Source organism: Nonomuraea sp. NPDC005650, from assembly GCF_040605375.1.
GTDB lineage: Bacteria > Actinomycetota > Actinomycetes > Streptosporangiales > Streptosporangiaceae > Nonomuraea.
The window spans coordinates 1-56,428 of record NZ_JBEXCR010000045.1; the positions used below are offsets into that span (position 1 = coordinate 1).

The following is a 56,428-nucleotide window of genomic DNA, read 5'->3' on the forward strand; positions in this document are numbered from 1 at the left end:
ATGCGGTTCGACACCGTCAACCAGCGGCGCAAGGAGGCCCGGAAGGCTCAGGTCGAGGCCGAGTTCGAGGAGCTGACCGAAGAGCCGACGGAAGGCGGCTTCCCCGTGCCACCGCTCGACCTGCCGCACTACCACGGCGTTTCCCGGCAGTGAGAGCCCCCGGACAGGACGCGCCGAAAGGCAACCTCAATCACGGGCATGCGGTCGTATCGCCGGCGGGTAGTACCGCAACGACCAGCACGGACTACGATCTGGATTCAGTCAATTACCAGAAGTAGCCATGCGGAACAAGGAGGACCATGTCCCAAGAGCTGATCGAGGCCAACCTCAACGGCGCGTTCGCCGTACTCGACACCGACGGCGACGGCCACATCACCGTCGCCGACTTCACCGCGAAGGCCGACCAGATGTGCGCCGCCTTCGCGCCCGAGCCGCAGTCCCCGCACCACGCCGCTCTGCAACGGGCCTACGCCTCCTGGTGGGAGCAGCTCCGCGCCGGCGCCGACCACGACGGCGACGGGAAGGTGAGCCAGGCGGAGTTCGTCGCGGCGATCCGTGCGGGCACCACCACCGACCCGCGCTATCTCCACACCGTTGACGCGGTGTGCCACGCCGTGTTCGACGCCATCGACACAAACGGCGACGGCCGTATCACCTGGGAGGAGTTCGCGCGTATGTACTGCGCGGCGGACGTGCAGACCATCGCCACCCGGGTCGCCTTCGACCACCTCGACACCGACGGGGACGGCGCGGTCTCCCGCGAGGAGTTCGTGGCCGGCGCGAATGCCCTGCTCTCCAGCGCGGACGCGAGCCAGCCCGGGACGTGGATGCTGGGCGAGACCAACGTCCGCTGAGCAGCGCCTCCCGCTCGCCGCCCCCCAAACGCGATCAGCCCGTACAGCACCCCGCGGCAGACCAGCCCGACCCGCGCCGGCTTGTCCATGAAAGGACTGTCCGCCGCCCGGAAGGAGGCCCGGCCGGATCACTCAGGATCTGGGTGAGCCGTCCTGAGTTCCCCGCGCAGCCGGGCCGGGTCGACTTCCGTCACGGCCGTCTTCCCGTCCAGTTCCCAGCCCTTCCCGTACGCCGCGGCGAAGGCTTCCTCGCCCAGCGCGGCCCGCCCCCGGCGGGTGAGCTCGCGAACCTGCCGATCGGTGCGGTCGTGAGCGCCGCGCAGCCGGGAGGCGGCGCCGAGCAGGACGGCCGACTCGTGCTGCCGCCCGAGCGCCTCGGCGAGTGCGGCCACGTTCACCGCGACCTGCGACAGGATCGGCAGGTCCCTGGTCACCAGCGCCGCCGCGTACGCCTTCTCCAGTCCCTTCTGCGCGCCCGCCAGGTCACCCGTCTCCAGGCAGAGCCCGGCCCATATGCCCCCGACCAGCGTCCGCGCGTGGTCACCGGGGAACGTGGTGTCGCCGCGCAGCCCCCGTTCGGCGTCGTCGAGCAGTTCCCGCGCCCGGTCCAGGTGGCCGAGCCGCATCCGGAAGGCGGCCTCCCACGCGTCGACCAGGGCCAGCAGCTCCGGCGAGGCCGCGCGCAGCGCCCGTTCCCGGGCCGAGTCGATCATCGCGATCGCCAGGTCGGTGTCGCCGCGCCGCAGGTGCAGGTCGATCCAGCGCACGTCGCCGAACACCTCGTCGCCGAAGCTGAGCGCGCCGAACTCACCGGCCAGCGACCGGGCCTCGCGCAGATCGGCCAGCGCGCCGTCGAGGTCGTCGTCGTACTGCCGCAGCTGGGCGCGCATCGGCAGCGCGGTGGCCTGGCCCCAGCGGTCGCCGACCTGCCGGAAGCAGGCCAGGGCCGCCTCCACGTCGGTGCGCGTCCTGTCGAGCTCGCCCGCGTTCTCGGCGAACTGGGCCCGGAACATGCGGGCCAGCCCGGACAGCCACACGTCGTCGCCGTCGGCCAGCCGCTCGATGATCGCGAGCGTGCTCTTCTCCAGGAACGCGGGCGGGAACGCGGCGAGCGCGCCGTAGGGGCCGGGCAGCTCCGGGTACGCGAGCAGCCGGTCGGCCAGCTCGCGCATCCGCGCCCGGTCGTCCGCGGTCTCCTCGGCGGTCATCCCCGGCCGGGTGCCGGCCCGGTTGATCAGGTGGATCGCTTCGGCGCAGTCGCGGTCGGGCGCCGGCTCGCCGCCGGGCACCGCCAGTGCCTCGCCCAGCCAGTAGGCCGCGTCGGAGTGCCGGCCGAACATGTGCCAGTACCAGGTCAGGTTCAGGGCGAGAGCGACCGCGCCGGGGGCGTCGCCGGTGTCGCACCGCCGGCGCAGGGCGGCCAGCGTGTTGTCGTACTCGGCGCTGATGACGCGCATGGCCGCCGGCTGGCCGGGCCCGCGCAGCAGCGGGTCCTGCCGGGCCATCAGCTCGGCGAAGTGGCCGGCGGCCAGGTCGCGGACGGCGCCGAGGTCGCCCGTCTCGGCCAGGCGGTCGATGCCGTACTCGCGCAGCGTCTCCAGCATGCGGTAGCGGCCCGGATCGGGCGCGAGCTGCAGCAGCGACCGGTCGACCAGGCCCGCGAGCAGCTCGGGGATCTCGGCAGCCGGCACCGCGGTGCCGGCGCAGACCGCGGTGGCCGAGGCCGGTGTGACGCCGCCGGGCAGGGTCGAGACGCGTTCGGCGACCGTACGCTCGTGCTCGCTCAGCAGCTCCCAGCTCCAGGCGATGACCGCGCGGAGCGTGCGGTGCCGGGGCAGCGCGTTACGGCTGCCGGTGGTGAGCAGCCGGAACCGGTCGGACAGCCCGTCGGCCAGCTCGGGCAGCGACAGCGTCCGCAGCCGGGCCGCGGCCAGCTCCAGCGCCAGCGGCATCCCGTCCAGTCCGCGGACCACCCGCCGGACCTCGGGCAGCGTCGTCTCGTCCACGTCGAAGCCCGGGCGTACGGCCGCGGCCCGCTCGGCGAACAGGCGTACCGACGCCGCCCGCCGGGCCTGCTCGACGCCGTCGTCCGGCCCGGGCAGCGCGAGCGGGCCGAGCGGCACCAGCGCCTCGCCGTCGACCGCGAGAGGTTCGCGGCTGGTGGCGAGCACGCGCAGCCCGGGGCATCGGGACAGCAGTGCCGCGACCAGGTGCGCCACGGCGTCGATCAGGTGCTCGCAGTTGTCGACCAGCAGCAGGCTCTCCCGGCCGCCGAGCTGGTCGACGAGTACGTCCAGGTCGGAGCCCTCGACCCGCGCCCGGGCCTCGAACACCGCGCCGCCGCGCAGCCCGATCCCGGCGAGCACGGCCGCGCCCGCCTTGGCCGGCTCGGTGACCGAGGACAGGTCGATCATCCAGGCGCCGTCGCGGTACTCGTGGCCGTGGCGGCGGGCGGCCTCGACGGCGAGCCTCGTCTTGCCGGCGCCGCCGGGACCGAGCACGGTGACCAGGCGCCCGGTGGCGAGCAGCGTGTCGACCCGGGCGAGGTCGTCGTCGCGGCCGATGAAGCTGGTCAGCGGCGCGGGCAGGTTGCCCGGCCTGGTCCGCGCGGCCGGGGCGGGCCGCTCGGCGCGCAGCAGGCGCAGGTGGCGTTCGCGCAGGGCGGTGCCCGGGTCGGTGCCGAGGTCGTCGGCCAGGGTTTCGCGGACCCGTTCGTACAGGGCGAGGGCCTCGGCCTGGCGGCCCTGGGCGGCGAGCGCGTCCATGAGCAGCGCGGCGGCGTGCTCGTGGGCGGGGTGCTCGGCGAGCAGGGCGGTCAGGCGGGCGGCGGCCGCGTCGGCGCGGCCCAGCGCCAGCTCTGCGGCGGCGAGGTCGGCCACGGCCTCGACCGAGGCGTGGGCCAGGCGGGTCGCGGCGGCGGGCGCCACCGCGGCGACGGCCGTGGGCTCGGTGCCGGGACGGTCGCCCCACAGCGCCACGGCCTCGCCGAGCAGCGCCGCCGCGGCGGTCGGGTCGCCGGCGCGCAGGCGGTCACGGCCGGCGGCGGCGAGCCGCTCGAACCGCAGCGCGTCCACGTCGGCCGCGTCCACGTCCAGCCGGTAGCCGCCCGCGGCCTGTGTGACGTCGCCGGCCGAGCCGAGGGTCCGGCGCAGCCGCGAGACGAGGGCCTGCAGCGCGTGGGCGGGGCCGGTCGGCGGGTCCTCTGCCCAGATCGCGTCGACCAGGACGCCCTGCTCGACCGCGCGCCCGCCGGCGAGCGCCAGCCGTACGACCAGACCCTGCAACCGCGCACCCGCGACGGGCAGGGCGGCGTCACCGCGAGACACCTGAAAGGCGCCGAGCAGCGTCACGCGAAGCCGCGCACCCCCGTCCATCTCCCAATCTTCGCGCACGCGCCCTCATGTCCCCAAACCAGGGCAGTGCCTGGCTTTCCTCCCCCGTCACGCGTCGCGGGAGGCGTGTCAGCGCCGTGTGTGCCCCGTGTGAGCGGCCCGCGTCAGTCTTTGCGTGCTTGAAGAGAACAGGACGGCGAGCTTCGAAAGGGGAGTACTCGTGCATGACGTAGTGATCGTGGGCGCCGGCCCGGTCGGTCTGTTCCTCGCCTGCGAGCTTGGCCTCGCGGGCTGCTCTGTTCTGGTGCTTGAGCGGGAGCCGGAGCCCCGTTCCCCGTGGAAGGCGGACCCGCTCGGGATGCGGGGGCTGTCCGCCGCGTCGGTCGAGGCGTTCTACCGCCGCGGGATGCTGCACGCGCTGCTGACGGCGTCGGGCGTCGACGACGATCCCGGCGCGGACGAGCCGGGGCCCCCTCGTGGGGTGGGCCACTTCGCCGGCATGATGCTCGATCCGGCCAAGGTCGACGTCGCCGCCCTGCCGTTCCGGCTGCCCAGCCCGGCGATGGAGGGGGTGATGACGAACCTCGAAGCGATCGAGTCGGTGCTGTCCGAGCGGGCGGCCGTGCTCGGTGTGGAGATCAGGCGCGGCGTCACGGTCTCAGCCGTCGCGCAGGACGGCGAGCTCGTGGTCGCGAGAGCCGGCGAGCACGAGTACGCGGCGCGCTGGCTCGTCGGCTGCGATGGCGGACGCAGCGCGGTGCGTGGGCTCGCGGGCTTCGACTTCGTCGGCACCGAGCCGCGGTTCACCGGCTACGTGGTCCTCGCCGCCATCGCCGATCCCGAGAAGCTGGGCCCTGGGTTCAATCTGACGCCGACAGGCATGTACCTGCAGATGCCCGCGGACGGGCACGTCGGCATGATGGAGTTCGACGGCGGCGCGTTCGATCGCTCGCAGCGGCTGACCCGCGAACATCTCCAGGCCGTTCTGCGCCGGGTGTCCGGCACCGACGTGACGCTGAGCGAGGTCCATCTCGCCTCAAGCTTCACCGATCGGGCGAAGCAGACGACGACCTACCGGAAGGGGCGCGTCCTGCTCGCGGGCGACGCGGCTCACATCCACTCTCCCCTCGGAGCGCAGGGACTCAACCTCGGCCTCGGCGACGCCATGAACCTGGGCTGGAAGCTCGCGGCGACCGTGCGCGGGCACGCGCGGGACGGGCTGCTCGACACCTACACCCGCGAGCGCCATCCGATCGGCGCATGGGTGCTCGACTGGACGCGCGCCCAGACGGCGGTCATGAGGCCGGGCTCGCATGCCCAGGCACTCCAGGGGGTGATTCGCGACCTGCTCGGGACCCGTGACGGAACGACCTACGTGTACGAGAAGGTGTCGGGGTCGTCGATCCGCTACGACCTCGGCAGCGAGCAGCCGCTGGTCGGCCGCAACGCCCCGGACCTTCGTCTTGAGGACGGCACTCGCCTCGGCGACCTGACGCAGGACGGACGGGGCGTCGCGCTCGATTTCAGCACCGACCGGCACCTGCGCGATTCGGCGATGGGCTGGGCGAGCCGGATCCGGTATGCGGCCGGGACGGCGAGAAACGACCTCGGATTGGGCGCCGTGCTCGTCCGGCCTGACGGCATAGTCGCCTGGGCCGGTGATCGCGCCCCTGATCGTGAGGCGTTCGAGCGGGCGGCCGGCCATTGGTTCGGCAGCCCGGATTTCCAAGCCCCGCCCGAGATCGGATAGCGGGTCACCTGAATGTCAACGTTCACACCACCTACCGAGTTCAAGGAGCACCTATGACGATCACCCTCCGGCCGGGAAGCACCGTGATGTTCACCGGCGATTCGATCACCGACTGCCAACGACTGGAGAGCGAGCAGGGCCTCGGGTTCGGCTACCCGCTGCACATCGCGGGCGAGTGGGGCCTGCGGCACCCGGATCGGCCCGTGACCTGGCTGAACTCCGGGATCGGCGGCAACAAGGTGATGGACCTCGAAGCCCGCTGGCAGGCGGACGTGCTCGACACGCGCCCGGACGTGGTCTCGATCCTCGCCGGCGGCAATGACGTGGCCTGGCGCTCGTACGACCCGGACGGCTACGTGATCTCCGATGAGGACTTCGCGGCAGGCTACGATCGCCTGCTCGCGCCCCTCGCCAAGGCCGGCGCGGACCTGATCCTCATCGAGCCGTTCCTCCTGCCGATTCGCGGCCTGGTCGAGGTCGGCGATGTGCACCTCGGCGAAGACGTCCGGAAGGAGTGGCGCGCCGAGATGAACCCGAAGATCCAGATCGTCCGCGAGCTCGCCCGCGAGTACGGCGCGCACCTGCTCGCCGCCGACGGCATGTTCGCCGAGCTCTCCGCGACGACCGGGCCGGAGTACTGGGCCGAGGACGGCGTGCACCCGACGCCGGCCGGTCACGCCGCACTCGCGGCGGCCTGGCTGCGCCTGGTCACGTGACCGCGCCTCACGACACCGGCTCATCGTGAGGCGATGCTGGACTGCTGGTCATCGCTGGCCGGGGAGGCCGGCTCGTCGTGGGATGCGATCCCCGACGGCGTGCCGGCCCCCTGACGCTCACCGACCCCGTGCAGAGGTCCCGGCGCTGGACGCGGCCTGGCAAGTGTGGCAGCTCAGGCGGCACCCGGGCGTCAGGATCCGTGGCGGGACCGTTCGTTGGCGATCACCGCGATTGACAGCGGTATCACCGCCCACGCGGCGAGCACGGTGAACGCCGTCCAGGTCGGCATGATGTCCGGAGCCTGCTCGATCAGTTGGAGCGCCGGGTACGCCGGCAGGAACCGGTTGAGCTGCTCTCCCCAGGGCAGCAGGCGGGCGACGAACGGCAGCACGAGAACGATCGCCACCAGCGCCGCGGTCGCGACCGCGCCGTTGCGCAGGACCGTACCGAGCGCCAGTCCGAGCAGCGTGGTGACCACGATCATCAGCGTGCCGCCGGCGATCACCGTCCAGGCTCCGGCGGGCAACAGCGACGGGTGGAACTCCGCGGCGACGAACCGCCCGTAGAGATAGCCTGGCACCGCGATGAGCAGCGAACCGCCGACCGCGGCCCCGCTCAGGACCGCCGCCTTGGCCAACAGCACCCGGGCCCTGGACGGTGTGGCGACGAAGGTCGTGTCGATCATGCCGGACGCGTGCTCGCCGCTGATGGTCATCGCGCCCAGCATGCCGAGCGGAAGCTGGGCCAGGATCACTCCCACGTACACGGCCACGACGATCCCCATGGCGGCCTGATCGCTCGTACGGGCCGGATCCCAGCGCGAGATGACGGTGGAGGCGCCCAGCGCGGTGAGCGCGAGCGAAATCGACACCCCGACGCCCAGCGCCCACCAGGTCGAACGCAGAGTCCGGAGCTTGATCCACTCGGCGGCGACCGCGCTCACGGCGCACTCCTGCCGACGACGTTCATGAACGCGTCCTCCAGCGACATGCCCGGGGGCACCAGCTCTGTGATCGCGGCGTCGGCGCGCAACCTGCCCTGGGCGACGACGATCAGTTGATCGGCCGTGACCGCCATCTCGCTCATCAAGTGACTCGACACGAGCACGGTGCGGCCCTCGGCCGCGAGGGACTTGAGCAGGCCGCGCATCCAGCGGATGCCTTCGGGGTCGAGTCCGTTGGTGGGCTCGTCGAGCACGAGCACCTCCGGGTCGCCGAGCAGAGCCGCAGCGAGCCCCAGCCGCTGCTTCATGCCCAGCGAAAACCCGCCGACGCGCCTGCCGCCGGCATGGCCGAGCCCCACGAGCTCCAGCAGCCCGCCGATACGGGTGCGGGAGATGCCGTTGGAACGGGCCAGCCACCACAGGTGCTGCTCCGCGCACCGCCCGCCCTGCACCGAGGTGGCGTCCAGCAGCGCGCCGACTTGGGTGAGGGGCCTTTTCAGCTCCCGGTACATCGCGCCGTTCACCGTGGCCCGGCCGGCGGTGGGCTGCTCGAGGCCGAGGAGCAGCCGCATGGTCGTGGTCTTGCCGGCGCCGTTCGGGCCGAGGAAGCCGGTGATCCTGCCGGGCGAGACCGTGAAGGAGAGGCCGTCCACGGCGACTGTCTGTTTGAAGCGTTTGGTGAGTCCGGTGACTTCGATCATGTCTCTCACGATCTGCCGCAACCGGCCCGTCGCACATCGGTCTTGGGACCGATACGGCCGGCCCGATGACCGGGCTAGGTTCGTACCGTGCGCGAACAGATCCGACTTCCCCTGCTGAGCCGGGTGCCGGCCTGGGTCTGGGTGGCGATCGACGCCGGGATCGCCCTGCTCCTCGCGGCCTCTTTCGTCGGGCTCGCCTCATCGAGGAACCTGACGGAGCCCGACGTACTGGACTACGGGGCGGCCCTCGCGACCAGCCTGCCCGTAGCGGTCAGACGGTTGTGGCCACGCGCGGTTTTCGTGATCGTCCTGCTGGGCGGCCTCGGCATGCGCGAATTCCTCATCCCGCACGCCGACCCGCTCTGTCTGCCTCTTGCGCTGTACACACTGGCCACGCGGAGCAGGGCCGTGCTCCCGCTGCTCGCGGCGGGCGTGGCCGGCGCACAGGGCGTGGTGGAACTTCCGCTTTCTGCCGTGGTACGCGACCAGCTCGGGCTGGTGCTGGCGATCCTGGCAGCCTCATGGGCCGCCGGCACGGCGGTACGCCAGCGCAGGCTCTACACCGAGCAACTCGCCGCGCAGGCCGAAGAGCGGGCACGTGCGGAGGCGATGGCGGAGCGGCTGCGAATCGCCAGGGAGTTGCATGACGTCATCGGCCACAGTCTCAGCACGATCGCCGTGCAGGCGGGCGTGGCGGGCCATGTGGGCGGAGCGGAGGAGATGAGCCGCACGCTGGTCTCGATCGAGGAGACCAGCAGGTCGGCCCTGCGTGAGACCAGGCAGCTGCTCGGCGTGCTGCGCGAGGACGGCGAGGCCGAGCTCGCCCCCGCCCCCGGGCTGGCCGAGCTCGGCGCGCTCGTCGCGCGGACCAGGACGGCGGGCCTGGGAGTGGAGCTGCGGGTCGACGGCGACGTGGACGGGGAGATGGAGCCGACGGTATACCGGATCGTGCAGGAGGCGCTGACCAACGTGCTCAAACATGCTGGAGCCCGCCATGTCCTGGTGCGGATCGAACGGCAGGAGGGCGGGCTGACCGTGGAGGTCACCGATGACGGCACGCGGGGCCAGGCGCAGCCGTACGGACACGGCTTGACGGGGCTGCGCGAGCGCGTGCACCTGTTCGGCGGCGAGTTCGAGGCAGGCGCTCGCCCCGTGCGCGGCTTCCGCGTGATGGCGAGGCTGCCGCTGTGATCAGGGTGCTGGTGGCCGACGATCAGGCGCTCATCAGGGCGAGCTTCCACAGGTTGATCGACTCCACGCCGGGGTTCCAGGTGGCCGGGGAGGCCGCGACGGGCGCGCAGGCGGTGGCGGCGAGTGCTCGCGATCGTCCCGACCTCGTGCTCATGGACGTGCGTATGCCGGAGATGGATGGAATAGAGGCCACGCGTCGCATCTGCGCCGGCCATCCGCGGACGCGCGTGCTGATGGTGACCACCTTCGACCTGGACGAGTACGTCTACGGAGCGCTCCGGGCGGGCGCGGCGGGCTTCCTGCTCAAGGACACTCCGCCCGCCGAACTGATCAGGAGCATGAGGGTCATCGCGTCGGGCGAGTCGCTGCTGGCGCCGACCGCCACGCGGCGGTTGATCCAGCGGTTCGTGCACCCGCCGTCGCAGGCGGGCGGCCTCGACATCACCGAACGCGAGCGCGAGGTCCTCGTCCTGGTGGCCAGGGGCCTGTCCAACGCGGAGATCGCCCAGAGCCTGTACGTCAGCCTCAGCACGGTGAAAACGCACGTCAGCAACCTGCTGACCAAGCTCGATGCCCGGACCCGCGTCCACCTGGTCATCGCCGCCTATGAGGCTCACCTTGTCTGAGGAAGGCTTTCAGGCCGAGGTCACGTTGCCACCTCAAGTCGACTTGAAGTGAAATGGGATCATGGATGACGGGCTTCTTCCGATCGGTGAGGTGGCGGCGCGGTTCGGGATGGCGACCTCGGCCCTGCGCTATTGGGATGAGTGCGGGCTGCTGCCGGCGGCCGAGCGCCGGTCGGGGCGGCGTTATTACCGGAGGGAGGACCTGCATCGCATCGCCCTGATCCGGATCTGGCAGGAGACCGGGCTGATGAGCCTGGAAGAGATCGGCACGGTGCTTGCCGGCAGCGGTGACGGGCAGGGCTGGCAGGCCGTCGTCCAAGGGCGGGTGCGGGCCATCGACGCCCAGGCCGAACGGCTGGGAACCGCACGCGCCTACCTAGAGCACCTGCTGGAGTGCCCCAACCACGATCCGGCGGGCGGCTGCCCGTACCTGCGGGAGGCCACCCGCCGATGGACCGAGGCCGGCGTTCCCGATGTCGCACCGGCCGGGGACGGGTCGCGGTCAGTCGGCCACGGGTTCTGAGGCCGGCACCTGCTCGGCCGGCGGCCGCTCAGGCGCGCGCCACCGGACGGCCAGCAGCGCGGCGGCGGCGAGCGTCACGGCCCCGGCCACCAGCAGACTCACCTGCATCCCGTGCACCGGGTCGCGGCTCTCGGCGACGATCGTGCCGAGTACGGCGACGCCCAGGGCCGTACCGACCTGACGGGCGGTGTTGACGGTGGCGGCGGCGATGCCCGACCGTTCGAGGGGAACGGTCTCCAGCACCGCGGCCGCCGCCGGCGTGATGGCCAGGCCCTGCCCGACCCCGGCGACCACGAACAGTACGGCGACCACCGGGTAGGGGGTGCCGGCGTCGAAGACGGTCATCGCGGCCAGTGCCGCACCCGTCAGCACGTACCCGGTGAGCATCGGCAGCCGCGGCCCATGCGCGGCGTTCAAACGCCCGGCGACCAGCGAGGCCGGCAGAACTGACAGGGTCATCGGCAGCAGCGCCAGGCCGGTCTCCATCGCCGAGTGCCCGCGCAGTTGCTGCAGATACAGCGCCGACAGCAGGAAGAACCCGCCGTTGGCGGCGAACCCCAGCGCGACCGAGGCCAGATTGGTGATGGTGAACCGGGCATCGCGGAACAGTCCCAGCGGCAACAGGGGCCTGATGACCCGGCGCTCGACCAGCGGCACCAGCACGGCGGCCAGCACCGCGGCGGTCAGTGAACCGATCGTGATCCACGACTCCCAGCCGTGGCTCCTGGCCTCGATCACCCCGTACGACAACGCGGCCAGCGCACCGATCACCAGCACCTGCCCGGCTGGGTCCAGCGCCGCGTGTCGCGGATCGGCGCTTTCGGGAATCGCGCGCAGGCCGATCACGATGGCGGCCAGCCCGACCGGCACGTTGACCAGGAAAATGCTCGGCCAGCCGAGCGTGTCCACCAGCAACCCGCCAAGCAGCGGGCCGGCGATGACGGCCAGGGCACCGGCCATGCCCCAGTACCCCATCACGCGAGCGCGGTCACGCGGGTCGGGCACGGCCTGTCCGATCAACGACAGCGCACCGGGAACGATGACCGCCGCCGCGGCCCCCTGCAGGCACCTGCCCGCGACCAGGACCGCGAGCGTCGGCGCCAGGGCGCACAGCACCGAGGCCACCACGAAGACCCCCAGACCGGACAGGAACACGCGCTTGCGCCCGTACCGGTCCCCCAGCGATCCACCTGACAGCATCAGCGCCGCCAGTGCCAGCGCGAATCCGTCCACCACCCACTGCAGCCCGGCCAGATCGGTATTCAGATCGGCCTGAATGCTCGGCGCCGCCACATTGACGATCGTCAGGTCCAGCAGCGCCATGAACGTCCCGGAAAACGCCGAGACCAGTCGCAGCACGCTGCCGGTCTCCCTGGTTCTCGTATCCACCCGTGGTCTCCTTCGGTGGGCTCGCTTGCACGACGAGCCGACCGTAGATGTTCAAGTCGACTTGAACTCAAGGGCCCCGGATCTGCCAACACCGGCGCCGGCTCGGGTTGGCCGCCACGCTGACGGGCGTCCTCATTCGCGCCCAACGCAAACCCGGCCGTACGGCAGGATGGGCGCCATGTTGGAGATCAACTTACTGACCGAATCCGACCGCGCCCGCTGGGAATCGCTGGCTCGTGGTAAAGACACATACTTCGAGGCCGAACGCAGCGACGACGACTACGAACGGACCTGGCGACGCCTGCTCGACGACGAGCAGATACGCGGGATCGCCGCCCGGCTGGACGGCGAAATGGTCGGCATCGCGCACTACCTGTTCCACGCCAGTGTCTGGTACGCGGGGAGATGCTATCTGGCGGACTTGTTCGTGGACGAGGAAGTCCGGCGGCGGGGTATCGCGACGGCAGTGATCGAGTGGGTGGCGCGGGATGCCGAGGAGCACGGCTTCCCAGGCCTCTACTGGAACACGTTGGAAGACGCCCCGGCTCGCGCGCTGTACGACAAGGTGGGCAAGTTCCACAAGGGGCTCATCCACTACGCCTACCGGCGTGACACGAACCAGACCTCCACCCAGCGCTGAGGGGCGACCAGGCGGCGCCGCGGCCTCGCCACGGTCGTGACCATGTAGGCCGAGCCGCACGCCCAAGCGCGCTGTCGGCGTCTACGGCTTCGTCCGATCCGCGGGCGCTACGCCCGGCCTGCCACTGCGGGGCAGGTGTCGGATCTTGCCGCAGATGCGCAGTCGGCCTTTGCGGGCCGAGAAACGACGACTTCGGACTGTGCGCCTCCCATGTCTCCGCGACTGCCGACCTTTGGGAAACCTAGAGCGCGGATGGGCCGCCCTCGCGGCACCTCTGGAACCTACGAGGCTACTCCCCCGGATGTAGACCGGCCGATTTCTCATGCCGGTGTCGTAACGGGCAAAGCCTCTCTTGGGAGGACGCCCGGCGACCCACGACCGGCGACCATTGCGGGCATGAAGATGGGCCTTTCCCTCGCCCAGCCTGAAACGGTCCTCGCAGGCCGGCATCGCGAGCGGGCGTCGCACGCCCGGCGACGCCACCGCCCGCTTCGAGACAGACGACCACTCGTCGTACGGCACGGGTCACAAGGCCGTTCCCGGAATAAGATCAGCCTCACCTAACTCACCTGGAGTGGGTATGACCGATGACAAGATCGACGGTGCCACCCTGGACGGTGTGGCGGCCACCTGTCTGTGGACGCTGCGCAACCGCGCCGAGGAGTCGATGCACCCCGGCTCGGCGTTCCACGACCCGCTGGCGGAGCGCCTCTACCGCAGGATCGACTACGACTACGAGCGGTTCGGCAAACCCAACCAGAGCCACCCGATGCGCGCCCTCGCCCTGGACATCGCCATCCGCTCCTACCTGGAGCTGCATCCGGCCGCCACTGTCGTCTCCCTCGGCGAAGGGCTGCAGACCACCTACTGGCGCCTGGGGCGGCCCGACATCGACTGGCTCTCTGTGGACCTGCCACCCGTCATCGACCTGCGCAGACGCCTGCTCCCCCAGGAACCGCGCATGACCGCGATCCCGGCCTCGGCGCTGGACCGCACGTGGATGGACGTCCCCGATCCGGCGCGTGGCGTGTTCATCTCCGCCGAGGGTCTGTTCATGTACCTCGAACGCGACCAGGTGATGTCCCTGATCGCCGAGTGCGCCACGCGCTTCCCCGGCGGGCGGCTGTTCTTCGACTCGATACCCACCGTGCTCAGCAACCGCACATTGAAGGGCTATCGCCTGTCGGCCCGCTACACCGCGCCGCCCATGCCGTTCAGTCTGTCGGTGTCCGAGGCCGCCCGCCTGCCCGCGCAGATCCCCGGCGTGGCCACCGCCGAAGACCTGCAACCGCCACCCGGCCGCAAGGCATGGCGGTCGAGAACACTCCGGAAGATCGCGGTCCTGCCCGGCCCGCGCGATCTGCGCCCGTCGATCACCCTGCTGAGCTTCGCCTGATCTCGAACGAACGGCATCGCGCGTGCCGGCGGCATCGCGCACCGTACACCTCGGCCGAACGCGAGGTCATCGAAGGTGATACCGATGAAGGCGCTGCCCTCTCGCTCGCGCACTGCGCTTCAGGTCCTGCAACGCGAGGACCTTCGTCGGGCTCATCCAACCCTGCGAAGGCTTGTGAAGCGCCCAACCATCACCGAGGGTGACCGCGGCGTGCTGCACGGCTCCATCGGCACTCCGCCAAACCAGGACAGTCCCCGGCTCGTCGTCGCGTCCTCCCCTGACGGTCTGCGCCACGAGCCAATCCTCGAACGGCTCGCGGCACATCCACACATCCTCCGCGCCCTCCACGCCGCAGACCGCCATCACCGTGCCGAAGCAGTTCGGACCGCTCCGTGCAGGGAAAGCCCCGGCGAGGCGACGCGCGCCCGGCAGCAAGGAGGCGACGGCGTTCCATGTAGCTGGGGCAACGTCGCCGTGTCGGCTGGGGCGGCGTCCCTTCTCGACGTACTTGATGACCGTCTCCAGCTCGCGTCCGGCGATCGAGGATGGCCAACGGTGCGGCACGGGTTGACTCCGCCTGGCGGAAGCCGGCAACCGACGCGCGCCGGCCTCCGACAGCCACACGAGCGCTGACGAACCCAGCCCATACAGGCAGAAGGTGTCCCTGAGTTCGGGAGTGAGCCGATCACGGTCATCATCGAGATCGAGTGAGCCGGCGAGACTCTGCGGGATCACGAAGGGCTGCACCGGCGGCGCGAACCACCCGAGCCACCGGTCCAGGAGATCGCCCGGCACCACGACACCCAACACAAGCATGACGTCACTCTTCCAGCAGCAGACGCTCAGCGGGCAGAGTCGGGGTCATAGACGGCGAAGCCGGCCACGCCACGCTCGAAGTCCGCGCCTTTGGGGTTTTGGATGCCGCTTCACACGTGGTCGCGTACCCGCGCAGGGGGCCTGGAGGGTGCCTTTGTGGTGGCCCGTGCCTGTGGTGGGCCAGCGCGCCGTACCTGTATGTCGAGCTTTTCTTGTGGGCATTCGGCGTGGGCCCTCCGCTCCTGCTGCTGTGGTCAGTGCGCGTCGCCGGGGCGCTCCTCCGCGACGTCCATGCGGTGGACCGGAGCTTGCTCCGCTGGCTGATGCCCGGACTCGTCGTCGGCTGCACCGCAGTGGCGATCGTCGCCGAGGTGCCCTTCAGCGTACGGTTCGCGCTGTCGAAACCCGCCCTGACGTCATTCGCCGAGTCCGTGGCCTCTTGCATGATTGCCGCGTGGTGGGCCTCTACCCGGTCTGCTGGTCCGAGGCGCTGCCCGGCGGTGGTGCCCGCATGAGCGTCAGTCGGGTCGGATGCCCGAGGATGACGTGGAACGGCTCGACCTCATCTCCGTCGGCCGTCCAAGATAATGGGGGTCGGCCTACCCGAGGAGATCTGTGGTGGAGTCTCTGTTCCAGTACTTCCCCCTGCTGTTCGTGGCGTTGGGAATATTCATCGTTCTGCGTTCGGTCAAGGGGGTCGTCGACCGCAGTCGGTTCGTCCAGCGGGCACAGCGGGTGCCGGGCGTGGTCAGCGACGTACGGACCACGTTCACGGGGCAAGGGGAGAACTTGAGGGCGAGGCAGCGGCCGGTCCTGACCTTCACGACCCTGGAAGGGCGGGAGATCACCACCGAATCGGCGGCCACCTCCAACCTTGGCGTCGGCAACGAGACCGAGGTGCTCTACGACCCGCAGAGCCCGACCAGGGCCATGCCCGCGGACAACACAGGCGGCGGCTACGGCGGGATCGTCGTCGGACTCATCGCGGTTCTCGTCGGCCTGGTTTTCTTCGGCAGTTTCTCTGACTTCTCCGGCTCCTTGTAGGGCGGCCGGCAGGACCGGTACGAGACGGTCTCTACCTGTTTGACGAGAGTCAGGTGGCGGAGGGCTTGGGGCGGGGCCGGAGCTGGCCGGTGCGGGCGGCCCGCCGCAGCCAGACGACCGTGGGCCCCAGGCAGACCAGCAGTGCGAGCAGGCTGGCCTCGGGTCCGAACGTACCGCCGGTCAACGGAGCGGGGCCGGACAGGGTGGCGTTCAGCAGGCCGTGGGGTGGCAGGTTCGACCCGGAGAGCACGACGCCGAAGATGCCGGCATGGGTGAAGTTCCAGGCGAAGTGGAGGCTGATCGGCAACCACAGCGAGCGGGTCGCGACGTAGGCGGCGGCCGTCATGGTCCCTCCCGTCAGGGCGAGCGAGAGCGCGCCCCACAACGTGGCGTTGACGTTGACCAGATGCGTCGCCCCGAACAGCACGGCGGACACGACCAGCGCGATCACCGTGCCGGTACGTTCCTCCACGATGCGGAACAGGACCCCGCGGAACAGCAGCTCCTCGGCGACCGCGACGCTCGCCATCATGCCCGCGGTGCCGATGAACCCGCCGAAGGAGCCCCAGGACAGGCCCCGCACGCCACCGAACCATAGCTCTCACGGGGGATGGCAACCGTGCCACGCGGGTCCGGCCCGGTGGCTGCGCTCGGACTTCGTCGACGGCGTCAAGCACCTGCCGCTTCAGCGTAGGAGCCGTAATTCGGTGGCACCGGCCCGAGGCACGTCACTAGCCTTACGCCGGTGATCTACGAGCATCCCCTGGCCTACCTGCTCGGCCTGGAAGGCGTCGCTCTGCTCCGGTCCTTCAGAGGCGAGCACGACCGCGAGTTCGTCGAGGCGCGGCTCACCGAGATCCGCAAGCTGCTCGACGACGACACGCTGGCCGACGCCGCCGTGGAGGTCGCCCGCGTGGACACCGTCGAGGGCTATCAGGTGTGGTCGAAGACGTATGACGGTCCCAATACGGCGTTCGACCTCGACGAGCCCTTCATCAGGGAGATCGTCGACGCGCTGCCCGCGGGCGTCGCCCTGGACGCCGCCTGTGGCACCGGACGGCTCGCGGCCTACCTGGCCGGCCGCGGGCACCGGGTCCTCGGCGTGGACAGCTCGCCCGACATGCTCGGCCGGGCCCGCGAGCGGGTGCCGCAGGGCGAGTTCCACCTCGGCGACCTGGATCGGCTCCCGCTGCCCGACGACGCCGTGGACCTGGTGGTCTGCTCCCTGGCGCTGACGCATGTGCCCGTGCTGGACCCGGTGCTGGCCGAGTTCGCCCGGGTGCTGCGGCCCGGCGGGCACGTGGTCCTCTCGGACATCCATCCCACCGGAGTGGCGCGCGGCGTGATCCCGTGTGTACGCCTGCCGGACGGGCGGCCGGCCCGCATCGCCACGTACCATCACCCGATCGGCGACTACGTCCGCGCCGCGCTGGCGGCCGGCCTGCAGGTGCGCCGCTGCGAGGAACCGGCGCCCGAATCCGGTGGCGCACCCGTGCCCGCCGCCACCGAGAGCCTGGGGCCGTGGGAGGTGTGGCCGTGGGCCCTGTGGGACATGGTCCCCGAGGCGGCACGGGCTGCCGCCGCGGGCGAGCCGTCGATGGTCATCTGGCAGTTCGAGCTAGGCCGTTAGTTTGGCCAGCCAGCTCTCGATGTCCGCCGCGATGGCCAGGGGCTGGTCCTCCGGCGTGTGATGCCCGGCGACCTCCTCGTGCCGTACGATCTCCAGCGCGGCGACGTTCTCCGCGCACCAGGCGACGGTCTCCTCCGTCCACATCGTGCCGACGCCGGAGCGGAAGACAACCATCAGCTTCGGCACCTCGACACTGGTCGCCAGCCACCGGTCGAACGCCTCGATCCTGGCCACGACGTCGGCCGGCTCCCCGCCCAGCGGCAACGAGCGCGCCCAGCGCAGCTGCGGCAGGCGGCTCTCCCTGGTGGGGTACGGGTTCGTGTACGCGGCCAGGTCCTCCTCGGCGAGCGGGGCGGTGACGGTGGCGGGCAGGCCCTGCCGGAGGAAGGCGTCGTCGTCGAGGATCATGGACTCGCCCACGCCGTCTGTCTTGATCGCCCGGAACAGGTCACGGCCGCCCTCGGGGAGCTCGTCCCAGCTCATCGGCTTGACGATGGCCTCGGTGAAGGCGATCCCGCGTACCCGGTCCGGGTGGCGGGAGGCCCAGTCGAAGGCCAGCGCGCCGCCCCAGTCGTGGCCGACGAGCACCACGTCGTCGAGGCCGAGGGCGTCGAACCAGGCCTCCAGGTAGCGGGCGTGGTCGGCGAAGGTGTAGTCGATGGCGGGCTTGCCCGACTCGCCCATGCCGATCAGGTCGGGAGCCAGGAGACGGCCGTGCCCGACGGCGGGCATGACGTTGCGCCACAGGTAGGAGGAGGTGGGGTTGCCGTGCAGGAACACGATCGGCGCGCCGGCGCCGAGCTCCCGGTGGTGCATGGTGGAGTCGAGCACATTCTGGAAAGGCATGTCGGATCCGTTCAGGTGTTGAGTGTCATGGTGCGGTCCACCGCGATCTCGATCACGACCCGGCCGGGCGGCGCGGGCGGCGGCGAACCGTAGCGTCGGAGGTAGCGGCTGGCGGCCTCGGCCACCCGCCGCGGATCGTCGGACACCGTCGCGGCGCCCTCAAGGGTGACCCAGCGGAACCCGTCGACCTGGCAGAGCGCGACGCGGCCGCCCCGTACCAGGTTGCGGGCCTTGCGCGAGGCGGCGACGGTCAGCACGCGGGCCGTTCCCCCGTCGCCGTCCCAGGTGAAGCGCACCGCCACCACGTGCGGGGACCCGTCGGGCCGCAGGGTCGTCAGCGTGGCCAGGCGGGGTTCGGCCAGGAAGGACTGCACCGAGCCGGTCATGGCGTGCGCCCCGGCACGCCGGTCGGGCTGTTCATGGTGAGGGCTCCGTGTGGTGCGGTCAGCGGAAGGCGGCGACATTGCGGGCGGCCCAGTCGGCGAAGGAACGCGGGGCACGTCCGAGGATCCGCGTCACGTTCGGGCTGACCTGCTGCTCGGCGGGGGTCGGCGTGCCGAGGACGGCGAGGGTGCCGGCCACGACCGGTTCCGGCATGAACTGCGACATCTGCTCGCGCGCCTCCTCCCGAGTCTGCTCCGCGAACCGCACCTCCTCCCCCAGCGCCGCCCCGATCGCCGCGGCGCGCTCGCGCGGGGTCAGCGCCCGCGGCCCGGTGAGCGTGTACGTCCGTCCCGCGTGCCCGCCGTCCCGCAGCACCACGGCGGCGACCTCGGCGAGGTCGGCCGGGTCGACGGTCGGCAGCGCGACGTCGCCGAACGGCGCGGGGGCCGTACGATGTGCGCGGATCGGCCCGGCCCAGGCCAGCGTGTTGGAGTGGAAGCCGCCCGGCCGCAGGATCGTCCACTCCAGCCCCGACCCGCGTACGGCCTCCTCGAAGGTCGCCGGGTGGCCGTACGCCTCCGGCCGGGTCCCGGCGCCCTGAGAGGACAGCAGGACCACACGGCGGATCCCGCCAGCTTCGGCGGCCTCGAGGATCGCCTGCGGCTCCTGCCCGGCGACGAGCAGGAACAACGCGTCGGCGCCGTCGAAGGCGGCCTTCAAACCGGCGGGCTCACCCAGGTCGGCCGCATGGTGCCGGACGGCCTCTGGAAGCGGCGCGGGTCGCCGGGAGATCGCGGTGACCTGCTCGCCCGCGGCGGCGAGCAACCGGACCAGCTCTCCACCGACCTGGCCTGTCGCGCCCGTGACAACGATCATTGTTCAGTCCCATCTAGTGAGTTAGTTGACTGACTCACTTCCGAGACCATAGCGGTGAACGAGGCGTCTGTCCACCGCTCCGTCATGGGCGACCGCCGTACTGGATGGCCTGCGGCGCGGCGAAGGCGACGGCCGGACCGGTCGGCGCGCGGACCTGCGCCTACCTCGGATCCGGTTTCACCGGAGGCGGGGCGCGAGCCGTTCGAGCTGGTCCACGGCCGAGGCGAGATCGTCGGTCAGCGGCTGCAGCAGGACGTGGTCGGCCCCGGCGTCGCGGTGCGCACGCAGGCGCCGCACGACCGCGTCCTCGTCGCCCCAGGCGAAGGTGGCGTCGATGAGCCGGTCACTGCGGCCGTCCCTCAGGTCGTCGTCGCCGTAGCCGAGTCTGCGGTAGTTGGACGTGTACGGGGTTTCGACGTTGCGTTGGCCGATGCGCAGGAGGGCGCGCATCCGCTCCCGGGCCGAACCGGGGTCGGGATCGAGGATCAGGGCCTGGTGCGGGATGAGCAGCGGTTCGGGCCCGAGCGCCTTGCGGGCGATCTCGGTGTGCTCGACCGGCTGGAGGAAGGGATGGACGCCGTCGGACCGCTCGACGGCGAGCCGGTGCGCCCTGGGGCCGAGCGCGGCGAGCACTCGGGGATAGCGGACCTCGGGCAGGAGACGGGCCGCCGCCTGGTCCAGCGCGTCCAGATAATCTCGGAGCTGGGTGAGCGGGCGGTCGCCCGCCTGCCCGCCGAGGCCGAGAACGAGCCGTCCGGGGTGAGCCTCCGCGAGCGTGGCCGCGGCGCCGTGCATCGTCGCCGGATGGCGCGCTCCGATGTTGGCGATGCCCGCGCCGGCGACCAGCCGCTCGGTCGCACCCAGGACGACGGCGAGCTGGGCGAACACCTCCCGCCCTCCGACCGGCGAGGATGCGGGCGGCTCTCCGGTCCAGAGCGACCCATACCCCAGCCGCTCGATCCGGGCGAACTGCTCGCGCTGCACCGGCACCGGCGTGCGCAACAGCGTCATCGGCGCGATCCACACCCCGAACCCGCCGAGTCTGTCGCGAGTTTGCGCCATGTCCATGTCCATCACCCCTCGATCACACTGAATCGGAGGCTGCCTCCGATTCTCCGTAGGCTAAGATACGGAGGCAGACTCCGATTGGCAACCGCAGACCGACGGACACCGACGAAGGGAGGCGCGGATGGACGACGGCACGACCGCGCGGCCGATGCGGGCCGACGCCCGGCGCAACCGCGAACGACTCCTCACCGAGGCCCGCGCGGCCTTCGACCAGGACGGCGTCTCCGCCTCTCTGGAGGAGGTCGCCGCCCGCGCGGGGGTCGGAATCGGCACGCTCTACCGGCACTTCCCCACCCGTGACGCGCTGCTGGAGGCGGTCCTGCGCGAGCGGTTCGACCTGCTCGGCGCCGAGGCCCACGCCCTGCTCGGCCATGACTCTCCACGTGAGGCGCTCGTCGCGTGGCTGCGACGGTTCGCCGAGGCGGGCACGACCTACAGGGGGCTGACGGCCGCGCTGTCGGCGACTCTCCAGGACGAGACCTCAGCCCTGCACGTTTCGTGCGCGTCGATGCGTACGGCGGCCGAGGCCCTGCTGATCCGGGCCCAGCGCAGTGCGGAGGTCCGCGCCGATCTGACCGCGATCGAGCTCTTCACGCTGGTGTTCGGGATCGCCTGGGCACACGAGCAGGCACGGGGACCCGACTCGGGCGGGCGCCTCGACCGGCTGCTCAGCCTGCTGTTCGACGGCCTGTCCGCGGGCTAGGCCGCCGCGCGTCGTCGCCTGGTGCGGCATCAGGTTGGCCTGGCGGCTGCTGGTGATCAGCCGGGGCTGGTCGTAGCACGTGGGCGGGTGATGCCGCGTGAACCGGGTGCGGCGCCATCATGAGCGCGGGCACCCGGTTCCCGCAGGTCCGGCCTGGTCGTGGCCGACGTCGGAGGACGTTACGAGGCCGTTCTTCCGTGCTCCTTCCGTTCCGGTTCCGTGCGGGTCGAGGAGCCGCCGTCCCATGCGGGTGTGCCGGGCGGCGGGTACGCCGCCGGTTTCAGGCGCGGTCACGCGCGGCGTCGGCTCCTTCTGCCACGTCGAGCACGATGAGGGCGGCACGGGCGTCGACCACCGCCTGGGAGGAGCGGAGGTCGAGACCGGCGAGGGCTTCGATGCGGCGCAGGCGCTGGCTCACGGTGTTCGGGTGCAGGGTGAGGGCGCGGGCCGTGAGGTGGCGGTCGAGGCCGGAGTCGAGGTAGGTGCGGAGGGTCCGCAGCAGAGCGGCTCCGTGGTCGCGGTCGTACCCGATCAGGGCGCCGAGCGTACGGTCGGCGTACGCGCGCAGCCGCACGGGATCGCCGAGCTGCAGGAGCAGCCCCGCGACGCCGAGGTCGTCGAGGGCGATCGTGCCGCCGCCCCGCCCGGCATGGGCGGCGACGGTGAGCGCGCCGCGTGCGGTGCGGTAGGCGTCGACGATGTCGCGCTGGGCCGAGTCGGACACGGCGACGGTGGCGTCGTCGACCCCACGCGCGGAGACCACGGCCCGCCGCAGGACGTCGGCGGCGAGCCTGCCCGCCGCAGAGCCGGTCGCAAAGCCGACCGCGGAGCCGACCGCGGAGCCGACCGCCGGGCCAGTCGCCGGGCCGGTCGCAGAGCCGGTCGCCGGGCCGGTCGCGGCGACCGGCCACAGGGCGACGATGACGTCGCGGTGGACGGCGACGAGCGGGCGGGGACGCACGCCGGCCGCGAGCGCGGCGGCCTCGGCCAGCGCGCGCTGGATCGCGCCCGCCGGAGCAGGGCGCCCGCCCGCGGTCACCTGGGCGACCAGGGCGAGATGGTCTCGGGTCAGATCGTGGCCGAGCAGCCCGGCGCGGTCGCGTACGGAGGGTGACATGGGGTCGGCGCCGGCCAGGAGGTCGGCGAGGAGGTCGCCGCGCAGGTTCTGCTCGACCTCGAGGGCGGTGCGCCGGCGGAGCAGTTCGAGGGACAGCACGATCGAGGCGTGTTCGAGGGCCCGGCGGTCCAGAGGCGCGAGCGCGCCGGCCCGGCCGGGAACCCAGACCCGGGCCGCCACCTCGCCTTCGAGGACGACGTCGACGACGACATGCGGGCCGCGCTCGCCGACGAGCCCGGCCCCCTCGTCGCGCCGGCCATGACCGGCATCGCCCGGGAAATCGGGCGGGCCTCCGGCCTCGGCGAGGACCTCGCCGCGTACGCCCTGGACCAGCACGGGAGCGCCGAGAAGATCGTGCAGCGCCCCGGCGATGCCCTCGACCCCGCCCGCGCGGACGGCCACGCGCAGCAGGCGTTCGTGGATCTTCTCCGAGCGCATCACGAGGTCGCGCTGGTCGCGCAGATCGTCCAGCACCCGGGCCGAGGTGATGGCGAGGGCCGCGTGCTCGGCGAGCAGCTGCAGCCGGTCGATCTCCTCGGGGCCGAACTCGTGCACGGCCGAGCGATAGCTGTTCAGCGTGCCGATCACGCCGGAGGCGGTGACCAGGGGGACCGACAGCATCGACCGGTAGCCCTGCTCGCGGGCGACGCCGCCCCAGATGAAGTCGGGCTCGCGGGAGATGTCGGCGACCGCGCACGGCCGGCCCGACCGGTACGCCCGGCTGGAGGGGGCGCCGCCGGACGCGTCGGCCTCGAGGCGGACCGGCCGGTCGGAGTTGACCCGGGCGACGTACTCCTCGGTCAGCCCGCTCCAGCCGGCGATCACGAGGTTCCGCTCCGCGGCGTCCGGCACGAGCACGCCGCAGAAGTCGAGCCCGAGCAGCTCCCGGGCGGTCGCGGCGACGAGGTCGAGCACGTCCCGCAGCCCCCTGCCGGCGTTGACCGCCGCCGTCAGCGCGCTGACCGCGGCCAGCCAGCTACGCAGCTCCGTGGCATCTCCGCCGTTCATACCGTGAATGTACCGGGCCACATCTGATTGCGGAAACAGTGTCAGCTCGAACATGGTCGCGGCGACACGTCGCCGTAACACTGAGTTCATCGAAGTCGCACCCCGGAAGGGCATGGCATGTCGAACTCCTGCGCGGACCCCAGGGACCGGCCGATCATCGATCCGGCCACCGGCGCCGTGATCCGTACGGTGCCGGACAGCACCCCCGGCGAGGTCGAGGCGGCCGTCAGCCGGGCGCGGGCGGCGTTCCTGGACGGGCCGTGGCCGGCGCTGACCCGGACCCAGCGGGGCCGGCTGCTGCTGCGCGCGGCCGACGTGATCGAGGAGGCCGCGGAGTCGCTGTACCGGCTGGAGACCCTCAACAACGGCCGGCCGGTCACCGAGACGCGCGCCCAGCTCTCCCGGGTCCCCGAATGGTTCCGCTACAACGCCGGCCTGCTCGCCGCGCAGCGCGACGCGGTGCTGCCGTCCGACGGCCCCTATCTCACCTACCAGCGCAGGGCGCCGCTGGGCGTCTGCGGCGTCATCACGCCCTTCAACCACCCGCTGCTCATCCTGGCGCGCAGCCTCTCCGCCGCCCTGGCCACGGGCAACACGGTCGTGGTGAAGCCGTCCGAGCTGACCCCTCTGTCCACGCTCGAACTGGCCGGACTCCTGCACAAGGCGGGCCTGCCGGAGGACGTGGTCACCGTCGTGACCGGCGGTCGCGAGGTCGGCGAGCGGCTCACCGGGCACCCGGACCTCGCCAAGATCACGTTGACCGGCGGCACCGAGGCCGGGCGCGCCGCCGCCGTGGCGACCGCGGCGCGGTTCGCCCGCGTCACCGCCGAGCTAGGCGGCAAGACCCCGATCGTGGTCTTCGACGACGTCGATCCCGAGGTGGCCGCGGAGGGCGCGGCGTTCGCGGCGTTCGTCGCGGCTGGCCAGTCCTGCGTGGCCGGATCCCGGTTCCTCGTGCAGCGAACCGCCTACGACCGGTTCGTCGCGGCGCTGGCCCGGCGCGCCGAGGCGATCCGGATCGGCGACCCGTCCGACGCTCGCACGCAGCTCGGCCCGATGGTGAGCGCCGCGCAACGGGACAAGGTCCTGCGGATGATCGCCGTGGGCGTCGAGGAGGGCGCGCGGCTCGTCGCGGGCGGCGGCGTCCCCGACCTGCCCGAGCCGCTGAGCGGCGGCTTCTTCGTCCGCCCCACCGTCCTGGCCGGCGCCTCGAACGACCTGCGGGTCGCCCGGGAGGAGATCTTCGGCCCGGTCGCCGTCGTCGTGCCGTTCGAGGACGAGGCCGACGCCGTCGCGAAGGCCAACGACAACCGGTACGGCCTCGGCGCCGGCGTCTGGACCCGCGACCTCGCCCGGGGACACCGCGTCGCGGACCGGATCGCGGCCGGGATGGTCTGGGTCAACGACCACCACCGCCTCGAACCCTCGCTGCCCTGGGGCGGGATCAAGGAGTCCGGCACCGGCCGCGACGCGGGCGCCGAGTCCTTCGACGACTTCACCTGGATCAAGACCGTCGTGGCCCGCACCGCGCCCGACGACGTCGACTGGTACGGCGCGGACGCGCCCGGCCGTCTCAACTGAACCCCGGCGATGGGAGAAACGTCCATGTCGAACCACCCCCCTGAGTCGAGCGGCTGGCGCGCCGAGATCACCCGTACGCAGTGGCTGGTCCTGGTGGGCACCACGATGGGCTGGGCCCTCGACGGGTTCGCCGGCAGCCTGTACGCGCTGGTCCTGGGCCCGGCGATGACCGAGCTGCTGCCGCACAGCGGCATCGCCCCGGACGCCGCGGGCCTCGGCCTCTACGGCGGCCTCACCGTCGCGCTGTACCTGTTCGGATGGGGTACGGGCGGCATCCTGTTCGGCATGCTGGCCGACCACTTCGGACGCGTCAAAGTGCTGTCGGCCGGCATCGTGACGTACGCCGTGTTCACCGCGCTGGCCGCGTTCGCCGACACCTGGTGGCAGCTCGGCGTGTTCCGGTTCGTCGCCGGTCTCGGGTCCGGTGTGGAGGCCCCGGTCGGCACCGCGCTGGTCGCCGAGGCGTGGCGCAACCGGTACCGGGCCCGGGCGTGCGGCGTGATGATGTCCGGTTACGCCATGGGCTTCTTCATCGCCGCGCTGGCCTACGCCGTCCTCGGCGGGCACGGCTGGCGGCTGATGATGGGCATCGCCGTCATCCCCGCCCTGCTGGTGTACTTCATCCGCCGGCACGTCCCCGAGCCGCCGGAGATCAGCGGCAGCATCGCCGCGCGCCGGGAGCGGAAGGCGCGCGGGCACCGCACCGCGCAGGACCGGTTCGTGCTGCGGCGGCTGCTGACCCGCCCGCTGCTGAGGCACACGATGATCGGGACGGGGCTGGCCACCGGCTCCCTGGTCGCCTTCTGGAGCGTCTCGACCTGGTACCCGCAGGTGATCCGGCAGGCGGCCGCCGCGGCGGACCTGCCCGCCGCCGTCGGCAACGAGCGCGTCGCGGTCGCGTCGATGCTGTTCAACGCGGGCGGCATCCTCGGCTACGCCAGCTGGGGCTTCCTCGCCGACGCGATCGGGCGTCGGCGGGCCTTCGCCACCAGCTTCGCGATCTCCGGCGCGAGCGTGCTGTTCCTGTTCCCCCTCCCCCACAGCCACGCCACGTTCCTGCTGGTCCTCCCGGTCGTCGGGTTCGGCCTGTACGGAGCCCTGTCGGGGATCCTGGTCTACGGACCCGAGCTCTTCCCGCCGAGCGTGCGGGCCACCGGCATAGCGCTCTACAACGGGATCGGACGCTACATCACCGCGAGCGGCCCCCTGGTCGCCGGCGTCCTCGCCGCCTCCTGGTTCGGCGGGAACCTCGGGCTCGCCACGACCTGCGTCGTCGCCGTCGGGATGCTGGGCTCGCTCGCGCTGTTCGCCGCGCCGGAGACCCGCGGCGCCCCGCTCCCGGACGATCCCGTGCCCGCCGCCGCATCGAGCCATCCCGACCGCGACGCGGTCCCCGCCGCAGAGGAGAACCGGTGACGTCCCGCTACGAAGGTGCCCGCGCCGCCGTCATCGGCGGCTCCATCGGCGGGCTGACCACCGCCCTGCTGCTGCGCGACCTCGGGTTCTCGGTCGAGGTGTTCGAACGCACCCCCACCCCGCTGGACGGGCGGGGCGGCGGGATCGTCCTGCAGCCCGACACCGTACGCTGGTTCGCCGAGCGCAGCACGCAGAGCCTCGACGCCCTGAGCACCGCGACGGAGTACGTCCAGTACCTCGACCGCGACAACGGGATCGTGCACCGCGATCGGCGCCGCTGGACCCACACCTCCTGGGGCACCTTCTACCGGGGCCTGCTCGCGGACTTCGGCACCGACCGCTACCACCTCGGGGAGTTCGCCTGCGGTGTCGCGCAGGAGGCCGAGCACGCCACCGTCCGGTTCGTCAGCGGCCGCCGGGCCGAGGCCGAGTTGGTCGTCTTCGCCGACGGCATCACCTCGACCGGCCGGCCCCTGCTCGACCCCGGCGCCCGGCTCGAATACTCCGGCTACGTCGGCTGGCGCGGCACCGTACCGGAGCACGAGCTGAGCGGGACGACCCGCGCCCTGCTCGGCGACGCCATCTCCTACAGCGTGGTGCCGCACTCGCACATCACGCTCTACCCGATCCCCGGCGAGCGCGGCACCGGCCCGCGCGACCGGCTGATGAACTACGTCTGGTACCGCAACGTGCCGGTCGGCGGGGAGCTCGCGGAGATGCTCATCGACAAGCGCGGCTTCACCGGCACCGTGTCCCTGCACCCGGGCCAGGTCCAGGACCGCTACGTCGAGGACATGCGCGCGGCGGCCTCCCGCTCGCTCGCGCCCGCCGCGGCCGAGGTCCTCGCGGCCACCGAACACCCCTTCATCCAGGTGGTCTCCGACATCCGCTCCACGCGGATGGCCGACGGCAGGGTGGCCCTGGTGGGCGATGCCGCGGCGGCGGCACGCCCGCACGCCGCCGCCGGCACCGCCAAGGCGGCCGCGGACGCGTGGGCCCTGGCCGACGCGCTCGCCGCCGCCGGCGGCGACATCCCCGCCGCCCTGCGCAAATGGGAGCCCGGGCAGCTCGAGCTCAGCGCCCGGCTGCTGGAGCGCGTGGTGGCGATGGGGGAACGCTCCCAGGTGCACAACACCTGGACGCCCGGGGACCCCGGCCTGCGCTTCGGGCTCTACGGCCCCGGCCGCTGAATCACGACGACATGAGGAGATGAGATGTCCGACACCGACTTCCTGTCCGACCTGCCGCTGGCCGGCGACCTGGTGGCCACCGGCTTCGACGGCTGGTCCGACGAGCTGCGCGCCGAGTTCGACGCGCACGCCCACGACGGCGAGGTGGGCTCGAGGCTGCTCAGCGCGACCGACCGGGTCCGGGTCTGGGAGATCAGGCTCGCGCCCGGCGAGCGCTGGCACGCCCACCGGCACGTCCTGAACTACTTCTGGACCGCGGTGAACGCCGGCCGCAGCCGTCAGCACACCAGCGACGGGACCACCCGCGAGGTCTCCTACTCCGCGGGCGAGACGCGCCACTTCGTCTTCGGGGCGGGGCAGTACCTACTGCACGACATCGAGAACGTCGGCGACACCGACCTCGTCTTCACCACCGTGGAGCACCTCGACAGCGCGAACGCGCCGCTCCCGCTGCCCGGGGCCGCCCGATGATCGGTCCCCTCGCGGACGGCCCGATCGACGTCCATGCGCACTGGCTGCCGCCCGAGCTGTTCGACCTGCCGCCGGGGGCGCCGTACGGCCCGTTGCACGACCGCGACGGCGAGCTCCACCTCGGCGACGTCCCGCTGTCCATCCCGGCGCGGGCGATGAGCGACGTGCCCGCGATCCTGGACGACATGGCCGCCGCCGGGATCGCGGTCCGGGTGCTCTCGGCTCCGCCGTTCGCCTTCCCGGTCGCCGGCCCCGCCGCGCCGTACGTGGACGCCTTCAACGCCGCGCTGGCCCGGGTCGTGAGCGGCTCGGGCGGGGCCCTGGCCGGGCTGGGCCTGGTGTCCCTCGACGACGCCGGCACGGCGGCGGAGCAGCTCAGACGGCTCGCCGCGCTGCCCGGGATCGCCGGCGTGGCCGTCCCGCCCGTGCTGGCCGGCGCCTCGCTCGACCGCGGCGTACTGCGGCACGTCCTCGGCGTCGCCGCCGGGGAGGGGCTGTCCGTGCTGGTGCATCCCATGCAGCTCCCCCGCCCGGAGTGGCGCGACCACTACCTCGCGAACCTGGTCGGCAACCCGGTCGAGACCGCCACCGCGGTCGCGGCGCTGCTGCTCGGCGGGGTCGTCGAGCAGCTGCCGGACCTGCGGATCTGCTTCGTGCACGGCGGCGGATGCGCGCTCGGCCTGCTCGGCCGCTGGGACCACGGCTGGCGGGCCCGCGCGGACGTACGGCGCGACGCGGCCAGGCCGCCGGGCGAGAGCGTGCGCTCGTTGTGGTTCGACACCGTCACCCACGACCGCGCGCTGCTCGACCTGCTCACAGCGAAGGCGGGAAAGCAGGCCGTGGTGTGCGGCAGCGACCATCCCTTCGACATGGCACAGCGTGACCCCGTCGGCTTCGCCGAGGCGGGCGGCCTGGACGCGGCCACGCTCACCGCCAACGCGCGCGCGTTCCTGGGGGTGCCGGCGTGAGCGCGCTCTTCAGCCCGCTGACGCTGCGCGGGCTCACCCTGCCGAACCGGGCATGGCTGTCGCCGATGTGCCAGTACAGCGCGGGCCCCGACGGCGTACCGACGGACTGGCACCTGGTCCACCTCGGCGCCCGGGTGACGGGTGGCTTCGGGCTGGTGCTCACCGAGTCCACCGCGGTCTCGCCGGAGGGGCGGATCAGCCCGCGCGACACCGGCCTGTGGTCGGACGAGCAGGTCGCGGGCTGGCGGCGGATCACGGCGTTCGCGCACGCGCACGGCACGCCGATCGGCGTGCAACTCGGCCACGCCGGGCGCAAGGCGTCGACGTTCCCGCCCGGGTTCGGGAGCGGCTCGATCCCGGCGGCGGACGGCGGCTGGACCGCGCTCGGGCCGTCGCCGCTCGCCTACCGCGGCTATGCCACCCCCGAGCAGGCGAGCACCGCCGACCTGCGCCGGATCGTGGCGGACTTCGCCGCCGCGACCCGGCGCGCGGCCGCGGCCGGCTTCGACGTCGTCGAGATCCATGCCGGGCACGGGTACCTGTTGCACCAGTTCCTCTCGCCGCGCGCCAACCGGCGTACGGACCGGTACGGCGGCGGCTTCGACAACCGGGTCCGGCTGCCGCTGGAGGTGGTCGACGCCGTGCGCGGGGCGTGGCCGGCCGAGCGCCCCCTGCTCGTCCGGGTCTCGGCCACCGACTGGGTGGAGGGCGGCTGGACGCCGGAGGAGACGGTCGATCTGGCCCGGCTCCTGCACGAGCACGGTGTGGACCTGCTCGACGTCAGCACCGGCGGGCTGGACCCGGACCAGCGGATCCCGGTCGGCCCCGGCTACCAGGTCCCGTTCGCCCGGCAGGTGCGCGACAAGGCGATGCTGCCGGTCGGCGCGGTCGGCCTGATCACCGGCCCCGGCCAGGCCGAGACCGTGCTCGGCGAGGGATCCGCCGACGTCGTGCTCCTGGGCCGGGAGGCACTGCGGGATCCGTCGTGGCCGCTGCGCGCGGCCGCCCGCCTCGCGCCGGCCACCCTCCGGGATCGCTACCCACGGCAGTACCTGCGCGCGGTCTGACGGGGTCCGCTCACTCCTTTATGACCGCGTCCCTGGGTCCGCCGTAGACGGGGTTCCTGTCGAGCCGGTGCTCGGTCACGAGCAGCCGGATCACCCCCTTGGCGTTCTGGCGACCAGGGACAGCAGCTCCCGGTCCTCGTCGGGCAGGCTCCTGAACGCCCGGCCGATCGCGTCCAGCTCGACCTCGGTGTCCGGGGAGTGCCTGTACAGGTCGGCCAGTTCGGCGTCGAGCTCGGCGGTGCGCGCCCGGCGGCGAGTCGCAGCGGCGCGCGGCGTGGGCCCCGGGACCGGTCCCGGAGACGTGCTGGTTCTCTGGATTCCGGAACGCGATCCCACTGGAGTCTCTGTGAACCGCACGCTGTCCTTCCGCCGCCTTCGGCCGGCCACAGGCGCGGCCCTCGTGCTTCTGCTGGTGGCCGCATGCGGATCCGCCCCGTCCGGCGAAGGCGACGCCGCCGGCACGCCGTCCTCCGGCAAACCCGCGAGCACGGCTTCCGCGAGCCCCAGCCCGACGGCGGCCGCGGCTTCCCCGAGCCCCAGCCCGTCCGCCGGCACGCCGACCCCGTCGGCGCGGCCCCTGCCGCGCGCGTCCGACGGCAAGCGCTACTCGGCCTGCAGGGACGGCACGTGCGAGGTGGCCGTATCCCGGCCGATGCGCATCACCGTGAAGGGCGGCCGCCTGACCGTGATCAAGGTGAAGCCGAACAGCAGCCTGAAATTCGATCTGACCTTCACCTACGGCGGCGGCGGTTCCGGCGTGCTGAAGGGCACCTGCGGCGTCATCGCCACCTTCTTTCGCTATGCCGGTGGAGGCGCCATGGAGGGCTGCGCCTCCGAAGACAGCACCCCGAAGAAGCCCGCCCGCGTGAAGGGGGCGCTCCGGATGCAGCTGGTCGGCTGGGACAGCGACAAGGCCGCGGTCCTGCGGTTGGTGTCGGGCTGACGCTCCGGCAAATCGTTCGATCGCGACGGTGATCTCGTTCTACCATGCGGATGCGTGGGCAACAGATTGAGCGGCATCGCGGCGGTGAACGGACGGATCGCCGCCGACGGCCGATACACGGCAGCGGACGGCACTCTCGTCACCGTGGGTGCCGCATTGGAGGCGGCGATCGCCGGTACGGTGAGCCATCCGCCGGACGAGCCGATCGCCGTCCCGGCCGCCGCGGGCCACCGGACGTCTTTCGAGGTCACCGCGGAAGGCAGCCTGCAGGCCGCACGGCGGCTGCACCTGGCGGGCGCCGAACGCATCACCGTGCTGAACTTCGCCTCGGCCCGCAACCCCGGAGGCGGCTACCTCGGCGGGGCCAAGGCGCAGGAGGAGGACCTGTGCCGCGCGAGCCTGCTGCACCCCTGTCTGCTGAACGCCCCCGACTTCTACGCCGCGCACCGCGCCTCCTCCGACCTGCTCTACAGCCACCGGGTCATCTGGTCTCCCGACGTGCCGGTGCACCGCGACGACCGCGGCCGGCTGCTGAGCGAGCCGTACCCGGTCTCGTTCCTGACCTCGCCCGCGCCCAACGCCGGGCAGGCGCTGCGGCACGACCCCGGCGCGGGGCCGCGGATCCGGCAGGCGCTGCACGAGCGCGCCGGGCGCGTGCTGGCGGTCGCCGCGCACCACGGCGCCCGGCAACTCGTGCTCGGGGCGTGGGGGTGCGGGGTGTTCCGCAACGACCCGCGTGACGTCGCCGCGGCCTTCCACGCCCACCTGGCCGGGGGCGGGGTGTTCGAACGGGTGGTGTTCGCAGTGTGGGACCGGTCGCCGGAGTCGGCCAACCGGGCCGCGTTCGCCGACCGCTTCGGCGAATCGGGCCGATGACCTCGCCGATTGAAGGTTTACCTCGCTAAAGCCAGCATTTCCACGGAAAAGTTTACATCGAAAGTTCAACGATACCGTTGAAGTCATGGACATCAAGGACACAGCACGTCCGCTCGACGGCGCGGGGGTCTCGGCGTTCCTCCGGTCGCTTCCCGCCCGGCCCCTGCTGCTCGGCCTGGGCGAGGCCAGGCACTTCGTGGGGGAGATGGGCGAGTTGCGCAACGAGCTCTTCCGGCATCTGGTCGAGCACGAGGGCTACCGGTCGTTCGCGATCGAGAGCGACTGCCTCATGGGCCTCGTGGTCGACGACTACGTCACGACGGGCGCGGGCACGCTCGACGACGTCATGGAACGCGGCTTCAGCCACAACTTCGGCGCGGCGCCGGGCAACCGCGAGCTCGTGCGCTGGATGCGGGCGTACAACGAGGAGCATGAGGAAAAGCTCAGGTTCTTCGGGTTCGACGGCCCCCTGGAGTATTGGGCGGCGAGCCCGCGCCAGGCGCTCACCGCCCTCCACGCCCTCCTCGACGGCCCGCTCCCCTGCACCGTGGAAACCCTCGACACGCTGCTGGGCCCCGACGACCGGTGGGCGAACGAGGCCTCGGCCATGGACCCGTCCCAGTCGATCGGCCAGTCCGCCGACGCCCAGCGGCTGCGCCTGATCGCCGACGACCTGGTGGCCCTGCTCGACACGCAGGTGCCACGGTTGAGCGCGCGTGACAGGGAGCTGGCGGCACTGTACGGGCGCACCGCCACCGGCCTGCTCCGCTACCACTACTGGATGGCCGACACGTCCCCGGCACGGTGGGCCCGGCTGTCGGCCCTGCGGGACGCGATGATGGCCGCCAACCTGTGTGCCGTCACCGAGCACGGCCCGGCCCTGGTCTTCTCCCACAACCTCCACCTGCAGCGGAACAAGAGCCTCATGCCTTTCGGCGACCGGCAACTGGAGTGGTGGAGCGCTGGGGCGATCACCAGGGCGCACCTGGGCGACCGGTACGTCTTCCTGGCCTCGGCCCTCGGCACGTTCGGCGCCGACGTCCCGCCCCCGGACACCTTGGAGGGCCTCCTGTCCGCACTCCCCTGGGACCGCTCCCTCGTCGACACCCGCCACCTGGCCGAAGCCGTCGCACAGCCGAGCCTGCGCACCTCGCGGGACCACGCCTATTTCCCGCTGAACCCGGCCCACCTCGGCCTGATCGACGGCATCGTCTTCCTCAAGGAGACCGTCAAGCCCGACGACAGCGCGTGGCAGTCAGGCTGACCCTGCAGACACGCACACCATCCATACCGCGCCTCATCACGTAGGATCGACCGCTCTGCTCACGATCCACGCGTGTTTGCCGACCTGACGGACCCGGGCGAACCCGTTCTGTTCGAAGAGCTCGACGGTCGCGCTGAACAGGAAACGGCCCGCCGCCTCGCGACCGGCGGTCACCTCTGAAATGGCCTCCACGAGGCCGCCCCCGGCCAGGGCGATCTGATCGAGCGCGCCTTCCAGCGCCGCCCGCGCGACGCCCTGGCCTCGGTGCCGCTTGTCGACGTAGAAGCAGGTGATCCGCCAGTCCGGGCGCGGCGGCGCCTCCTTGTCGTACGCGCGCCGATGCTTGATGGCGGGCACCTCATCGGGGCTGCCGTACTGGCACCATCCCTGCGCGGCGCCCTGCTCGTCGAAGACGAGCGCGGCATGGGCGCCACCCGTACGGACCCGCTCCTCCTTGACCGCGCGGCGGCTGACCCCCTTCTGGTCCCGCTCCGGATGGAAACCCACGCACCAGCACCCGCCGAAGATCCCGTTGTTGCGCTCGACGAGCTCCGCGAAAGCGGTCCAGGTGGCGGCGTCGAGGGGCCGGACCGTGTACGACATGTGGATCCTTTCGCACGTCCTCCTTCGGAGCCCCGGCGACCGGAGCGACGCCTGCCGAGAAGATACCGACAACGCCTGGTCCGGGGTCAGAGGAAGCCGGCGTCGCGGACCTTCATCGCGACCTGGACGCGGTTGTCGGTGCCGAGCTTGGCGAAGATGCGGGTGACGTTCGCCTTGACCGTGGCGACGCTCATGTAGAGGCTCTGCGCGATCTCGGTGTTGGAAAGGCCTCTGGCCACCTCGACGGCCACCTGGCGTTCCCGGTCGGTCAGCTTGGCCAGCTCCCGCTGGGCCTCCTCGCGGCGCGGCTCGTGGCCGCCGGTGGCGGCGGCGATCACCTGGTGGGCGACGCTCGGTGACAGCACCGGCTCACCGGCGGCCACGGCGCGCACCGCGTCGATCATCTTGGCCGGCGGGGTGTCCTTGAGCAGGAACCCGGCGGCGCCGAGCCGGAGGGCGCGCAGCACCATGTCGTCGGCGTCGAAGGCGGTCAGCACGAGGATCCGCGGCGGCTCCGGCCAGGACACCAGCGTCTCGGTCGTGACCAGGCCGTCCTGGCCGGGCATGCGGATGTCCATCAGCACGACGTCGGGCCGCAGCTCGCGGACCACGCCCACCGCCTCGCGGCCGTCGCCCGCCTCGCCGACGATCTCCACGTCGGCTTCGCCGCCCAGGATGAGGCGCAGGCCGGTGCGCACCATGGGGTCGTCGTCCACGATCATCACTCGGATCACGGGGTCAAGCTTTCCACGGCAGCCGGACATCGAGGACGAAGCGCCGGTCCTGGTCGGTGTGCGCGATCGTGCCGCCCGCCATCCGGACCCGTTCCCCCAGGCCGACCAGGCCCAGCCTGGCACCGGGACCGGCGGAGGCCCCGTAAGGCGTCGGGTTGGTCACGCGGATGGACAGCGCGTCGCCCGGCCGGCCGGTCAACTCGACCGTCACGCTGCTGCCCGGCGCGTGCTTGCGGGCGTTCGTGAGCGCCTCCTGAACGACCCGGTACGCGTTGCGCCCGCTCTGCGTGGGCAGCAGGTCGCGCTCCTCGATGGTGTCGGTGACGTCGACCTTCTGCCCGGCGGCCCGTACCTCGCGGAACAGCTCCCGCAGGTCGGCCAGGGTCGGCTGCGGGGCCGCGGTGGCGCCGTCGGAGTGGAGGGTGCCGAGCACGGTGCGAAGCTCGTTGAGCGACTGGTGGGCGCTCTCCTGGATCGCCTGCGCGGTCTGCCGCATCTCCTGCGGGCCGAGATCCGTCCGGTAGGCCAGCCCACCGGCGAGCATCGCCAGCAGCGACATGCGATGAGCCAGGGCGTCGTGCATCTCCTGGGCGATCTGCGCGCGTTCGGCCAGTTTGGCCTGCTCGACGCGCAGCAGCTGGGCCCGCTTGGCGGCCAGGTCGGCGTCGCTCAGGGAGCGGAGGTAGAGGCCGAGGACGGTCAGCCCGCCGAGGATCGCGGTGCTGGTGGTGAGGCTGACCATGGCCTGCTGCGCGGTGGTGCCCCTGAGGGCGTACACGGCCGCGCATGCCCAGTACAGGGCCGCGATCGGGATGATCTGCCGCCAGCGGCGGTGTTTGCACAGGGACACGTACGCCACCTGAGCGGGACCGGTCGCCATGCTGGACAGGATGGTCAGCAGCGCGGTCACCGCGGCGATCTGCCACGGCCACCGGTGCCGCCACCTCATCAGGACCAGCGCCAGCACGCTCAGACCCACGTCGAGCAGGGCGCGCGGCAGCCGGTCCGGCTCCTGCGGGACGAGCCAGACCCAGATCACGCCGTAGAAGAGCATCGGGGCCAGCGCCGCGGCGTAGCGCAGCGCGTTGCCCCACCGGTCGAGGGGACGCTGATGGTCGGGGGTGTCGGGCACGCGCCCAAGCATAGGAATTCTGTGGCCGTGCTCTAGCGACCTGGGTCTATCGCCGTACCACCCTGAGGCCATCCGATGATCGACCTGGATCCGATGAGCGGGCGGGCCGGCTCGCGATGGACTAGGGCCATGATCGAGTTCAGCCATGTGAGCAAGACCTACAAAGACGTGAAGGCGCTCGACGACGTGTCCTTCACCGTCGAGCAGGGCAGCGTCACGGGATTCGTCGGCCCCAACGGCGCGGGCAAGTCCACCGCGCTGCGCATCCTGGTGGGGCTCGGCCGGGCCACCTCCGGGTCGGCCACCGTGTCCGGGCTGCCGTACCGCGAGCTGGAGCGTCCCGCCTACCAGGTCGGCACCCTGCTCGACGCCGGGGCTCTCCACCCGGGCCGCAGCGGGCGCGAGACGCTGACCCTCGGCGCGATCGCGCTGGGGCTGCCCAGGCCGCGCGTCGAGGAGGTGCTCGGCCTCGTCGGCCTGACCCGCGCGGAGGCCCGGCGCGCCGTCGGCTCCTACTCCCTCGGCATGCGGCAGCGGCTCGGCATCGCGTACGCGCTGCTCGGCCGGCCACGCGCGCTCGTCCTCGACGAGCCGGTCAACGGCCTCGACCCGCAGGGCATCCACTGGATGCGCGCGCTGCTGCGCGACCTGGCCGACGCGGGCTGCGCCGTCCTGCTCAGCTCCCACCTCCTGCACGAGGTGGAGCAGGTGGCCGACCGCATCGTCGTGATCGGCCGCGGCCGGGTGCTCGTCCAGGGCGCCACCGCCGAGCTCAACCGCGGCCGCGGGCTGGAGCAGACCTTCCTCGAACTGACCGCGGACGCCGATCGGAGCCTGGCATGACCATCCCCTTCCACCGCCTGCTGACCGTCGAGACCCGAAAGCTCTTCGACACCCGCAGCTCCGTGATCCTGACCGCGGTCCTGCTCTGCCTGACCGTGGCGGCCATCGCCGGGCGCGGCCTGTACGCGGGCCCCGACCTGCAACGGCTGGTCTGGACGGCCGGCCTCGGCTACGCCCTCCTCCTGCCGGTGCTCGGGATCCTCACGGTGACGAACGAGTGGAGCCACCGCACCGCGCTGACGACCTTCGCGCTCGAACCCCGCCGGTGGCGGGTGATGGCCGCCAAGGCGGTCCCGCCGGTGCTCGCGGCGGTGGTGGCCAGCCTGTTCGCGCTGCTCGTCGCGCTCCCGGCGACCGCGCTGGTCAGCGCCGTACAGGACGTCCCCGCCCACTGGAACGCCACCCTCGCCACGATGACCGGCTGGACGGCCACCAACGCGCTGTTCGTCATGATGGGCGTGGCCCTGGGCACGCTCCTGCTCAACGCCCCGGCGGCGATCGTCGTCTATCTGGCGAGCACAGGGGTGTGGAACGCCGTCGCCATGCTCGGCAGCACCGGCCAGACGCTGGCGGAGTGGCTCGACCTCAACAGGACCACCGCACCGCTCGCCACCGGCGACTGGGCGGACGTCGCCCCCGCCCGCCTGGCCGCCTCGGTCGCCCTGTGGATCGTGATCCCGCTGCTGCTCGGCACCGCCCGCGTGTCCCGCAAAGAGGTCAAATAGCGACACCCGGGCCACCGCGGCGGGTCCGTGGAAGCCGGGGACGGCGCGCGGGCGGCAGGCTGGCTTGCCCAGGCAAGCTGTTGTGACACAAAGGGGAGCACCTTCATGTCGGTGGTCGTGATCGTTGTGGTGGCGGTCTTCTTCCTCGGGATGGGCGTCTACGGCCTGGTCGCGCCTGCCGCGCTGATCAGGCCGTTCCGGATCGTGGCCGACTCGGTCGAGGCGCGGACCGAGATCCGCGCCGTGTACGGCGGCTTCGGCGTGGCCGTCGCGGGCCTGCTGCTGGCGGCGGCGGCCGACGCCGGGGGGACGCGGGCGGGTATCGCCGTGGCCGTCGCCGGGTCCCTGCTGGGCATGGCCTTCGGACGGCTGGTGGCGCGGGCGGTCGAACGGCCGTCGGCGTTCTATCCCTTGTGGCTGTACTTCTGGGTGGAAGCCGTCGGCGGCGGCGCGCTGCTGGCCGCCCTCACCTGGTGAACCGTCCCGTCACACCACGGGGTCCAGGCACCGGATCGTCAGGCGCCGCGAGATCAGGGCACTCGGGGGCAGACCGAACATCGCGTGGAACGCGGTGCTGAAGTGGGACGGGCTGGCGAAGTAGCCGTCGGCCGCGGCCCGGGTGAGGTTCTCCCCCGCGGCCAGCGCGCGTGCGGCCCGGTGCATCTGCGCCCACAGCCGAAACCTCCGGTACGAGGTGCCCGTACCGTCCCTGAACACCCGCAGGAAGCGCGACTCCGACAGCCCGAGCTCGGCGGCGAGCAGCGCGGCGGGCAACGGTTCGCCGGCGCCGAGCAGGCGGCGCGTGGCGGCGGCGATCCGGGGGTCGGTGGACGGGGTCGCCGCATGGCCGGTGGCCTCGTCCGTCCAGGCGGCGATCTGCCGGTCCGGGCTGTGCGGGGAGATGGCCGCCGCCCGGACCAGCAGGCCGGCCTCGGCCTCGTGCCCGGTCATGACGCCGTGGTCGCCGGCGGTGAACCTGGCCCGGCACGCCCGGTCCTCGGCCGAGCCCGGGTCGAGGTAGAGGAACACCATGCGCTCGCCACCCGCCGTGAGCTGGTGCCGGACCCGTGGCGGGATGAGGGCGGTCCGCGCCCGGAGTTCGCCACCGGGTGCGCGCCGCACCGCGAAAGGCGCGTCCACGCCGACGGCCACGCACGCCACCGCGCCGGAATGCGGGCCCAGCCGCAAGGACGGCCCGGCGTACAGGGCCCGGCCCGGCCACAACCACACCGCCGCCTCCCCGCCCGTAGCTTCCCGCGCTGCCATCGACGCCTCCCGCGGGCTCACCGGATCCTGAACGTTCACTGGAGGATACGGCGCCCTCGTTCACCCGCGGGATCGGCGGACGACTTCCGCCGGCCGAGGCCGAAGGCGATCCTGGCGGGGTTCCAGCGTCGCACGATCTCGTAGGCCGCCAGGCTCAGCACGAATGACATGACCATGATGAGCAGGTAGGGCACGGGCCCGGAATCGGCGTGTCCCAGCACGTGGAAGCCCACGGCGACCAGGAACGTCTGGTGCAGGACGTACACGGGGAAGGCCGCCTCGTTGCAGTACGCCAGCGCCTTCGAGCCACGATCGAGGTGGCGCTTGCCGTACCCGAGTATCGCCAGCAGCGCCGTCCAGCAGGCGAAGTCACGTACCCCCGTCGCCACCAGGCCCTCCTGGCCGCCGAGCGCTAGCACGCCCGCGCCCCCGGACACCGCCAGCGCCAGGTAGAGCGGGCGCGACCGCTCGATCCCGTCCATGACGGCGTCGTCGGTGGCGATGAGGAAGCCCAGCATGAAGTAGGCGGCGAAGACGAAGATGTTCTTTCCGCCCACCTCGGGCAGGTACGACAGCGCGGTCAGCAGCACGAACGGCATCAGCGTGGGCAGCGGCCGCCGCAGCCGACGAGGGGTGTAGCCGCGCCTGATCAAAGCCCGCATCGGCTGAACGAGGGCTACCGCGATGAGGAAGAGGAACAGGATGAACCACAGGTGCGCCGGCGAGATCCCGCCCCCGTACTCCGACCAGCCGGAGAAGTCGGTGAAGTATCTCCACAGGAAGCCGGCGTAGGAGCCTTCGTACCCGCGGAACCGCATGGCGTAGTACGCCTGCGGCGGGACGACGACCAGCACGCCGAACAGCAGGGGCACCAGCAGCCTGGACGCCCGCTCCCCCACGTACCGTCTCGCCGACCTGCGCTTGAGCGCGTGGAAGCCGGCCGAGCCCGCGAGCAGGAACAGCAGCGGCATGAACCAGTAGGAGAGCTGCACCAGCACCGAGGAGAACGTGTTCACCTCGCCCTTGACGTAGAAGGGCGCGCCGTCGTCGAACACCCGGGCCGTGTGGTACGGGAACAGGAACAGGATGCCCAGATTCCGCAGCCAGTCGATGTGCTTCCTGCGCCCGCCGCCCTGCCGGGGCGTGGCCGTCGTCGTCGTCAAAAGTGCCTCCGATGCCGGAAGGTGATCAAGTCACGCCGTACGATACCCAAAGTATTGAATACTTTCAGTATGCTATGGCTGTGAACGAGGATCAGCGGACGAGTCCGAACCGGCGCGTGCCACGAGAGGAGGTGCGCCGCCGCCTGCTGGCCGAGGCGGCGCGGGTGTTCGCCGAACGCGGCTACGTCGACGCCCGGATCGAGGACATCGCCGCCGCCGCCGGCTTCACCAAGGGAGCGGTCTACTCGAACTTCGGCGGCAAGCAGGAGCTGTTCGGCGCCATCCTCAGCGACGGCGCCGAGGCGGAGTTGGCCGCCGTGATGACCGAGCTAAAGGACACGGACGACCTGCGCACCGCGATCGGCCGGGTGGCGGCGATGGTCGCCCGGCGCATCGTGGAGAACACCGGTCGCGGTCATCTCGGTCTGGAGTTCGCCGCCCGCGCGGCCCGCGACGAGCACATCAGGGCGGTCCTCACCCCGATGCGGCGCGCCCAGCGCGAAGGGGTGGCCCAGTCGATCGCGGAGGTCGCCGGACGCACCGGCGTCCGGCCCGCCGCCGACCTCGACCAGACCGCGCTCATCCTCCACTGCCTGACCAACGGCCTGGTCAACGAGCACATCGCCGATCCCGAGGCGGTCGACGCCGCAGCCGTCGCGCGAGCGCTGACCACCGTGCTGACCCGCCTCCTGCCACTCCCGCCGGACGAGGGCCGGGCGACGGAGTGACAGGCGATCCGGTTTCCTGCGCGGGGGGGCGGCACCACCGGCGCCAGGCGATCCGGTTTCCGGCGCGGGGGCGGCACCGCCGGCGCCGGACGATCCGGGCGGGACGGCGCGGTCAGCGCCGCCCGCCCCACGGATCACGACCAGTGGTAGGCCAGGTTCACGCCCAGCGCGGCCACCGAGGTGGCGAAGAATCCGCTCCAGTTCACCAGATCACGGGAGCCCACTCGCAGGTGCGCGAGGAGCGCGCCGGTGAAGTACAGCACCAGGCCGGCGGCGGCGAGGGTCCCCAGCATGGGCACGGCGAACCCGCCCAGCAGCCCCAAAGCGCCCGCGGCCAGCATGATGCCCAGCACCGGCCCCCACGCCCGCGGCAAACCCTTCATGTCCAACTGCGTCTTGGGAAACTCGTGGCCGATCAGGTAGACCACGGCTGAGCTGCCGTTCAGCAGCGAGGCGAAGATGGTGACCGTGGCATAAACGGTGAACAAGGGCCCTCCTTATGGTGGTTCGCTTGAAGAACTTGCATCGACAGGCATCGTGTTCCAGGCGGCGCGCGGGTGGGCATGGCGAGGGCTCCCTTCTCGAGCTCAGCGGATGTTCGAGCCTTGCGACCCGGTGTCCGAGTAGTCCGACGAAACAGCCGCCGGGAATGTCAGGCGACGTGCCGCCGGTGGCGGCTGATCCCGCGGATTTCGTGAAGGCCCCAACCGTTCACCGCCTCCCGGGCGTCTTGTCTATATGACGGACTCCGAGGCGTTCGAGGCCTTCGTCACCGCCTGGCACCCGCGGCTGCTGCGTGCCGCCATCCTCATCAGCGGTGACAGGCATCTGGCCGAGGACGTGCTCCAGGACGCCCTGATCAAGCTGGCGCGCCGCTGGTCGAAGGTGCACACCGATCCGGTCAACTACGTGCGTACCACCCTGTACAGGGACGTGGCGTCCCGCTGGCGGCGGCGGCGGGAGTTCGCCTACGGGGAGCCGCCCGACCAGGCGGATCATGACACCTCGGGAGCGTCGGACCTGAAGGTGGTGTTCGCCCGCGCGCTGGCCAGGCTGCCGGTGAGGCAGCGGGCGGTGCTGGTGCTGCGCTTCTACGAGGACCTGCCCGTCGGGGAGGTCGCCGCGATCCTCCGGATCTCGCCCGGGACGGTGAAGAGCCAGACGCACGCCGCACTGAAGCGGTTGCGCGAGGTCGCTCCCGAGCTGGAAGAGGTGTTGATATGACGGACCAGAGGCTGCGGGAGCTCTTCGACGACCTCGCTGAGAGTCTGCCCGAGGGGCCGTCGCGCGCGGGCGAGCTGTGGCGGCGGGGAACGCGGGGCCGTGCCCGCCGCCGGTGGGCGGTGGCCGCGGTGGTCGCGACGGTCACCGCGCTCCTCGTGGTGGAGATCGTCGTGTCCCCCGAGCCGGTCGAGCGCGGCATCGCCGTGTATCCCAGCCTCACCCCCACGCCCACGGCCGCGCCGACCCCCGCCATGGACACGGCGCCGCCGCCCAGCGGTGAGGCGGGGCTGCCCGAACTGGCGACCGACCTGCCGGAGAGGTGGGCCGGCCTCCCCGTCGTGACCGCGGTTCCCGGACCCGTTCTGGCGCTGGCCGAGTTCGGCGACGGGCGGATCTACCAGCTGAAATCCGGCGGCCGGATCCCGCTCGATGTGAAGCTGGACGATCCGGTGGACTCGGCCGGCAACGGCGGGACGCCGCTGAACCCCAACTCGCTCTCCCCCGACGGGACGATGGCCGCCTTTCCGCAGAAGGACGAGGTGGTGGTCGTCGACCTCGTCATCGGCCAGGCCAGGCGCTACCCGGTGCCGGGGTTCAACGAGGTGGTGCTCTGGCGCGGCGATCAGCTCCTCGTCGAGCAGGAGAAGGCGAACCACCTGCTCGACCTGGCCACGGGGAAGGTGCGGCGGCAGCCGTACAAGGGCTTCACGGGTGTCGCGGGCTACCGCGACCTCAGGATCGCCTCGCCCGACGAAGGCGGGCGGACGGTCATCCAGGAGGGCGGGTCGGAAGTGATGCTGGACGTCCGGGGCATCACCTCCGACGGCAGCATGCCCGTGGGCGTCCTCGGCAACCACGGATGGCAGCGTGGCAACCTCGTCGCCAGGTCCGCGTTCGCCCACCACGAACAGGGCGGGAGCGCCGACGTGGTCGTCGTGGCCGACGCCGACACGGGACATGTGGTCAGGACGCTCTTCCTGCCCTGGGGTGATTCCCCGGCCAAGAGGTGCGGGAAGGGCGGCTGCCCCGTACGCGGGTGGATCAGCCAGGACACGGTGATCGTCGAGAGCGGGCACCGGCTGCTCTGCTGGAACATCAAGACCGGCGCGCTGTCACGCGTCGCCGACCTGCCCGAGGAGGTGACCGCCTACTCCCTGCGCGGTTGGTGAGCACTCATCCCGCATTTCCATAAGAGTTCTTATGAAAATGCGGAATGACCAGGCTTGGGGCACATGTCCTGGCGGGAGCTTTTTTGTGTCAAAAATTCCCGTGCAGTCAGATAGGTAATGTCACCAATTTGCTGGCACTTTTACAGAATGCACACGGACAATCACATACCTTCCTTAACTCTCGTCCAGTGATTAAACTCACACAAATGACGGCGCATCTAGCTCGTTACCTCACACCGATGGAGGACAGCTCCCGGTGGGAGGGGTTCGAATTCCGGCCTGGCGACATCGTCATCAATTCACCTGCGAAGTGCGGCACCACCTGGACCCAGATGATCTGCGCGCTCCTGGTCCTCCAGACGCCCCAACTGCCCGCACCGCTGTCGAGCCTCTCACCGTGGATCGACATGCTCGTACGCCCGAAGCAGGAGGTCTGGGACCACCTGGCCGCGCAGCACCACCGCCGTTTCATCAAGACCCACATCCCGCTCGACGGCATCCCGACCGATCCGCAGGTCACCTACATCACGGTGGGGCGGGATCCACGCGATGTCGCCATCTCCCTGCGCAGCCACGGCAAGAACCTCAAACGAGAGGTGATCCGTCGTCTGATCCACCAGGCCGCCCACCCCAACGGCGGGGCGGCCGACGCCCCGGTCGACGGTCATGACGAGAGGGACCTCCTCGACGAGCGGTCTTATTTATTGCGCTGGGTGGACAACGACGACTCCCCGCACGACAACCTCGACTCGCTGCGTGCGCTGATCTGGACGCAGAGCCGCGCGTGGATCCGCCGCGCGGAGCCGAACGTCATCCTGCTGCACTACGCCGAACTCTCCGAAGACCTCCCCGGCCAGATGCGACGGCTCGCCGCACGACTCGACATCGAGATCGACGAGAGCAGGTGGCCTGAGCTGGTCGAGGCCGCCACGTTCCAGCAGATGCGCAATCGCGCGGCCGACCTCGCACCCGACGAGCAACTGGGCTACATCCGCGACCGCGAGCGCTTTTTCCGCAGCGGCAAGTCGGGTCAATGGCAGCAGTTCCTCACCGACGACGACCGAGCGCACTACGACCGCCGGATAGTCGAGCTCGCAGAGCCGGACCTGCTCGAATGGCTCCATCACGGGGCCGACTGACCGTGTGACTTCCGATGACGTATCAGGAAATTCCGGATATGCCGCCAGAAGTGCCCGGGCTCGTGACGGTCGAGCGCGTCCCCTCCTTGGGGGACGTCGCCGGACGTGTCTGGGATGACGTCGCCGACCCGCTGGACCTGTTCCAGAGCCGCGCGTGGCTGCGGGCTCTCGAACAATCCGGTGACGCACCCGTCACGTACCTGATCGCCCGACGGCCCGGGCACCCTCGCATCCTCGGTGCCCTCCCCCTCTATGACTCACTCCCCAGCCGCGGTGACTACCTGTACTGGCCGGAGCTCCACTTCCAGGACCTTCTGCACACCGCGGGTTCGCATCGACTCGGACTGCTGGCCGGCTCCTGCGCCGGATTCAGCACGCGGCTCATCCTGGACCGCGCTCTGCCGGGCTCGACCAGGACGGCGGTCCTGCACGCACTTCGGGACGCCGCCTGCGCCGTCGCGGCAGAGCGCGGGCTCCCGTACACCTTCTTCCTGTTCCTCGACCCCTCCGCCTGGCGAGAGCTCGCGCCGGTGATCGGCGGCGGGGACCACCACCGATTGGCGAGCGTCGCGCAGACCGAGCTGGAGCTCCCCGGCGAGGGCTTCGAGGACTACCTGGCGACGCTGCCCCGCAACACCCGCACCAGCGTCCGCAGGGAGGTGGGCCTGTTCGCCAAGGAGTGCGCGACCGAGACCGTCCCGCTGCGTGACGCCATCACGACCGTCGCGCCGATGATCGTGAACGTGCGGTCCAAGTACGGGATGGCGTACAGCGTGGACACGGTCACGCGACGCCTGTCGGCGTACGCGTCCGCGCTGGGCGACGCCTCGGCGACGGCCGTGCTGTGCCGGGTGGGGGGTCGGGTAGTCGGCGCCGGGGTCATGTGCCGCTGGCGTAACCGGCTGTACGTGACGGACTTCGGGCGTCTCGACGACGAGGCGCCGGACCCGTTCGTGTACTTCAACGCGGCGATCTACGAACCCATCAAGCACGCCTACGCGATGGGCCTGTCGAGAGTCGTCACCGGCGCGGGGGCGGAGCTGGGCAAGGCCCGGCGCGGTTCGGCCGTGCTCCCGCTCATGCACCTGGCGTGGGCGGCGACCGGAGAGCGCCCGAACCGCCAGATCGACTCCGCGCCGGCGGAGACCCGCAAGAAGCACTGGCGCGAACTACGCGGCACTCACCCCAAGTACTTTCACTCGGCGTGGGATGAGCTGTTGTGACGCGACATCGATCAGAGGGAGGCTAACGTGAGCCGAGTGGACGAGCCGACCGGCCTTGTCCGTGACACGACCAGCACCGCCGCGCCAGGGCTGTTCGGACGGGCGCCCCGCGACCTGAGCAGGGTCGCCCTGGTCCACGAGGATCGTGACATCACCTTCGGCGAGGTCGCCGCGCTCAGCAAGGACGTCAGCGGCGTCGTTCGGGGTCACCACCTGAAGCGCCGCGTGGTGGGCGTGCCGGCGGAGCGCAGCCCTGAGTTCGTCGCGCGGATCATGGGGATCTGGAGCGCGGGCGCCGTCCCGGCGATCCTGGGGGACTGGGGTCCTGAGCGGGTACGCGCGGCGTTGGCGGCCACCGGCGCCGTGGCGGCCTTCGGACCGTCGTCCGCCCTGGCCGGTCTGGAGCTGCTGGACCCCGACGGGAACGACGACGTGCCGTCACCCGCGCGCCTGCCCGGCGAGGACCTGGGAGAAGTCAGTCATATCCTCTTCACGTCCGGCACGACGGGAAAGCCCAAGGGGATCGTCGTCGGCCGGGCGGCCTTCGAGGCCGCCGGCGTGGCGTTCTTCACCGAACTGCCCATGGACGAGTGCGATCGGGTCGCCTTTCTCAGCAGGCCCGGCCACGACCCGAGCCTGCGGGAGCTGATCGCGCCCTGGCTCACCGGCGCCACGTTGTTCATCCCCGACAGCCGCACGGCCGCGGATCCCCGGCTGATGGCGGCCTGGCTGTCGAAGCATTCCATCACCGTGCTCCAGGGCTCGCCGGTCCTCCTCCAGCTCATGGCGGGCTCGGGGCTGCCCGTCCACAGCCTGCGGCTGGTCTGCTCGGTGGGGGCCCGGCTCACGGCCGCGGCGCTGCGGTCGACGGCGCGGCTCGCCCCCCAGGCCACCGTCGTCAACTGCTACGGCGCGTCGGAGACCCCGCAGGTCCTGTGCATGCACCGGATACCGCCCGGTACGGGGGCCGCGAGCCGGGACCCGATCCCCATCGGACGCGCGCTCGGCCATGCCGCCGTCAGGATCGTGCCCACGGACGCCTCCGAGGGTGAGAGTCAGGAAGGCCGGCTGCACGTGGAGGCGTCCGCCTGCGCACTCGGCTACACGGACGGCACCCCGCTGCTGGCTCCCGGACACGGCGGCCGGCGCTGGTACGACACCGGCGACATCGTCCGGCGGCTGCCGGATGGCTCGATGTGCTTCGTGCGGCGGGCGGACCGGCAGGTCCAGGTCAACGGCACGCGGGTGGAGCTGGACGAGATCGAGGGCGTGGCCGCCCGGGTCGACGGCGTCCTCGACTCGGCGGCGACGTTCGTCGAAGACGGCAACGGAGTCGGCTCCGTACGCCTGACCGTCGTACGGAGCCCCACGTCGGCGGTGGACGCCGACGCGGTTCGTGCGGTGCTCCACGGCTGCCTGGACCCCGCGGTCGTGCCGTCGAGCATCGAGGTGCGTGACTCACTGCCGGAGAACGACGGGGGCGAGCCGGCCGACGAGGCGCCGACGCTGCGGGAGGTGCTTCACCAGAGCGCGCGGTCCGTTCTCGGCCAAGGCCGGATCGACCCGGACGGCGGCTTCTTCGAAGCCGGCTTCACCTCGATGTCCCTCATGCGGTTCGTGTCGGAGGTCTCCGTCCGTCTCGGAACGGAGATCTCTCCCGTGCTGGTGTTCCAGTACCCATCCCTGAACGCGTTTGCCGACTACCTGCAGAAAAACCTGGACAACTCGGCCTGACCTCCGGCACGGGGGCAAGCGAATCGGAGGGCGGACGATATGGGCAACCTCGTTGAGCCGATCGCGATCATCGGAATGGCCGGTCGGTTCCCGGCGGCGCTCGACACCCGGCAGCTCTGGAACAACCTCGTGGCCGGGAAAGAGGCAGTGCGCTTCCCGTCGGAGGACGAGCTCCGGTCGAGCGGCGTGTCGCGGGAAGCGCTGGACGACCCGGCGTACGTGCGGGCGGTGGCGGAACCCGAGGGCATCGACCTGTTCGACGCCGAGTTCTTCGGCCTGACCAGGCGGGACGCCGAGGCGTGCGACCCGCAGTTGCGGCTGTATCTGGAGACCGCGCACGCCGCCGTCGAGAACGCCGGCTATGACGCCTCCGGGCTCGGCAGAGCAGGCGTGTTCTCGTCGGTCGCCGCGAACCGCTACGGGATCGGCCGCCTGCTGGGGAACCTGGAGGCGCTGCGGAGCGCCACCGGCATGGCGGCCGGCATGTGGAACAACCCCGACAGCGCGTCGACGCTGGTCTCGTACAAGCTGAACCTGTCCGGCCCCAGCATGACCGTGCAGACCGCGTGTTCGAGCTCGCTCGTGGCCGTGCATCTCGCCGTGAACGCGCTTCGGCTCCACGAGTGCGACGTCGCGCTGGCGGGCGGTGCCGACGTCGAGTTCCCCGTCGGCCACGGGTACTGGTGGGCCCAGGACGGCCCGCTGAGCCGGGACGGCCACTGCCGTCCCTTCGACGCGGCGGCCAGCGGCACGATCTTCGCCAGCGGCGTCGGCGTCGTGGTGCTCAAGCGACTCGCCGACGCCGTGGCCGACGGCGATCGGATCACCGCGGTGATCCGGGCCGTGGCCGTCAACAACGACGGCGCGAACAAGGTCGGCTTCACCGCGCCCAGCGCCGACCGGCAGGCGGAGGTCGTGCTGAGGGCCATGGAGGTCGCCGGCGTGGGCCCCGGGGACCTCGGGTACGTGGAGGCGCACGCCACCGCGACCCGGCTGGGTGACGCCATCGAGATCGCCGCGCTGAGGAAGGCGTTCGGTGCTCGGGCGGCTCCGGAGCTCGCGCCCGGGCGGTGCCCCATCGGGTCGATCAAGGGAAATGTGGGCCACCTGGGTCACGCGGCGGGGATCACCTCGCTGATCAAGGCCGCGCTGTCGCTGGACCACGAGCAGATCCCCGCGAGCGTCAACCTCCAGGAGGTGAACCCGCTCCTCGGGCTCGGGGACTCGCCGTTCTTCGTCAACGACACGCTGCGGCCCTGGCCCCGAGCGGCCGGCCACCGGCGCCTGGCAGGGGTCAGCTCCTTCGGGATCGGCGGCACGAACGCGCACGCGATCCTCGAAGAGGCACCGCCCCGCGCGCCCGCCCCGGCTTCCGGGACCACGCAGCTGATCGTGTGGTCGGGACGGACGCCGTCCGCGGCCGAGGCCTACCCGGAGCAGCTCGCCCGATCCTTCAAGGAGAGCGCGGCCCCGCTCGCCGATGTCGCGTTCACGCTGCAGAAGGGGCGCACGCCGCACCCGGTCCGCGGCGCGGTGGTGGTCGAGAGCCTGTCCGATGCGGCCGGCGCCGTGCTCGACCGCGCGAGGCGAACCGTCACCCCGGAGGAGCGGGCAGAGCGGAGCACCGTATTCCTGTTCCCGGGGGAAGGGGCGCAGCACCCCCGCATGGCGGCCGAGCTCTACCGCACCGAGCCGGCGTTCGGCGCGGCACTCGACGAGTGCTTCGCCCTGTTCGACGCCTGCGGCCTGCCACTGCGGCAGATGTGGGAGGAGTCGCCGGAGGGCCTGGAGGACACCACGGCCGCGCAGCCGTTGCTCTTCAGCGTCGAGTACGCGCTGGGGCGGCTGTGGCTGGCGCTGGGCATCGAGCCCGACGTGCTGCTCGGCCACGGCGTCGGGGAGCTCGCGGCCGCCGCGCTCGCCGGGGTGTTCACCCTCCCGGAGGCGGTACGGCTGGTGAGCGCCCGAGCCCGCGCGCTGGACGAGTCACCCCAGGGCGCGATGGTGGCGGTCGCCGCCGACGTGGACACCGTGTCACCGCTGCTCTTCGGGAGCCTGAACGTCGCCGTGGTGAACGGCGACCGCCGGACGGTCGTCGGCGGATCGGCGGACGACGTGCGCCGCTTCCAGGACGAGGTCCTCGCGGGGACGGGGCTCGCCGCGTCCCGGCTGAGAGCGCGGCACGCCTTCCACACCCCGGCCATGACGGGCGCGGCCGAGCGGTTCCGCCTGGCCTTCGACGGCATCCGGCCACGCCGGCCCCGCTGGAAGCTCTACTCCGCGTCCACGGGTGGCCCGGTGGAGGCGGCGCAGGCAAGCAGCGTGGACTTCTGGACCCGGCAGCTCACCCGGCCCGTCCTGTTCGGGCGGGCGCTGGAGGCCGTGCTGTCCGACGGCGACCGGGTGCTGGTGGAGGTGGGCCCCGGCCGGACGCTCACCACCCTGGCCCGTTCACATCCCCAGGTACGCGCCAGGCGGCACCTGGCGGTGCCGACGCTCCCGAACGGGCCGTCGAAGGGCGCCACCGAACGCGCCTCGTTCCTCCACGCGCTGGCCCGGATGTGGACCCTCGGCGCGGAGGTGAACTGGTCGTCATCGGCGGGTCCTCGTGAACGCGTGCCGCTTCCGGGCTACCCGTACCAACGCCAGCGGTACTGGATCGAGCGGGCCGCTCCGAGCAGCCCGCCCGCCCAGGAGGCGGGACAGCTGGCGGGCGGAGCGGTGTTCCGCCTGCCCACGTGGGTGGAAGCCGCACCGGCCGGGCACCTCGACACCGGCGTACGGGGGCGGTCGCTGGTGTTCCTGCCCGGCGATCCACGACGGGCCGGCGAACTGGCCGCCCTGCTCGACCGGGCCGGGTGGGACGACGTGTCACGGGTGCGGCACGGTTCGGCGTACTCGGGAGCGGCGGACCGGAGCCCGGAGTTCGTGATCCGCCCCCGCCACCCCGAGGACGTCGTCCGGCTGCTGGACGATCTGAGGGACGCGCAGCGATACCCGGAGCTCATCATCGACGCGACGCAGCTCGGAGACCTGCCCGAACCCGACCTGAGCAGCATCGACGACCAGCTCGACGCCGGTTTCCACCGGATCGTCGCGCTCCTGCAGGAAGCGGCGCGGCGGGCGCCCGACAAGCGCGCCCGCGACGTCCTGGTCGTCACCGAGCTGTCCGCGGACGTGACGGGCGGCGAGACCGTGCACCCGGTACGCGCCATGCTGCTCGGACTCCTGCGCAGCTACATGCTCGAGAACCCCCGCGCCAGGTGCAAGCTCGTCGACGTCCAGGACGGCGTGACCGACGATCGGCTGCTCGCGGAGCTGCGCGGCCCCGAGCGATCAGAGATCGTCGCCCTGCGGGGGGATCGGCGCTGGGTCCCCGGCGAGCGGGAGTTCGTCCCCGACGGGGTGGGCCCCGCCGACCTGCGCCGCGGGGGCGCCTACGTCATCACCGGCGGGCTCGGCGGCCTCGGTCTGGCCGTGGCGCGCGGCCTGGCGGACACCGGCCTGCAGCCACGGCTGCTGCTGCTGGGCCGCCACGCGGCAGGCGGGCACGACGCCGAGCTCGCCGAGATCCGGGCGCTGGGAGCCGAGTGCCGCGTCGAGCCCTGCGACGTGACCGACGTGGAAGCGCTGCGGCGCGTGATCGACCGGGCGTCGGACTCCTTCGGCGGCATCAACGGAGTGTTCCACCTCGCCGGCCTGGCGGGAGGGGGCATGATCCAGTTCCGGACGCGGGAGCAGATGTCGGCGACGCTCGCGCCGAAGGTCCACGGCACGTTGGCCCTGATCGAGGTGCTGCGGGACCGGGCGGACCTCGACTTCTTCGTGGCCTTCTCCAGCCGCGCGGCGCTCAGGGGCCTGGTGGGCAGCGCCGACTACGCCGCGGCGAACGCCTTCCTCGACGCGGTGGTGCGCCGGCAGCCCCTGGCCGGCTGCGCCTCGATGACCATCAACTGGCCGTCGTGGGCCGAGGTCGGCATGGCCGCCCGCGAAGGGCGACCGCAGGCCGGGCGCTCCGGGCCGGGGACGGAGGAACGCCGCTGGTCGACGCCGCTGTCGGCAGAGGACTATCCGATCCTGGACGAGCACCGCATGGACGGCGTGCCGGTGCTGCCGGGCACGGCCCAGGTCGACTTCGTCCTGCGCGCCTTCCGCGAGGCGTTCGACCGCCCGAACGGACACCCCGCGCAGCTGCGCCACATGGTCTTCCGGCAGCCGATCACGACCCCGGAGCCCGTGTCGCTGGAGGTCGGCTTCGAGCCGCACGAGGACCTCTGGCGGTTCACCGTGCGCACCGCGCCGCTCTCGTCGTCCCCCGACGGCTACCGCGTCCACACGACGGGCGAGATCCGGCTGGTGGACGCCACGGCGGACGAGGTGGACCTGGACGGGCTGCGCGCGTCGCTGCCCGAGCGGCGGATACCCGTGAACAACCCTGAAAACCGGCTGTTCACCATCGGCCCGCGATGGCCGGGAGAGGAGATCTGGATCTCCGAGGAGGACCTCGGCACGAAGCTCGCCGTGCTCACCTTCCCCGAGGCGTTCGACCATGAGCTCGACGAGCATGCCCTGCACCCCACCCTCCTGGACGCGGCGGTGTCGCTGGCGCGGGATCCTGATCATGAGCCTCCGCACGCGCCCTTCGCGTACCAGTCGATCGTGGTGCACCGGCCGATACCGGGCCTCGCGTACAGCCACATCCGCCGGCGCCCGAGCGGTTCGGACACGATCGTGGCCGACATCGACGTGCTGACGCCCAGCGGTGACGTCGCCGTCGAGGTCAGGGGCTTCACCATGCGCCGCGTCGACGAATCCATGGTCGCCCCCGACGCCCGTCGTGCGGAGCGAGACACCGACGCCGGGCAGGACCCGCCGCCCGACGACGGGATCACGCCCGCGACCGGGGTCGGCATGCTGCTGCGCATCCTGGGCCGGCCCGGCCACCGGCAGGTGGCGATCACCATGTCGGGGGAGGCCGCCGTCCTGAAGAACCCCGAGGACCTGCCGGACGACCGCGGCGGCGGGCAGCCGGACGCCCCGGCCACGGCACCCGCGCGGACCTCGGACGGAGCGCCGTCGGACGAGGCCCCGCTCGAGGCCCGGCTGACGGGGATGTGGTGCGCCGAGTTCGGCGTGGAGTCGGTCCGCCCCGACCAGAACTTCTTCGACCTGGGCGGCGACTCCTTCGCCGCCGTGGGACTGGTCGAGGAGATCCGCAGGGCGTTCGGCGTGGACGTCGGCATCGCGGTGATCTTCGACCACCCGACGGTGGCCGAGCTGGTCGCCGAGCTGCGACGACTGACCGAGTGAGGTGTTCAGTCACCGACCTTCCTGACCCATTCGCGAAGAGTCTCCGACGGCAGCCGCTCGACGACCTGGTGGCCGCCGTCGATCAGGTGGACCGACAGCGATCCCGTCGTGTAATGGCTCCAGTCATCGAGGCACTCGGTGTCCCAGGAGCTCGCGTCGTCCGAGGCGCCGACCGCGATGATCGGCGCCTTGAGCATCGGGCGCGGATCCGACTCCAGATAGCGATTGAGCAGCCGGTACTCCGAGCGCCAGAGACGCGCGTACTCGGGGAGAGCCACCGTGTCCATGATGTGCTGCGGCGCCTCGATCTCCTCGGCCAGCGCCCGGTCCGGCAGCTCCGCCAGAGGCGAAAGGGGCGTGCGATGCGGCGGGTACTGGCACATGACGATGACGCCGCGAAGCTGCCGCTCCAGGTGCCCGGCCGCCTCCAGGCAGACCAGCGCGCCCATGCTGTGCCCCACGAGCACGACCTCCGTGGCGCCGGAGCCCGCGACGAGGGACGCGAGCGCCGCGCCGCGCTCGTCGACGGAGGGCACGCTCATCGGCTCGCTCCAGTTGGCCCGGCGGATGACAGGTTCCCGGCCCGGCTCGTTCCACTGGTCCACGAACTTCGTCCCGCCGCCCAGACCGGGAACGAAAATGACGGCCTGATCTGCGTCGAGTGCCGGGCTGACAATGTAGTTCGCTTCCTGACCAACCATGTCATTCGCTCCTATTGACATCGATTGACAAAAATGCAGGGACGCGCCGCGCCGACTATTCGCCGACGACTCTTCACATACCGCAACATCCTCCGCCCGCAGCCAATTTTCCGGCAATACTGGATCATTGAAATAGATCTATGGCAAAATGTGATAGGTGTCCACGACGCTGCTTGCTGCCGCCGTGATTATCCTGATCGCCTCAACAGTGCACGCGGTGACCGGATTCGGGTACGCCCTCATCGCCACCCCGTTGCTGGCCCTCACGGTCGACCCCCACACGGCCGTGGTCTCCACCACGCTGTCCGCCCTGGCCATGACCATCACGATCGGCGTACGCCAGCGTCACCACGCCGAGTGGAAGGTGGCCATGATCGCCATGGTCGGCATCGTGCTCGGCCTGCCACTCGGCCTATGGGTGTACGCGGTGGCGTCCGAGCGGGTGCTCACGGCGCTGATCGGGGTCGGAGTCCTGGGCTGCACCGTGATGGTGTGGCGGCGCGTGAAGGTGCCGGGAAACGTCCCCACGCTGGTGGGAGTCGGCCTCCTGTCCGGCGCGCTCTCCACCTCCACCGGCACCAACGGGCCGCCGATGGTCGCCGCCTTCCAGGGCATGGGCTATGACCCGTCCAAGTTCCGCGCCACCCTCTCCGCGGTGTTCGCCGGCACCAGCGTGTTCAGCCTGATCGGCTTCGCCGTGGCCGGCGAGGTGAACTCCCAGTCGCTCTGGATCGGGCTGGTGGGCGTGCCCATCGTGCAGCTGGGGTGGTTCGCCGGCAACGCGATCTTCAGCCGCATCGACCCGGACCGCTTCCGCAAGGTGCTGCTGGCGGCCCTCCTCGTCAGCGCGGCGGTGACCCTGGCCAGCGCGCTCAACGGCTGACCTCGCGGTCAGGCGGGCGGGCCGGTGTGGTCCTCCTCGAAGATGTCGGCGGCCGACCGGACGATGAGCGGGTCCGGAGTGCCGACCACCTCGCCGTCCTTGTTGTCGTAGTCGAACAGGCTCAGCACATAGCGCATGGCCTCCACCCGGCCGCGCTTCTTGTCGTTGCTCTTGATCACTGTCCAGGGCGCCTCGGGGATGTCGGTATGGAGGAACATGTCCTCCTTCGCGACGGTGTAGTCGTCCCATCTGTCGAGCGAGGCCAGATCCATCGGCGACAGCTTCCACTGCCGTACGGGATCTACCTGGCGGATGATGAAGCGGGTGCGCTGCTCGGAGCGGGTCACCGAGAACCAGAGCTTGATCAGCCGGATGCCGTCGCGTACCAGGGCCCCCTCGAACTGCGGCGCCTGCAGCATGAACTCGCGGCACTGGGCCTCGGTGCAGAAGCCCATCACGCGCTCGACCCCGGACCGGTTGTACCAGGAACGGTCGAACAGGACCATCTCCCCGGCGGCGGGCAGGTGAGCGATGTAGCGCTGGAAGTACCACTGGGTGCGCTCGCGCTCCGACGGCTTCTCCAACGCGATCACCGTGGCGCCGCGCGGGTTGAGGTGCTCCATGAAACGCTTGATGGTGCCGCCCTTGCCCGCCGCGTCCCGGCCCTCGAACAGGATGACCAGCCGCTCCCCGTTCGCCTTGATCCAGTACTGCAGCTTCAGCAGCTCGATCTGGAGCAGCCGCTTGACGCGGTCGTACTCGTGCCGCTCCATCCGCTCGGGATACGGATAGTGCTCGCGCCAGGTGTCGACCCGGCTGCCGTCGGGCCGCAGCAGCACCGGATCGTCATCGTCACTGTCGTCCACCATCAGGCCCGGCGTCGAGTCCAGCAAACGAACCTGCTCCGCGTCCGGAAGGGCAAACCGCTTCACGTCCACCGCCTCGTCGTTCTCGCCACGCTCCAGCTTCCCGTACCCATCAAACCGCAGGCAGAACAGTTCTGGACGATCAGGTAAATCCCGCACAGATCACCATGATCTGGGCAGGGCGCGGCCGCCGCCTGCCGGGGTCCGTCAGGGCTGGGCCGGGCTCGCGTCCAGGTCGACCAGGTTGCGATCCGGGTCGGCGGCGTCGTACAGCACGCGAACGCGGGTCCGGCCCCGCAGCCGGGGAGCCGGGTCGTCGCGGAGATGGTCGCTGGCCGCGGTGTAGGTCCGGCCCGTCCCCTCGTCCTGCCACGTCGCATGGACCACGTACGGGTGCCGGTTGTTCACCCGCACGCTGAAGTCACGCCCCACGTGCTCGATCTCCGCCCACACCTGCCTGCCCCGCGCCAAGAGCCAGGCCCGCTGCCGGACGGCCCGTCGTCCCTTGACGAACAGGACCGTGCCGATCGGGGTGAACACCACGCCCAGTCCCCCGACGATCACCGGAGCGAGGAACGCCGACCAGAACGACGCGATCCGCGCGTCGGACGGATCGCCCGGGTCGTAGGCGACGGGTACGGTGTCGCCTTTCTCGTAGGACGGCGGGTTGCCGCCGGTGGAGCTCTGGAACGAGTGCCGCCTGCCGCCGACGGTGTACTCCACGGTCGGGTACCACGCGGTGCTCGTGCGGGTACGGCCGTCGGAGCCCCGTGTCGTGGTGGTCCGTTCGGTCAGCCCGACCACGGTGCCGTCGGTCCGTTCTGCCGAGGCCAGGAAGCTCGCCGTGGAGGCGGCGAGCGCGACGCCGACGCAGAGCAGCACCAGCCCGATCAGACCGAAGATCCCGCCCACGATGGTGAAGAGCCGTCCGTTGCGCATAGGAGGAGTCTGCCGAACGCGGAGGAATGCGGGAAGGCCGAGGCCCGCGCGGTGCTCAAGCCTCGCTGGTGACCTGGTCCACGCCCCGGTCCAGCGCCAGGCCGCGGGTCTCCCTGAACCGGGTCAGCACCACGACCAGCGACACGGCCGCCACCCCCACCACGTAGTAGGCGGGCGCGACCGCGCTGCCCGACGCGGAGACCAGCCCCGTGGCCACGAACGGGGCAGTGCCGCCGAACAGCACGTACGCCGCCGTGTACCCGATGGCCGAGCCGCTGGCCCGCACCTTCGCGGGGAACATCTCCACCAGCGCCGGCACGTTCGAGGTGCCGATCACCGACACGAGCATCGCCAGCACCGACGTGCCGACCATCGCCCCGGCCAGGCTCGACCCCATCAGCCAGAACGCCGGCAGCGGCAGCAGCACGAAGCCCGCGCACGCGACGACGAGCATGGGCCGGCGCCCGAACCGGTCGCTGGCCGCCGCCGCGAACAGGCAGGCCACGCTGTAGGCGAGCATCGAGACCACGTTCGTGAGCTGGGCCTGGCTCTTGGTGTAGCCGAGCTCCTCCGACATGTACGCGATCATGTAACTGCTCATCAGGTAGTACCCGACGGCGTTGGTGATGCTGTATCCGAAGAGTGTGACGATCTGGCGGCCGCACCGGCGCACGGCCTCGCGCAGCGGCGCCTGCTCGACCGCGTCGCGCTGCTCC

At 71.7% G+C, this 56,428-nt stretch carries 53 protein-coding genes (1 of these 53 cut by a window edge); 31 read left to right on the forward strand and 22 right to left on the reverse strand.

The features are described from left to right. Positions 1–299 precede the first annotated feature (299 nt). Positions 300–854 (forward strand): EF-hand domain-containing protein, encoded by a 555-nt coding sequence (locus ABZS69_RS51830; RefSeq protein ID WP_355387872.1) that lies wholly within the window; start codon positions 300–302, stop codon positions 852–854. Positions 855–982: 128 nt separating this feature from the next. Here the strand turns inward: ABZS69_RS51830 and ABZS69_RS51835 are convergent, their stop codons facing one another. Next, complete coding sequence (locus ABZS69_RS51835; protein ID WP_355387875.1) at positions 983–4,246, reverse strand: BTAD domain-containing putative transcriptional regulator; 3,264 nt, start codon at positions 4,244–4,246, stop codon at positions 983–985. A 160-nt stretch (positions 4,247–4,406) separates the two neighbouring features. Here ABZS69_RS51835 and ABZS69_RS51840 point away from each other — a divergent pair, with 160 nt between their 5' ends. Beyond that, positions 4,407–5,936, forward strand: coding sequence for an FAD-dependent monooxygenase (locus tag ABZS69_RS51840; protein WP_355387878.1), 1,530 nt, complete (start codon positions 4,407–4,409; stop codon positions 5,934–5,936). Between the two features lie 53 nt (positions 5,937–5,989). Beyond that, positions 5,990–6,652: a GDSL-type esterase/lipase family protein gene (locus ABZS69_RS51845; RefSeq protein WP_355387881.1), complete on the forward strand. Its 663-nt coding sequence runs from the start codon at positions 5,990–5,992 to the stop codon at positions 6,650–6,652. 191 nt (positions 6,653–6,843) lie between these two features. Here the strand turns inward: ABZS69_RS51845 and ABZS69_RS51850 are convergent, their stop codons facing one another. Both ABZS69_RS51850 and ABZS69_RS51855 read right to left on the reverse strand, forming a co-directional pair. Next, the gene (locus ABZS69_RS51850; RefSeq protein ID WP_355387884.1) at positions 6,844–7,596 is read right to left on the reverse strand and encodes an ABC transporter permease; all 753 of its coding nucleotides are present in this window, start codon (positions 7,594–7,596) and stop codon (positions 6,844–6,846) included. Next, a complete protein-coding gene (locus tag ABZS69_RS51855; protein WP_355387888.1) occupies positions 7,593–8,297 on the reverse strand; it encodes an ATP-binding cassette domain-containing protein in 705 nt (234 codons plus the stop codon). Before ABZS69_RS51855 ends, ABZS69_RS51850 begins: the two co-directional genes overlap by 4 nt. Positions 8,298–8,384: 87 nt before the next feature. Between ABZS69_RS51855 and ABZS69_RS51860 the strand changes: the two genes are divergently transcribed. The 3 genes from ABZS69_RS51860 to ABZS69_RS51870 all read left to right on the forward strand — a co-directional run bounded on the left by ABZS69_RS51860 (position 8,385) and on the right by ABZS69_RS51870 (position 10,637). Further along, a complete protein-coding gene (locus ABZS69_RS51860; protein ID WP_355387891.1) occupies positions 8,385–9,488 on the forward strand; it encodes a sensor histidine kinase in 1,104 nt (367 codons plus the stop codon). Beyond that, positions 9,485–10,114: a response regulator transcription factor gene (locus ABZS69_RS51865; protein WP_355387894.1), complete on the forward strand. Its 630-nt coding sequence runs from the start codon at positions 9,485–9,487 to the stop codon at positions 10,112–10,114. The genes ABZS69_RS51860 and ABZS69_RS51865 overlap by 4 nt, the downstream gene beginning before the upstream one ends. Before the next feature lie 61 nt (positions 10,115–10,175). Continuing rightward, a complete protein-coding gene (locus ABZS69_RS51870) occupies positions 10,176–10,637 on the forward strand; it encodes a MerR family transcriptional regulator (RefSeq protein WP_355387897.1) in 462 nt (153 codons plus the stop codon). Here the strand turns inward: ABZS69_RS51870 and ABZS69_RS51875 are convergent. Further along, the gene (locus ABZS69_RS51875) at positions 10,617–12,026 is read right to left on the reverse strand and encodes a DHA2 family efflux MFS transporter permease subunit (protein ID WP_355387900.1); all 1,410 of its coding nucleotides are present in this window, start codon (positions 12,024–12,026) and stop codon (positions 10,617–10,619) included. The two genes, ABZS69_RS51870 and ABZS69_RS51875, sit on opposite strands and share 21 nt — an antisense overlap. 178 nt (positions 12,027–12,204) lie before the next feature. On the opposite strand from ABZS69_RS51875, the gene ABZS69_RS51880 reads away from it, so the two are divergent. Further along, on the forward strand, positions 12,205–12,666 hold the full coding sequence (locus ABZS69_RS51880; RefSeq protein ID WP_355387903.1) for a GNAT family N-acetyltransferase: 462 nt from the start codon (positions 12,205–12,207) through the stop codon (positions 12,664–12,666). Between the two features lie 580 nt (positions 12,667–13,246). Next, positions 13,247–14,062, forward strand: coding sequence for a class I SAM-dependent methyltransferase (locus ABZS69_RS51885; protein ID WP_355387905.1), 816 nt, complete (start codon positions 13,247–13,249; stop codon positions 14,060–14,062). A 66-nt stretch (positions 14,063–14,128) separates the two neighbouring features. Here the strand turns inward: ABZS69_RS51885 and ABZS69_RS51890 are convergent, their stop codons facing one another. Continuing rightward, positions 14,129–14,878, reverse strand: a complete 750-nt coding sequence (locus ABZS69_RS51890; protein ID WP_355387908.1) for a hypothetical protein — start codon at positions 14,876–14,878, stop codon at positions 14,129–14,131. Between the two features lie 618 nt (positions 14,879–15,496). Here ABZS69_RS51890 and ABZS69_RS51895 point away from each other — a divergent pair. Beyond that, positions 15,497–15,922 (forward strand): DUF3592 domain-containing protein, encoded by a 426-nt coding sequence (locus ABZS69_RS51895; protein WP_355387910.1) that lies wholly within the window; start codon positions 15,497–15,499, stop codon positions 15,920–15,922. A gap of 49 nt (positions 15,923–15,971) precedes the next feature. On the opposite strand, the gene ABZS69_RS51900 is transcribed toward ABZS69_RS51895, so the two are convergent. Further along, a complete protein-coding gene (locus tag ABZS69_RS51900) occupies positions 15,972–16,505 on the reverse strand; it encodes a CPBP family intramembrane glutamic endopeptidase (protein ID WP_355387913.1) in 534 nt (177 codons plus the stop codon). A gap of 162 nt (positions 16,506–16,667) precedes the next feature. On the opposite strand from ABZS69_RS51900, the gene ABZS69_RS51905 reads away from it, so the two are divergent. Next, complete coding sequence (locus tag ABZS69_RS51905) at positions 16,668–17,552, forward strand: class I SAM-dependent methyltransferase (RefSeq protein ID WP_355387916.1); 885 nt, start codon at positions 16,668–16,670, stop codon at positions 17,550–17,552. On the opposite strand, the gene ABZS69_RS51910 is transcribed toward ABZS69_RS51905, so the two are convergent. The 4 genes from ABZS69_RS51910 to ABZS69_RS51925 all read right to left on the reverse strand — a co-directional run bounded on the left by ABZS69_RS51910 (position 17,541) and on the right by ABZS69_RS51925 (position 20,720). Further along, on the reverse strand, positions 17,541–18,398 hold the full coding sequence (locus ABZS69_RS51910; RefSeq protein WP_355387918.1) for a haloalkane dehalogenase: 858 nt from the start codon (positions 18,396–18,398) through the stop codon (positions 17,541–17,543). The genes ABZS69_RS51905 and ABZS69_RS51910 overlap by 12 nt on opposite strands. 11 nt (positions 18,399–18,409) lie before the next feature. Beyond that, positions 18,410–18,784, reverse strand: coding sequence for a TIGR03618 family F420-dependent PPOX class oxidoreductase (locus tag ABZS69_RS51915; RefSeq protein ID WP_355387921.1), 375 nt, complete (start codon positions 18,782–18,784; stop codon positions 18,410–18,412). A gap of 58 nt (positions 18,785–18,842) precedes the next feature. Next, on the reverse strand, positions 18,843–19,658 hold the full coding sequence (locus ABZS69_RS51920; protein WP_355387924.1) for an NAD(P)H-binding protein: 816 nt from the start codon (positions 19,656–19,658) through the stop codon (positions 18,843–18,845). 177 nt (positions 19,659–19,835) lie between these two features. Then, the gene (locus ABZS69_RS51925) at positions 19,836–20,720 is read right to left on the reverse strand and encodes a TIGR03620 family F420-dependent LLM class oxidoreductase (RefSeq protein WP_355387927.1); all 885 of its coding nucleotides are present in this window, start codon (positions 20,718–20,720) and stop codon (positions 19,836–19,838) included. 127 nt (positions 20,721–20,847) lie between these two features. On the opposite strand from ABZS69_RS51925, the gene ABZS69_RS51930 reads away from it, so the two are divergent. Then, a complete protein-coding gene (locus ABZS69_RS51930; RefSeq protein ID WP_355387930.1) occupies positions 20,848–21,429 on the forward strand; it encodes a helix-turn-helix domain-containing protein in 582 nt (193 codons plus the stop codon). 280 nt (positions 21,430–21,709) lie between these two features. Here ABZS69_RS51930 and ABZS69_RS51935 read toward each other — a convergent pair whose 3' ends face one another. Continuing rightward, positions 21,710–23,554 (reverse strand): GAF domain-containing protein, encoded by a 1,845-nt coding sequence (locus tag ABZS69_RS51935; protein WP_355387933.1) that lies wholly within the window; start codon positions 23,552–23,554, stop codon positions 21,710–21,712. Positions 23,555–23,671: 117 nt separating this feature from the next. Here ABZS69_RS51935 and ABZS69_RS51940 point away from each other — a divergent pair, with 117 nt between their 5' ends. From ABZS69_RS51940 to ABZS69_RS51965, 6 genes are read left to right on the forward strand one after another with little or no spacing between them, the layout of a single operon-like run. Next, a complete protein-coding gene (locus ABZS69_RS51940) occupies positions 23,672–25,135 on the forward strand; it encodes an aldehyde dehydrogenase (RefSeq protein WP_355387936.1) in 1,464 nt (487 codons plus the stop codon). 24 nt (positions 25,136–25,159) lie between these two features. Continuing rightward, the gene (locus tag ABZS69_RS51945; protein ID WP_355387939.1) at positions 25,160–26,551 is read left to right on the forward strand and encodes an MFS transporter; all 1,392 of its coding nucleotides are present in this window, start codon (positions 25,160–25,162) and stop codon (positions 26,549–26,551) included. After that, positions 26,548–27,741, forward strand: coding sequence for an FAD-dependent monooxygenase (locus tag ABZS69_RS51950; protein ID WP_355387941.1), 1,194 nt, complete (start codon positions 26,548–26,550; stop codon positions 27,739–27,741). The genes ABZS69_RS51945 and ABZS69_RS51950 overlap by 4 nt, the downstream gene beginning before the upstream one ends. A gap of 24 nt (positions 27,742–27,765) precedes the next feature. Then, positions 27,766–28,212, forward strand: coding sequence for a hypothetical protein (locus ABZS69_RS51955; protein WP_355387944.1), 447 nt, complete (start codon positions 27,766–27,768; stop codon positions 28,210–28,212). After that, positions 28,209–29,180, forward strand: a complete 972-nt coding sequence (locus tag ABZS69_RS51960; protein WP_355387947.1) for an amidohydrolase family protein — start codon at positions 28,209–28,211, stop codon at positions 29,178–29,180. The genes ABZS69_RS51955 and ABZS69_RS51960 overlap by 4 nt, the downstream gene beginning before the upstream one ends. Beyond that, positions 29,177–30,247 (forward strand): NADH:flavin oxidoreductase/NADH oxidase, encoded by a 1,071-nt coding sequence (locus ABZS69_RS51965; RefSeq protein ID WP_355387950.1) that lies wholly within the window; start codon positions 29,177–29,179, stop codon positions 30,245–30,247. The genes ABZS69_RS51960 and ABZS69_RS51965 overlap by 4 nt, the downstream gene beginning before the upstream one ends. A gap of 90 nt (positions 30,248–30,337) precedes the next feature. On the opposite strand, the gene ABZS69_RS51970 is transcribed toward ABZS69_RS51965, so the two are convergent. Then, a complete protein-coding gene (locus tag ABZS69_RS51970; protein ID WP_355387953.1) occupies positions 30,338–30,583 on the reverse strand; it encodes a hypothetical protein in 246 nt (81 codons plus the stop codon). 10 nt (positions 30,584–30,593) lie between these two features. On the opposite strand from ABZS69_RS51970, the gene ABZS69_RS51975 reads away from it, so the two are divergent. The 3 genes from ABZS69_RS51975 to ABZS69_RS51985 all read left to right on the forward strand — a co-directional run bounded on the left by ABZS69_RS51975 (position 30,594) and on the right by ABZS69_RS51985 (position 33,330). Then, the gene (locus tag ABZS69_RS51975) at positions 30,594–31,190 is read left to right on the forward strand and encodes a hypothetical protein (RefSeq protein ID WP_355387956.1); all 597 of its coding nucleotides are present in this window, start codon (positions 30,594–30,596) and stop codon (positions 31,188–31,190) included. Positions 31,191–31,244: 54 nt separating this feature from the next. Then, complete coding sequence (locus ABZS69_RS51980; protein WP_355387959.1) at positions 31,245–32,066, forward strand: TIGR02452 family protein; 822 nt, start codon at positions 31,245–31,247, stop codon at positions 32,064–32,066. 85 nt (positions 32,067–32,151) lie between these two features. Then, entirely contained in the window at positions 32,152–33,330 is a 1,179-nt protein-coding gene (locus ABZS69_RS51985; protein WP_355387962.1) for an erythromycin esterase family protein, read from the forward strand. Between the two features lie 36 nt (positions 33,331–33,366). On the opposite strand, the gene ABZS69_RS51990 is transcribed toward ABZS69_RS51985, so the two are convergent. The 3 genes from ABZS69_RS51990 to ABZS69_RS52000 all read right to left on the reverse strand — a co-directional run bounded on the left by ABZS69_RS51990 (position 33,367) and on the right by ABZS69_RS52000 (position 35,799). After that, positions 33,367–33,933, reverse strand: a complete 567-nt coding sequence (locus tag ABZS69_RS51990; RefSeq protein WP_355387965.1) for a GNAT family N-acetyltransferase — start codon at positions 33,931–33,933, stop codon at positions 33,367–33,369. A gap of 86 nt (positions 33,934–34,019) precedes the next feature. Further along, the gene (locus ABZS69_RS51995; protein ID WP_355387968.1) at positions 34,020–34,667 is read right to left on the reverse strand and encodes a response regulator transcription factor; all 648 of its coding nucleotides are present in this window, start codon (positions 34,665–34,667) and stop codon (positions 34,020–34,022) included. Between the two features lie 4 nt (positions 34,668–34,671). Further along, positions 34,672–35,799 (reverse strand): histidine kinase, encoded by a 1,128-nt coding sequence (locus ABZS69_RS52000; protein WP_355387971.1) that lies wholly within the window; start codon positions 35,797–35,799, stop codon positions 34,672–34,674. A 129-nt stretch (positions 35,800–35,928) separates the two neighbouring features. Here ABZS69_RS52000 and ABZS69_RS52005 point away from each other — a divergent pair, with 129 nt between their 5' ends. The 3 genes from ABZS69_RS52005 (at position 35,929) to ABZS69_RS52015 (ending at position 37,844) form a co-directional block, all read left to right on the forward strand. Further along, positions 35,929–36,642: an ATP-binding cassette domain-containing protein gene (locus ABZS69_RS52005; RefSeq protein WP_355387974.1), complete on the forward strand. Its 714-nt coding sequence runs from the start codon at positions 35,929–35,931 to the stop codon at positions 36,640–36,642. Further along, the gene (locus ABZS69_RS52010) at positions 36,639–37,367 is read left to right on the forward strand and encodes an ABC transporter permease (protein WP_355387977.1); all 729 of its coding nucleotides are present in this window, start codon (positions 36,639–36,641) and stop codon (positions 37,365–37,367) included. Before ABZS69_RS52005 ends, ABZS69_RS52010 begins: the two co-directional genes overlap by 4 nt. Positions 37,368–37,472: 105 nt before the next feature. After that, complete coding sequence (locus ABZS69_RS52015) at positions 37,473–37,844, forward strand: DUF4345 family protein (RefSeq protein WP_355387980.1); 372 nt, start codon at positions 37,473–37,475, stop codon at positions 37,842–37,844. A 9-nt stretch (positions 37,845–37,853) separates the two neighbouring features. Here the strand turns inward: ABZS69_RS52015 and ABZS69_RS52020 are convergent, their stop codons facing one another. Continuing rightward, positions 37,854–38,633 carry a helix-turn-helix domain-containing protein gene (locus ABZS69_RS52020; protein ID WP_355387983.1) on the reverse strand — a complete coding sequence of 260 codons (780 nt, stop codon included), beginning with the start codon at positions 38,631–38,633 and terminating at the stop codon, positions 37,854–37,856. 35 nt (positions 38,634–38,668) lie between these two features. Then, positions 38,669–39,796 (reverse strand): acyltransferase, encoded by a 1,128-nt coding sequence (locus tag ABZS69_RS52025; RefSeq protein WP_355387986.1) that lies wholly within the window; start codon positions 39,794–39,796, stop codon positions 38,669–38,671. A gap of 80 nt (positions 39,797–39,876) precedes the next feature. On the opposite strand from ABZS69_RS52025, the gene ABZS69_RS52030 reads away from it, so the two are divergent. Continuing rightward, positions 39,877–40,524, forward strand: coding sequence for a TetR/AcrR family transcriptional regulator (locus ABZS69_RS52030; protein ID WP_355387989.1), 648 nt, complete (start codon positions 39,877–39,879; stop codon positions 40,522–40,524). A gap of 134 nt (positions 40,525–40,658) precedes the next feature. On the opposite strand, the gene ABZS69_RS52035 is transcribed toward ABZS69_RS52030, so the two are convergent. After that, a complete protein-coding gene (locus ABZS69_RS52035) occupies positions 40,659–41,012 on the reverse strand; it encodes a DoxX family protein (RefSeq protein WP_355387992.1) in 354 nt (117 codons plus the stop codon). 250 nt (positions 41,013–41,262) lie between these two features. On the opposite strand from ABZS69_RS52035, the gene ABZS69_RS52040 reads away from it, so the two are divergent. From ABZS69_RS52040 to ABZS69_RS52065, 6 genes are all read left to right on the forward strand, one after another. Then, positions 41,263–41,748 (forward strand): SigE family RNA polymerase sigma factor, encoded by a 486-nt coding sequence (locus ABZS69_RS52040; protein WP_355387995.1) that lies wholly within the window; start codon positions 41,263–41,265, stop codon positions 41,746–41,748. After that, entirely contained in the window at positions 41,745–42,917 is a 1,173-nt protein-coding gene (locus ABZS69_RS52045; protein ID WP_355387998.1) for a hypothetical protein, read from the forward strand. The genes ABZS69_RS52040 and ABZS69_RS52045 overlap by 4 nt, the downstream gene beginning before the upstream one ends. A gap of 206 nt (positions 42,918–43,123) precedes the next feature. After that, positions 43,124–44,056, forward strand: coding sequence for a sulfotransferase domain-containing protein (locus ABZS69_RS52050; RefSeq protein WP_355388001.1), 933 nt, complete (start codon positions 43,124–43,126; stop codon positions 44,054–44,056). 38 nt (positions 44,057–44,094) lie between these two features. Then, positions 44,095–45,279: a peptidogalycan biosysnthesis protein gene (locus tag ABZS69_RS52055; protein ID WP_355388004.1), complete on the forward strand. Its 1,185-nt coding sequence runs from the start codon at positions 44,095–44,097 to the stop codon at positions 45,277–45,279. A gap of 27 nt (positions 45,280–45,306) precedes the next feature. Then, positions 45,307–47,013, forward strand: coding sequence for a non-ribosomal peptide synthetase (locus ABZS69_RS52060; protein ID WP_355388007.1), 1,707 nt, complete (start codon positions 45,307–45,309; stop codon positions 47,011–47,013). A 39-nt stretch (positions 47,014–47,052) separates the two neighbouring features. Continuing rightward, a complete protein-coding gene (locus ABZS69_RS52065; protein WP_355388010.1) occupies positions 47,053–52,323 on the forward strand; it encodes an SDR family NAD(P)-dependent oxidoreductase in 5,271 nt (1,756 codons plus the stop codon). 5 nt (positions 52,324–52,328) lie between these two features. Here the strand turns inward: ABZS69_RS52065 and ABZS69_RS52070 are convergent, their stop codons facing one another. Then, positions 52,329–53,024, reverse strand: a complete 696-nt coding sequence (locus tag ABZS69_RS52070; protein ID WP_355388013.1) for an alpha/beta fold hydrolase — start codon at positions 53,022–53,024, stop codon at positions 52,329–52,331. A gap of 157 nt (positions 53,025–53,181) precedes the next feature. On the opposite strand from ABZS69_RS52070, the gene ABZS69_RS52075 reads away from it, so the two are divergent. Further along, complete coding sequence (locus tag ABZS69_RS52075) at positions 53,182–53,907, forward strand: sulfite exporter TauE/SafE family protein (RefSeq protein WP_355388016.1); 726 nt, start codon at positions 53,182–53,184, stop codon at positions 53,905–53,907. 8 nt (positions 53,908–53,915) lie between these two features. On the opposite strand, the gene ppk2 is transcribed toward ABZS69_RS52075, so the two are convergent. The 3 genes in view from ppk2 to ABZS69_RS52090 are tightly spaced (at most 55 nt apart) and all read right to left on the reverse strand, a layout consistent with a single transcriptional unit that may run on beyond the window. Then, positions 53,916–54,932, reverse strand: a complete 1,017-nt coding sequence (gene ppk2 / locus ABZS69_RS52080) for a polyphosphate kinase 2 (RefSeq protein WP_355388019.1) — start codon at positions 54,930–54,932, stop codon at positions 53,916–53,918. Between the two features lie 48 nt (positions 54,933–54,980). Continuing rightward, complete coding sequence (locus ABZS69_RS52085) at positions 54,981–55,712, reverse strand: DUF3592 domain-containing protein (protein ID WP_355388022.1); 732 nt, start codon at positions 55,710–55,712, stop codon at positions 54,981–54,983. Between the two features lie 55 nt (positions 55,713–55,767). After that, a protein-coding gene (locus tag ABZS69_RS52090; RefSeq protein WP_355388025.1) for an MFS transporter crosses the window boundary here: on the reverse strand, positions 55,768–56,428 show its 3' portion. The gene runs 650 nt beyond the window's last position; 661 of the gene's 1,311 nt are visible here — the last part of the coding sequence; the start codon falls outside the window, past its right edge; the stop codon is at positions 55,768–55,770.

What these genes read in the sequence shown, in the direction of transcription:
- ABZS69_RS51830 (WP_355387872.1), top strand. Translation starts at nt 300, where the DNA reads ATGTCCCAAGAGCTGATCGAGGCCAACCTCAACGGCGCGTTCGCCGTA.
- ABZS69_RS51845 (WP_355387881.1), top strand. Translation starts at nt 5,990, where the DNA reads ATGACGATCACCCTCCGGCCGGGAAGCACCGTGATGTTCACCGGCGAT.
- ABZS69_RS51855 (WP_355387888.1), bottom strand. Translation starts at nt 8,297, where the DNA reads ATGATCGAAGTCACCGGACTCACCAAACGCTTCAAACAGACAGTCGCC.
- ABZS69_RS51870 (WP_355387897.1), top strand. Translation starts at nt 10,176, where the DNA reads ATGGATGACGGGCTTCTTCCGATCGGTGAGGTGGCGGCGCGGTTCGGG.
- ABZS69_RS51880 (WP_355387903.1), top strand. Translation starts at nt 12,205, where the DNA reads ATGTTGGAGATCAACTTACTGACCGAATCCGACCGCGCCCGCTGGGAA.
- ABZS69_RS51885 (WP_355387905.1), top strand. Translation starts at nt 13,247, where the DNA reads ATGACCGATGACAAGATCGACGGTGCCACCCTGGACGGTGTGGCGGCC.
- ABZS69_RS51890 (WP_355387908.1), bottom strand. Translation starts at nt 14,878, where the DNA reads ATGCTTGTGTTGGGTGTCGTGGTGCCGGGCGATCTCCTGGACCGGTGG.
- ABZS69_RS51910 (WP_355387918.1), bottom strand. Translation starts at nt 18,398, where the DNA reads ATGCCTTTCCAGAATGTGCTCGACTCCACCATGCACCACCGGGAGCTC.
- ABZS69_RS51915 (WP_355387921.1), bottom strand. Translation starts at nt 18,784, where the DNA reads ATGACCGGCTCGGTGCAGTCCTTCCTGGCCGAACCCCGCCTGGCCACG.
- ABZS69_RS51920 (WP_355387924.1), bottom strand. Translation starts at nt 19,658, where the DNA reads ATGATCGTTGTCACGGGCGCGACAGGCCAGGTCGGTGGAGAGCTGGTC.
- ABZS69_RS51925 (WP_355387927.1), bottom strand. Translation starts at nt 20,720, where the DNA reads ATGGCGCAAACTCGCGACAGACTCGGCGGGTTCGGGGTGTGGATCGCG.
- ABZS69_RS51930 (WP_355387930.1), top strand. Translation starts at nt 20,848, where the DNA reads ATGGACGACGGCACGACCGCGCGGCCGATGCGGGCCGACGCCCGGCGC.
- ABZS69_RS51935 (WP_355387933.1), bottom strand. Translation starts at nt 23,554, where the DNA reads ATGAACGGCGGAGATGCCACGGAGCTGCGTAGCTGGCTGGCCGCGGTC.
- ABZS69_RS51940 (WP_355387936.1), top strand. Translation starts at nt 23,672, where the DNA reads ATGTCGAACTCCTGCGCGGACCCCAGGGACCGGCCGATCATCGATCCG.
- ABZS69_RS51945 (WP_355387939.1), top strand. Translation starts at nt 25,160, where the DNA reads ATGTCGAACCACCCCCCTGAGTCGAGCGGCTGGCGCGCCGAGATCACC.
- ABZS69_RS51955 (WP_355387944.1), top strand. Translation starts at nt 27,766, where the DNA reads ATGTCCGACACCGACTTCCTGTCCGACCTGCCGCTGGCCGGCGACCTG.
- ABZS69_RS51960 (WP_355387947.1), top strand. Translation starts at nt 28,209, where the DNA reads ATGATCGGTCCCCTCGCGGACGGCCCGATCGACGTCCATGCGCACTGG.
- ABZS69_RS51985 (WP_355387962.1), top strand. Translation starts at nt 32,152, where the DNA reads ATGGACATCAAGGACACAGCACGTCCGCTCGACGGCGCGGGGGTCTCG.
- ABZS69_RS51990 (WP_355387965.1), bottom strand. Translation starts at nt 33,933, where the DNA reads ATGTCGTACACGGTCCGGCCCCTCGACGCCGCCACCTGGACCGCTTTC.
- ABZS69_RS52005 (WP_355387974.1), top strand. Translation starts at nt 35,929, where the DNA reads ATGATCGAGTTCAGCCATGTGAGCAAGACCTACAAAGACGTGAAGGCG.
- ABZS69_RS52010 (WP_355387977.1), top strand. Translation starts at nt 36,639, where the DNA reads ATGACCATCCCCTTCCACCGCCTGCTGACCGTCGAGACCCGAAAGCTC.
- ABZS69_RS52015 (WP_355387980.1), top strand. Translation starts at nt 37,473, where the DNA reads ATGTCGGTGGTCGTGATCGTTGTGGTGGCGGTCTTCTTCCTCGGGATG.
- ABZS69_RS52020 (WP_355387983.1), bottom strand. Translation starts at nt 38,633, where the DNA reads ATGGCAGCGCGGGAAGCTACGGGCGGGGAGGCGGCGGTGTGGTTGTGG.
- ABZS69_RS52040 (WP_355387995.1), top strand. Translation starts at nt 41,263, where the DNA reads ATGACGGACTCCGAGGCGTTCGAGGCCTTCGTCACCGCCTGGCACCCG.
- ABZS69_RS52045 (WP_355387998.1), top strand. Translation starts at nt 41,745, where the DNA reads ATGACGGACCAGAGGCTGCGGGAGCTCTTCGACGACCTCGCTGAGAGT.
- ABZS69_RS52050 (WP_355388001.1), top strand. Translation starts at nt 43,124, where the DNA reads ATGACGGCGCATCTAGCTCGTTACCTCACACCGATGGAGGACAGCTCC.
- ABZS69_RS52055 (WP_355388004.1), top strand. Translation starts at nt 44,095, where the DNA reads ATGCCGCCAGAAGTGCCCGGGCTCGTGACGGTCGAGCGCGTCCCCTCC.
- ABZS69_RS52065 (WP_355388010.1), top strand. Translation starts at nt 47,053, where the DNA reads ATGGGCAACCTCGTTGAGCCGATCGCGATCATCGGAATGGCCGGTCGG.
- ABZS69_RS52070 (WP_355388013.1), bottom strand. Translation starts at nt 53,024, where the DNA reads ATGGTTGGTCAGGAAGCGAACTACATTGTCAGCCCGGCACTCGACGCA.
- ABZS69_RS52085 (WP_355388022.1), bottom strand. Translation starts at nt 55,712, where the DNA reads ATGCGCAACGGACGGCTCTTCACCATCGTGGGCGGGATCTTCGGTCTG.